Genomic DNA, 57,095 nt, shown 5'->3' with positions numbered 1-57,095 from the left:
TGTTACTGGCTTCGTCAACCGTCAGCATAATGTAGGGTTGGGCAGCAACATCGGCCAGAGAGATTGATGGCAGCTCGAGAAGAGGGTGGTTCGCCGACAACCAGAGCCTGCGGCGTGATTGCAGCAAGGTCTCGTAGGATATTCCCTCCTGATCGACAATATTAGAGGTGAGCATCACTGCAAGATCGAATTCACCAGATGCAAGCCCATCTTCGATCGCAGTTCGCGAAGCTTCAGTCAACTGAAGGTCCACGTGGGGAAATACACGAAGGAACCGCTCAATGTAGGTTGGAATATAGTAGCCAGCAACCGTGTATGTCATTGCTAAACGAAGAGTGCCCTTAACGTCATCACGCAAGCGGCGTGGAGATGTGACGGCCTCCTCCACCACAGCCATTATTCGTCGGGCGTGATCGTAAAAGATATTGCCCTCATAGGTCAGGGCTACTCCCCCGGCATGTCTCGCGAGGAGCGGGGTGCCGACGATTTCCTCAAGCTGTTTTACTGCCGTTGTCACTGCAGATTGGGACACATTCAGTTCGAGAGCTGCGCGTGAAATCTGTCCCAAGTTCGCGACCGCAATGAAGTAACGGATCTGACGGATCGTAGGTGTATTCATAAAATTTATAGTAGCTATTCATTTAAAAGATTGAAAAATAAACCCTAATTTAAGTGTGGTTATAAAGCTACCCACATCATGATGCCTCTTTCCTAAATAATATATCTTTAAATCAATGCTTTATGAGTGATCCTGTGGCGCGCGAACTACCCGTTCATGCCCGAGCTCGCCGCGAAAGCTCTCCAATCAGTGTATCGTTTTAACAGATATTTGGACACTGAAAATCGTATTATACAAATTTGCTGTCTCATTTTATGGTTGTTTTAACGTCTTTCCAGAGGGGATTGGCGTTGGGGCAGCAGAGCTCCTTTCACATTAGGAGAAACAATAATGAAAAAATTTCTCAGCGCATCAGCTGCGACGATGGCAATGACGATTGCCTTTTCCAGCAGCGCAATGGCCGAAACCTGGTACCCATATCCTGTCGAAGTCTGGACTCCCCCCTTCAACATGGATAGCCCACGCAGCAAGACAGATTACGAACCACTCGCCGAAGCCTCGCAGAAATGGAATCTCTGCGTTTCTTTCCCGCACATGAAGGATGCTTACTGGCTTGGCGTCAATTACGGCATCACCGAAGAGGCCAAGAGGCTCGGTGTGGCCGCCACTGTGACGGACGCGGGTGGCTACACGAACCTCAACACTCAAATCTCGCAGATCGAGGATTGCGTTTCCGCAGGTGCGGATGCCGTTATTATCGGCGCCATCGCCTATGACGGGCTTAACAACCTGGTCGCTGAGATCAATGAAAACGGTATCCCGGTCATCGACGTTATCAACGGAATGTCGTCCGACCAGCTCTCAGCCAAGTCGTTGGTATCCTTTGGCGAAATGGGCGCCAAGGCTGGTGAATTCCTGGCTGAACTGCATCCTGCGGGTGGGGAGTCAGCGAAAGTCGCCTGGTTCCCGGGTCCCGCTGGTGCCGGTTGGGTAGAAGCAGGAAATGCCGGTTTCCTGGGCGCGGTAGAGGGTTCAGCGATCGAGATGGTAGAAACAAAATACGGCGACACCGGTAAGGAAGCCCAAGCCAGGCTCGTCGAGGATACTCTCCAGACCTATCCCGATCTTGACTACATTGTCGGCACTGCGGTCACAGCAGAAGCGGCTATTCCAATCCTCCGCTCAAGGGGGCTGGCAGATAAAATAAAGGTAGTGTCCTACTATTATGCTCCGGGTGTTGATCGGGGTATCGCCCGTGGCCAGATCCTTGCTGCACCAACCGATTCCACCGTCATTCAGGGGCGCATCGCTGTCGACCAGGCCGTTCGGATACTGGAAGGCAAGGATTATCTCAAGCACGTCGGTCCTGAGCTCTATGTGGTAACACAGGAAAACTACGACGAGTTTGACGCGGCTTCGACTCTGGCACCAAACGGCTTCCGCCCAGTTTTCTCGGTAAAGTAAGCCATGTTGAATTCAATCAACAAACAGCAGGGTCGTGAGGAGGCGGGGGGAACCCCGCTCCTCCAGACCCGGGCCATTACCAAGGAGTATCCTGGCGTCCGGGCGCTTGATGGCGTGGATTTCGAACTGCTTGCCGGCGAAGTGCATGTGCTCTTTGGAGAGAATGGTGCAGGAAAATCGACCCTGATTTCCATTCTGGCTGGTGCGAACCAGCCGACCACCGGCCAAATCTCTTTCAAAGGCATGCCGGTGACACTGGCTTCGGTTCACGACGCTCGCTCTCTCGGTATTTCGGCGGTTTTCCAGGAATTTTCACTGATCTCTCAGATGACTGTGGAGGAGAATCTGTTTCTCGGAGCCGAGCCCAGACGAGCTGGATTGCTCGACCGCGCCCGCATCAGTAAAGAGGCAAAGGAAACGCTTGATGAGCTTGGCTTCGCATTGAGGCCCGACCAGCGGGTGGATTGCCTCACCCGTGCAGAGCAGCAGATGGTTGAGATCGCCAAGGCATTTCGTTCTGAACTGCAGGTTTTGATTCTTGATGAACCTACGGCCTCTCTCACCACACATGAGACTGACCAGTTGTTCGAATTGATCGGCGGTTTGAAGAAACGCGGGGTCGGGGTCATCTACATCACCCACCGAATGGCCGAGATTCGCCGTATCGCTGATCGGATTACTGTTCTGCGCGATGGTCGCTATATCGAAACTGTCAAGGCGGCGGACGCGACGGAAGATGATCTGGTGCAGCTCATGACCGGTCGCGTGGTTGGCGCCATCTTTCCGGAGCTGAACCTGGATGCGTCGGGCGATGTCGTGCTCGACGCCAGGAATGTCACAACAAACGACGGTTTGGTGGCTGACGCCTCGCTGACTGTCAGGGCGGGTGAGATTGTCGGCATGGCCGGCCTGGTTGGGTCGGGAAAATCGGAGATGATGCAGGCGTGCTTCGGTGCACTGGCAATCCGCTCCGGGACGGTCACGCTGGCCGGCCAGGACATCACGGGCCACACACCAAAACGCAATATACGCGATGGCTTCCTTTACTTACCCGCCGATAGGCGCCATGAAGGCCTGATGATGATGCGCTCGGTGCGCGAGAATGTTGCACTCGCTTCACTCGACATCGAGCCATTCTCAAAAGGTTGTTTCATCAATAGTGGTGGCGAAAAAAGGGCAGTCGAAGCACTTACCACACGGCTCAACCTGTCGCCGCCGCTGATTGAACGTACGGTTGAACACTTTTCCGGTGGCAACCAGCAAAAGGTGATGCTCGCCAGGGCCCTGACCCGCAAATATGACCTGATCGTCTTCGACGAACCAACGGTCGGCGTCGATGTCGGCACACGCGCTTCCATTTATGAGTTTATTGTGGAACTCGCACGCGGTGGCGTGGCCATCGTCATTATCTCGTCCGACCTGCCTGAAATACTTCATCTTACGACCCGCGCCTACGTTTTTTACCAGGGACGGACTCAGGCCGAACTTCAGGCCGATCAACTCACTGAAGAGAAGGTGCTTGCCCATTTCTTCGAAAAGGAGGCCTGTTAATGGCTGAGCAATCTGTTACTGCGCCGAACGCACCGGCTATCGGCGGCATTGGGAACTTAACCAAGCGCGTGTTCGTGAAGCTCGGCATTCTGCCCTTTCTTCTGTTCATCGCCATGGTGGTGTTCTCGCTGTTGTCGGACAACTTCCTCACGTTGCAGAACCTGATGAACGTGCTTCGCCAATCGGTCTACCTGATGATTGTTGCACTAGGCCAAATGATGGCTCTGCTCACCGGGGGCTTTGACCTGTCGGTTGGCACTGCTCTGGCACTGAGTTCAGTGGTCGGGGCCATGGTTATGGCTGCCGTCTTCTCCATCGCACCCGACATGGTCTGGCTGGCAATCGCACTTGGTTGTTTGTCCGGCATTCTGGCAGGCGTCACGATCGGTATCGTGAACGGTGCCGGCGTCGCCTTCTTCAATGTATCGCCTTTCATGGTGTCGCTTGGCATGGCGTCGGTCGGTTTCGGTGTCGCACTCTATCTGACCGGTGGCGTGCCTGTTTACGGCATGCCACGGGCCTTCAGCGACACCTTTGGCTATGGTTCCCTGTTCGGTATACCCGCACCGGTCTTTGTCGCTGCATTGCTGGTGTTCGCGCTATATGTGTTCCTCTACCGCACGCCCAACGGTCGGTACTTCTATGCTGTCGGAGGGAACCTGAAGGCTGCCTCACTATCAGGCATCAATACCAAAGCCACGCTGTTTTTCACCTATGTGCTGAGCGCTCTCTTTGCAGCCATTGCCGGCATGCTTTTGACGGCGCGTATTGATACCGGTGAAGCCAACATTGGTGCTTCGATGCCATTGGAATCCATTGCCGCTTGCGTCATAGCCGGGGTCAGTCTCCGAGGTGGCGTGGGACGCCTTGAAAGCGTCGTCCTCGGTGCCCTGTTCATCGGCCTGATTCAGAACGGCATGAACCTGGCGCAAATCGAATCCTACTTACAAACCGTCGTGCTCGGCATTCTGCTGATACTGGCGGTCATCGCAGACCAGATCAGGCTTCGGTACGTTGCCTCTCTCAAGAATTAAGGAGCACAAACGATGCATGTAGATGTGAATTGTGACATGGGCGAAAGCTTTGGCCTTTACAGGATGGGTGACGACGAAGGCATGATGCCGTATATCACCCAGGCCAACATAGCGTGCGGTTTCCATGGCTCCGACCCTAACCACATGCGCAGCACCGTAGAACTGGCACGCAAGAATAACGTCAAGATTGGTGCACATTTCTCACTACCGGATCTGCCCGGGTTTGGTCGGCGGGAAATGAAGATTGGCCGTGAGGAAATGGCCAATATCATCCTCTATCAGATCGGCGCACTGAAGGGCTTCCTGGACGCCAGTGGTGTGGCCCTGTCGCATCTCAAACCACACGGCGCACTCTATGGCATGGCAGCGCGCATGGAGCACATCGCCCATGCCGTTGCTGATGCCGCCGAAGTCTATGGAGTGCCTGTGCTGGGACTTGCTGGCACCCAGCACGAAAAGGTTTACAAGGAAAGAGGAATCCCCTTCCTGGCAGAGTTTTATGCCGATCTGGAATATGATGATAACGGAAATCTGATCATTACGCGGTCGCACAGCGAGGTCGACCCCGGATATGCGGCATCGCGCGTTCTCGAGGCTATGCGCAATGGCAAAGTGGATAGCGTCAACGGCAAGTCACTGCCTGTGCGCGCCGGAACCGTTTGTGTCCACTCTGACACACCCAATGCCCTTGACGTTGCCAAGGCAGTCAATGAAGCAATCAAACAGCTATAAACGGCTTGAGACAGCACCACAATAACAATCAGGAGACACTACCGATGGCTAAGCATGAAGTGAAATCCCCAATCCCGGGAACATTCTATCGTAAACCGGCACCGGACCAGGCCGCCTACCGCGAAGTTGGCGATACCGTCACCAAAGGCGACACCATCGGTCTTGTCGAGGTCATGAAAACCTTCCATGAAGTGAAAGCGGATGCCGACGGAACGATTGCCGACTTTCCGGTCAGTGACGGTGAACCCGTTATGGCAGGGCAGGTTATTGCCGAGCTGAACTGAGGTCATCATGAAAAAATCAGGTATTCAAAAGCTGCTGATCGCCAACCGGGGTGAAATAGCAGTCCGAATCATCCGCGCTGCACGTGATCTCGGGATCGCTACAGTGGTCGTTCACAGCGACGCTGACACCGAAAGTCGAGCCGTTCAAATGGCGGATGAAACGGTTAACATCGGGCCGCCAATGGCGGCAAAATCCTATCTCTCTATCGATGCGATCCTGACGGCGGCAAAGGAAACCGGTGCCGACGCCATTCACCCTGGCTATGGCTTTCTTGCCGAAAATGCGGGCTTTGCAGACGCTGTAGCTGCCGCAGGACTTGTCTTCGTAGGTCCGGATGGCAACACCATACGCCTGATGGGAGATAAGGCGGCCGCGCGAGCCGAAGCGGAGAAGGCAAATGTACCAACGGTGCCCGGCAGTGACGGCGTTATAAAGGACATGGATGCCGCCGCGGAAATAGCAGAGGAAATTGGTTTCCCGGTAATGATCAAGGCGGCGGCCGGAGGCGGCGGTCGCGGCATCCGTGTTGCTCATGACGCTGCCGAATTCCGGGAGCTTGCGCCCCAGGCTTCCTCGGAGGCTGAGGCAACGTTTGGTGACGGCGGCATCTATATAGAGAAGGTCATTGAGCGTGCCCGGCACATCGAAGTCCAGATACTGGGTGATGGCGAAAACGTAGTGCATTTCTTTGAGCGCGAATGCTCTTTGCAGCGCCGCCGCCAGAAGGTGTGGGAAGAGGCGCCATCGATCGCGCTGGATGACCGGGTTCGCGACGAACTGTACCGTTCGGCTGTCGCGCTGGCCAAGGCTGTGAACTACAGGGGTGCCGGAACCATCGAGTATCTCTATGACGACGAGTCAGGAAACTTCTATTTCATTGAGATGAATACCCGCATCCAGGTCGAGCATCCTGTGACCGAAATGATCTGCAGTTTTGACCTGGTTGCCGAGATGATCCTGATCGCCGGCGGCACAAAGATGCGCGTTACACAGGAGGCTATACGCAGAACCGGCCACGCCATCGAAGTGCGGTTAAACGCAGAAGATCCGGCCAATAATTTCATGCCGTTTCCCGGCATCGTCGGTAATTTGCTTACCCCGGATGGGCCGGGCGTGCGTTTCGATCACATGCTCTACCCGGGCTATGCCGTTCCGCCTTTTTACGATTCGCTGTTGGGCAAACTGATTGTCTGGGCCGAAGACCGCGACCGTGCACTGTTACGCCTCAAACGTGCCCTGGACGAGCTTCATATCGAGGGACTGCCCACCACCGCGCCGCTGTTCCAGGCTTTGCTCGAGAGTGAAGAACTGCAGCAAAGTGCTGTCCATACCCGTTGGTTGGAGCCGTGGCTGGAAAACAACCTTGATCTCATCAAACAAAAAGGGGCTCAAACTCATGAGTAGTCGATACACATTTGGCGGCGATGAGCACATTTTCGTAGAAGTCGACGAAGAAATGTCGCTTGAGGCATTCTTTGTCTCACTGTCCATGACCAACGCCGTGCGCAAGGCCAACATCAAGGGCGTCACCGAAATATGTCCGGCCAACGCCTCATTCCAGATCAAATTCGATCCGGATGTAATTCACCCGGATGACATGATGAAGGAATTGAAACGGCTGGAAGCCGAGGCGGAACAGGGCGAAAACGTTCTGGAAACACGTATTATCGAAGTTCCGGTCTATTACCAGGATCCGTGGACGCACGATACGCTGATGCGGTTTCGCGAACGCCATCAGGACCCCAGCGCGACCGACATCGAATACGCAGCATCGATCAATGGCTATGACAGCGTAGAGAAATTCATTGAGGCGCATTCCGGAGCACCGTGGTTCGTCTCCATGGTCGGCTTTGTATCCGGCCTTCCCTTTCTCTATCAGATGGTCGACCGGTCGCGTCAGATCCAGGTGCCCAAATACCTCCGCCCGCGCACCGACACACCACGGCAGACAGTCGGCTACGGGGGCAGCTTCTCCTGCATCTATTCCGTGCGCGGCGCCGGAGGCTATCAGATGTTTGGCATTACCCCCATGCCGATCTATGACCCGGAGCAAAGAGTTCCCTATCTGAAAGACTTCATGGTTTTCTTCAAGCCGGGGGATATCGTCAGATTCAAACCAATCAATCGCGAAGAGTATGATGCCGCGATTGCCCAGGTGCAGGCCGGCGAATACATGCCCCGTATCAGAAACGTTCGCTTTTCGCTAAGCGAGTTCAATGCCGATATGGACGGTACCAACGCCAAGCTGATGGAGGCCCTTTATGACCGTTAATGTAATCTCAGCCGGTATTGCCACCACGATTCAGGACCTGGGACGGCCGGGCTATTATCATCTTGGTATTCCCATGGGTGGGGCCATGGACCGTCTGGCGCTCAAAACCGCCAACCTGCTTGTTGGCAACGATGAGGGAGCGGCCGGGCTCGAATCCGTATTCGTCGGGCCGGAACTTGAATTCACACGGGATGTAACCGTTGCAGTCTGCGGCGCGGAACTGCCACCGAAAGTGGATGGTGAGCCACGTGATACCTGGACCGCCTTCACCGTAAAAGCCGGCCAGGTATTGTCCTTCGATTTTCTGAAATCCGGCGCGCGAATCTACATTGCTATTTCCGGCGGTATTACCACGCCCGTTCACCTTGGCAGCCGTTCGACCTATGCCATCGGTGCGCTTGGTGGTGTTGACGGCCGTCCTGTACAGCCTGGAGATTCGCTGCCACTCGGAAAAAGCAGCAAAACTGTTAAGGATGGGACCTCGGTACCTGTGTCGCTGCGGCGCGGCCCGTCCAATCCGGCCGAAATTCGCGTGCTGCCGGGGCTATACTGGCATCGAATTACTGAGCAGTCCCAGAACAGTTTTTTCGAGGATACCTGGAAAGTCGCCAATGAAGCAGACCGAATGGGCTATCGCTTTCAGGGCGGGCGCAAGCTTGATTTTGTCGAGCGCGAACAGCCGTTCAGTGCCGGCGCGGACCCTTCCAACATCACCGATGCCTGTTATCCCTACGGCTCCATTCAGGTACCGAGCGGCTCAGAGCCAATCGTACTGCACCGCGATGCAGTGTCTGGTGGGGGGTATTTCATGCTAGGTTGCGTTATTTCGGCTGACATGGACCTGATTGGTCAGTTACAGCCGAACATGCCGGTCCGGTTCGTGAAAGTGGATATGGAGACTGCCCTTGCCGCGCGCAAAGAGCAGGCGGCAATCATGGATGAGATTCGCAAATTACTTGGCTAAGAGCGACAGTAAGAAAAAGTGCTCTCCTGAATGGCCAGCAATTGTGCAGGGGAGCCTCTTTACAATGGATGAGCATGGCAAGGATGCTATTGCTCGCAGTGCCGGAGTCCGCACACAGATTTGAGCGGCCCCATCTTTGCTATGCTTCTGTGCCCAAACAGCTGACGTGGTTTGTATTCGGCCGCTTAGCGACCTTACCCCTTCGGGGCCGTCGTTGGTGCGTTCCGACATTCCCTCCGCCTGCCTGGCAGGCGGAGGGTCGGCCCCAAGTCCTCGTCAAAGCTAACGATCAGACCGTCCTTCACAAAAAAGCCTGCTCGATGACGGGCTCTTTCTTGGAATATGGCCCGCCCGTCAGGATTCGAACCTGAGACCTTCCTCCGGAGGGCGCCGAGTGGGGCGGGCCGGAGTGAGGTTGGTGGGTCTAAATTAAAAAGTTCACCCCCGGGGCCTTAATCATGGACTCAGGGGCTCCATTCTCTAGCAAGTCATCGCGCAGATTCGTGATTTTAAGAACGTGTTCTTTCGGGATCGCTGTATTTCGACCGTGATTGGCCTTGTTCCCGATCGCGAAACTCAAAATGTCCCGGGCAATGTAATCCGCCACCAGTTCATCCGGCTTTAATACCGTCTCTGGAAATGGGGTAGGGTCCTCAGCGGGCGTATATTGGCCGAGTTGACGGTTCCGCCAATCGCTCTGTCAATTCTGCCATAGCTGAAACCGTGATTTTGTACCCATAATGTTTCACAACTAAATGTCACGTTTTGGCCGTGTCGTGATTAAAGAAAAACAATAGATATCAATGTGGAGCCCTTTTTATGCGATTAACAGCATCCCTTACCCCCTTTTTTATGGCGCTGATTCTGTCCGGCTGCATGGGCGAAAGTGAAAGTGCTGGTGACAAAGACAGCGACACCTCGGCCCAGAACCCTACGGAACAAACACAACCGGAGAACGAGCTCCAAGCAAAGATTCCCGTTGAGGATGGTGCCAAACCTGTGGTGTTTGTCGGTAGCAACTGGGATGGCGTCATTGATGTAATTGATGGCGAAAGCTACGTAAAAATTGGTCGCATCAATGGCATTCCGGACAAAGAAGAGCGGATGAATGAGATTCGTCTTGATCCGGTCAAATTGGCCGCGTTTCATGGCATTGCATTGTTGATCGGGGAGGGCCACAACCAATACGTAGACGACATGTATAGCACCCGAAACGGGGAGCTGTTAATCGTTTCGCGCCCCAGTTTTGCGGATGTCGTCGCCATCGATATCGCCTCCAATGACATTGTGTGGCGATTCGAAGTGGAGGGTATTCGCTCTGACCATATGGCGCTATCTCCTGACGGCAGTGAAGTTGCGGTGTCTGCCTCAACAGGCAATGTGGTGCATATTCTGGATGTCTGGACCGGAGAAGAAAAAGCGCGCTTCCCAACCGGTAACTCACCCCATGAAAATGTTTACTCGAAAGATGGCAAGAAGATTTACCACGCCAGTATCGGTCATGTGTTCTCCCCCGCAGACCGTGGCGCACTGACCGACACCAAGGGCGAGCGCATTTTCAAAGTGGTTGATACGGACACCTGGGAAGACATCAAAAGCTTTGATATCAGCGAAAAACTGGCCGAAGCGGGTTATCCGGACATGAGCCCAGCCATTCGACCCATGGCGCACACCGAGGATGAAAAGTTCTTCTACTTCCAGCTTTCGTTCTTCCATGGGTTCGTTGAGTACGATATGGAAAATGACCAGATCACCCGAGTCGCCAACCTTCCGAACCGGGTGCCAGACCTGCCAGTCGAGCTGTACGTGAACGACTCGGCGCACCACGGAATCTCAATGGGGGCCGATGACGAGAAGCTGTGTGTTGCCGGCACCATGAGCGACTATGTGGCCATTGTTGACCGTAAAACATTCGAATATGAATTGTTGGAAGGGCTGGGTGAGAAGCCTTACTGGATTACCCGGGATACTTCGGGCGAAAACTGCTTCGTGTCCTGGAGCGGGACGGATCAAATGTCGGTGATCAACATTGATCGGGCCGAAGAAGTGGTTCGAGTTGATGTGGGAGACCACCCACAACGTATCCGTGAAGGTAGCGTGCCGGCTGGCTGGACTGCTGCGTTCTAACACTCGGACCACCACCAACGAGAATTGTCATGAACAACAATTACTACCGTTTTGTCTCCCATTGTTTGGGCTTGGTGTTTGCCAGTGTGTTTTTGGTTGCCTGTGGCGGCGATCAAGACGGGCGTGACGCTTCGTCGCCGGTAAACGATCAGCAAGGCCGTGGCCCTTCGGATGAACGGGTGGACGGCCCTGCCCCCTTTGCAAACCCGGACTTGGCGCAGTGTGTGATGGAGAGCCCGTTACGGAAAGTTGGCAGTGGTCTCGATGCGCCTTCCGTTGCTCGCAATGAAACCCGGAGTGCGAATGCAGTTTCATCTGTGACGACAGATTCTGCCTGCGCGAAGAACCGGGAGTTCCGTTTCGGCAGCGGGTTATCGGATATTACCGGCCCGGTTGCCTTGAAAAGCGGCGCCGGCTGGGAAGATACCGGGCAGGTCATGCACGGCCTTCACACACGGCAATATGCCCGGGCGTTTGCTCTTGAATCGCCCTGCAACGGAAAACGCGTCATGTTTGTGTCCGCAGACATTGGTTTGATGTGGGGATCTATCCGCAACGGTGTTCTCAACACTCTGGCGCAGAATCCTGAACTGGCGGCAGCGTATACCGCTGAAAACCTCATGCTGTCGGCAACTCATACCCACAATGGGCCTGCGGGCTATGCGCACCATGAAGCGGGTAACGCTCTGCACCTGGGCTTCGATGCTCTGGTATACAACACCATCGTGAATGGCATCGTCGATGCCATTGTGCGCGCGCATCAGAATGTTGAAGCCAACTCCCAAACTGCACCTATCGAAATGGCGGTGGGAGAGTTGTTGAACACCAACATCAACCGCTCACGCTCTGCATATGCGATGAACCCTGCGTATGAACGTGGGCAGTACCTGAATGTTCGCGGTGAGGAGGTTGACGTCGTAAAAACCGTGGTGCAACTGAATCTGCGCCGCAAGAGTGGCAGCCCGGTCGGTGTGATCAACTGGTTTGGTGTGCACCCGACGGTCATGGGGCCGGAAATTCCTTACGTTAGCTCCGATGTCAAAGGATTTGCCTCGCTGGGTTTCGAGGAAATCATGGCGACGGATTACCGGGCCGACCCCGCCGAAGACAGTTTTGTGGCGGCCTTTGCCCAGGCCGATGAGGGCGATGCATCCCCCAATATCTTCATTAATGAGTTTCCCCATCCGGATCCGCGCCGCGGCGGGGGTGAAACCCCTATCGACTCGAACGCCATCTCCGGCACCAAACAACTGGCTCGTGCGCTGGAACTTTGGCAGAGCGGTCAGCCATTAACCGGCAGTGTGGATTATCGGCTTCTGCATGTGCAGATGAACAAGGTGACAGTCACGGATCCCGAGGTCCTTTCCGGGCTTGAGCATCCACCAGAGCTGGATGTCGCCAATAAACAAACCTGCAATGCGGCGCTCGGGGTTTCTTTCCCTGCCGGGGCGGAAGATGGCCCCGGGCCCATCAGCGAGGAAGGGCTGACCTGTAGCGCTTCGCCTGATTTACTTAGCAGTGTCGCCGCTGACTTCGCGGGACTGACGGACATGGCGCTGCCGGTGAATCTGGTGAGCGACCTTCTGCTGTGTAATGTGGAGCAGCTGCCGTTACTGGGCATGGGTTGTCACGCCGAAAAACCGGTCCTGCTCCCAACCAATCTTGGAGAAGCGGCTGATGGCGTGCCGAATGTGCTAACGGAGCTGACAGGTGTGACGACGAATTTCGAGCCGGCGATTCACCCATTGCAGATTTTCCGTGTTGGCAACCTGGCCCTGGTGGGCCTGCCTTGGGAAGTGACGACCATGTCTGCTCGGCGTCTGCGTGAGATGGTGCTTGAAGAGATGGCGCCGGTGGGCGTCGATACCGTCGTCATTGCAGGTCTTGTGAATGGCTATACCCACTACCTGACCACGCGAGAAGAATACGCCAGCCAGCAATATGAAGGGGCCTCAACGGTCTTTGGTCCCTGGAGCCTGGCTGCGGTGACCCAGGAACTCAAAAAACTTGCCGATTCAATGGCCCGGGGCACAGTGTTGGCGGTGGGCCCGGAGTTGCCCGAGGTAACTCCGGTGTTACGCAGGCCGCCCTACATCCCCAGTGACAGCCCGGGTGAGCAGGCCTTTGGAACGGTACTTCAGGAGGCCCCCTCCGTGGTAGCTCCTGGCGATGAGGTTGCTGTTCGGTTTCAGGCCAGTCATCCACGGAACGACCTGATGCTGAACGACAGTTATGGGTATGCCGAGCAGCTTCAGGAAGACGGCAGCTGGCAGGTCGTGGCGACAGACCGTTCACCTGACCTGCTGTATACCTGGCACCCCCAGTTCCTGCCACCCCTGGCCACTGAGCTGCCCTACACCGGAGCTTCAGAAGCAACGGTCAGTTGGAAGTTACCACGGAATCTGACGCTCGGAATCTACCGTTTGAGGACCAAAGGTGTGGCGAACCCGGGTGGTGCCTGGGAAGGTGCGAGTGGTGCCTTTGAAGTGGCGGGCCCATCGGCAACATGTCCATGAACACGCTGTGAGGTGCTCTCGCAATCAGACACCTCGTTTATGGTGGCAAGCTTACTACCTACGTTGGTGTCCGGAATCATTAAGCCACTACAGGATAGAGTCAGATCGCCTTGGGGGCGAGCTTCGGGGCTTCGCCCCGCCTTCGCTACGCTGCAGCGTCGAAATCACTCTCGCGATTCGTCGAACGCAGGTTCTAACCAAAGTTAACGATCAGACCGTCTTTCACAAAAAAGCCCCGCACATGGCGGGGCTCCTTTGAGAAAGATGGCCCGCCCGTCAGGATTCGAACCTGAGACCTTTGCCTCCGGAGGGCAACGCTCTATCCAGCTGAGCTACGGGCGGAAGAAATCGGGCACGGTGTGCGTCAATTTCGAGGCGCAATCTTACGTGTGATCGGGTGCTCTGTCCAGCCCTCCGGCCATCTTGATTGCATTGGCCCTGTTTCAGGTGGAACCGACTTCCGCTCTCGGGTTTTTGGGGTAGTAACGTTCGGGCATGCGCTCGATGTGGGGGAAGAAGCGGGTGTCCTTGTAGGGCATTTTCATGTAGCCGGAGACGCCCAGTCCGGCGATTTGGTCCACGGCAGACAGGATCTCATCGAGCAGGCGGACAAACTCGTCTTCCCGGTCCGGGTCGAGCAGGCGGTAGTGGCTGTGGATCTTCAGGTGCCGGGGCAGGGACTCGAAGATGATCATGCCGGTGTGGTGGATGTCGTTCAGGGCTTCCAGGGCCTTGATCATGGTCTCCGGCAGTACCAGGAACTCCTCCGGGTCGGGGCCGTCCTCGAAGTAGGAGTGTACCCGGGATTCGTCTTCCACCTCCGGTGCCGCACTGACTTCGTAGCGCAATTGCATGCCGGGATCGATCCGGAAAGGCCTGTCCGGGCCGTCGCGGTCCACGTGCAGGGTGTTGCGGGCATTGAACAGGCAGCTCTTGAAGATGCCTTGGCGGTAGATGGCCTGGGCCAGGCAGACCATGTTGTTCACCGCCCGGATGAAGGCGGTCTTGAGGCTGGGGTCGTGCAGGTTCAGTGAGGTGTCGATGTAGACGCCATCGCTTTCCCAGCGCACGGCCAGGCCTCCCTCCACCGGGTAGCGGCCCAGTCGGCTGACGGCGGCCAGGAAAGCTTTTTCGGTCTCGCCCATGCCCTGCATGAAGTTCTTGTAGTAACGATCAAGCTGGACGTCGTTGACGTCGCTGAGGGTTTCCGGGGCGTTCTCCTGGCGCAGGAAGGATTTGCGGGAGCTGTATACCACGGTGTCGATCTCGTGGTCGGAGGCACGGGTCCAGACCGGTACCATCGGCGAAATCGTTGGCTCCGGCAGATCGATCATCACCGTGTGCGCCATTCTCGGCATTTCTTTGAGGTAGTAATCACCGGCCTTCCGGCGGGTCTCCGGGTCCGGCGACAGCATGCCGTCGAGCATGCGGGCGAATTCCATGGGTAGGCCCAGTGAGCTGGCCGGAATCGCCTGGTGGCCAAACCGGCAGGACTGGCCGGAGGCCAGCGCATACAGGGTGCCGGCCGCACCCTGTTCATCGAAGCGGGGGGAGGAGAGCCCGCCGTTTAGTTGTTCCTCACCGATGAAATAGACATCCCCCAGCCGGGCGTTGGTCTGCTGCAGGTTGTCCGACATCAGCTCCATGACATTGGCGGTGATGAACTGCTGGTTGGCGTCCAGTTGGGCAAACACCGACGAGCCCCAGTCGATCAGGGCGATGTTCTCGGTCCTGGCGTCAAAGACCAGGTTGGACGGCTTGATGTCGCCGTGCACGATGGGGCGCCCACCCGAGCTGGCCCCGCTGCGCAGGCTGCGCAGGATGTCGGCCAACTGGTCGGCGATGCGGATCACCAGCCTCGGCTTCAGACGCCCTTCCTGTAACGAGACTTCCTCCAGGTTGATGCCTGCGGCTCGCTCCATGACGAGGATCGGCTGGTTGCGGGCCCGTTGGTAGGCTATCAACCGTGGTACCCGTGGGTGGCGGACCTGCTCCAGAATGAATGCTTCATCTTCGAGCCGGTCCTGAAGGTGTTGGGGCAGGTTGATGCGGGTGAACTTGAAGACGTGTTCCGGTCCCGAGTAACCGTTCCCCGGCAGCTTTCCGGCGAACACGAAGCCGTAGGCGCCCTTGCCGATCAGTTCAATGTCCCGGTAGCCCAGCTGGCGGAGCTGGGCGGCGCACAGCGCCACCCAGTCCTTGAGCTTCTTGGCGTCGTCATGGCTGAGCAGATAGATCGACTGCTCTTCAGGTATGTAGAACTGCTGAAGTTCGGTCTTCTGCTCCATAACAACCCGTCAGCCCAGATGCAGCAACATGGATTGCGGCGATTCCAGGTAGCCTTTCCAGCGGTTGCAGAAGCGCGCGATGGTGCCACCATCGATGATGCGATGGTCGCCCGCCCAGCTTACCGTCAGGATGGCCCGTTCCACCACGTTGCCATTGGCATCGAAGCGCGGCAGTTTCTGGGTCCGGCCCAGGGCGACGATGGCCACTTCCGGCGCGTTGATGATGGGTGAGGCATAGGTGCCGCCCAGGGCGCCAATGTTGGAGATGGTGATGGTGCCGCCCTTGAGGTCTTCCTGGCTGACCCGGCCCGAGCGCGCGGCCTCGGTGAGGCGGGTAACCTCATCGGCCACGCCCAGCACGGTCAGGCTTTCAACACCTTTCACGTTCGGCACCATCAGCCCGGCCTTGCTGTCCACGGCCATGCCGATGTTGCAGTGGGGCTGATAGTGGATCTCCGTCACTTCGTCATTGAGGCGGCTGTTGAGTACCGGGAAGTCCTGGATTGCCAGGGCCATGGCCTTCATAAAGAAGGGCATCAGGGTCAGGCGTGATCCCCGGGCCTCGGCTTCGGGCTTGAGCTGTTCCCGCAGGGCGAGCAGATCGGTGACATCGATGTCCTCACTGTAAATGAAGTGGGGGATAGTGGTCGCTGAGGCCACCATGCTGCGGGCCATGGCCGCCCGGACACCCCGGATCGGCTCGACCCTTGCCTCCAGTTCGCGCCCCGGTTTCCGGTGCTCGCTGTCAGCCTTGGCCGCCGGCGTTTCACTGACCGGTTGCCGGCTTGGCGCTGACTGGGCAGGCTGCTCGAGATGGGCCAGCACGTCGGCCTTCAGCACCCGGCCATCCTTGCCGGAGCCGGCGATGTTGGCCAGGTCCAGGTTATGCTCCCGTACCAGGCGGCGCACGGCGGGGCTGGCGGGAATCCGTGGCCGGTTGCCGGTGGCGACCGGTTTGGCCGGTGCCGGTGCGCTTTCCGGGGCCGGCCTTGACTCAGCCTTGGCCTCGGCCGGCTCGTCCCGATCCCGGGGGATGAATGCAAACAGCGGGGCATGCACCCGGGCCATTTCCTGTTGCTGGTGGTAAAGCCTGGTGACCCGGCCGGCCTTGGGCGCGGTGATCTCGACCATGGCCTTGTCGGTCATGACATCGACCACCGGCTGATCTTCCTCGATCTCGTCGCCTTCGGCCACACGCCATTCCACCACCTCGCACTCGACGATGCCCTCGCCGATGTCCGGCAGGATAAAGTCTTCGGCCACCTCGCCGGCGTCGGTTCCGGCCGCCGGGGCGGGGTCCGGTGTCGCTGGTGCTTCGCTGGCAGTTTCCTTCGGCTGTGCGGCAGGTGCTTCGTCCTGTCCGCTGTCGCCATCCACTTCCACCAGTTCAAACAGTGGCGCGTGGACTTTCGCGATGTCGCCTTCCTTATGGTAGAGGCGGGTTACCTTGCCCTTGTACGGTGCCGGGATTTCCACCAGGGCCTTGTCGGTCATCACCTCGGCCACCGGCTGGTCTTCCTCGATGATGTCCCCTTCGGCGACCAGCCATTTGACCAGTTCGCACTCCACGATACCTTCGCCGATATCGGGCAGTATAAAATCACTCATGATTGCTCTCCTGTCCTGATATCAACCTAGAAGTCCACGCTCGACCTGATGGCCTCGAAGACCTTCAGGTGATTGGGCAGGTGCTCTTTCTCCAGCACCAGCGGGAAGGGAGTATCCATCCCGGTGACCCGTGCGATCGGGGATTCCAGGTACAGGAAGCAGCGTTCCTGGATGGTGGCTGCGATTTCGCCGGCGAAACCACCGGTCAGTGGCGCTTCATGGGTAACCACCAGGCGCCCGGTCTTGAACACCGAGTTGGCGACGGTCTCCACGTCCCAGGGCAAGATGGTTCGCAGGTCAATGACTTCACAGGAAATGCCATCTTTCTCCGCCATGTCGACGGCCTGTTCGATCACTTCCATCTGCGCGCCCCAGCCCAGCACGGTCACGTCCGTGCCTTCCTTGAGGACTTCGGCTTCACCCAGGGGCAGCCGGTAATCCTCGTCCGGCACTTCGCCGACGGAGGCGCGGTAGAGCCGTTTGGGTTCGAAGAACAGAGTCGGGTTGGGATCGTGGATGGCGCCCAGTAGCAGGCCCTTGGCCTGATGTGGGTTGCGCGGGACCACAATCTTTAACCCTGGGGTGTGGGCGAAGTAGGCTTCCGGCGACTGGGAGTGGTAAAGCCCACCGGCGATGCCGCCGCCGTAGGGCGCGCGAATGGTGAGCCCGCCCACATTGAACAGATCGCCCGAGCGGTACCGGAATTTGGCAGACTCGTTCACGATCTGATCGAACGCCGGGAAGATGTAGTCGGCAAACTGGATCTCGGCCACCGGCACGGAGCCCTGGGCTGCCAGGCCGTTGGCGAAGCCGATGATGCCCTGTTCCACCAGTGGGGTGTTGAAACAGCGGGCCTTACCGTACTTCTGTTGCAGGTTGCTGGTGGCCCGGAAGACACCACCGAAGACGCCGACGTCCTCACCGAAGCACAGGACTCGTTCGTCGGCGGCCATGGCGGTGTCCAGAGCGTTGTTGATGGCCTGAAGCATGTTCATCTGTGTCATCTCAGGCACCTCCCTTGGCGTGTTCGGCGCTCTTGGGATAGGCGTCCGGATAGCGGCGGATGTGCGCCTTCAGCTTCTCGAACTGTTCGGCCAGGGCCGGCGGCACTTCGTCGTAAACATCGGTGACCAGGGTTTCCAGCGGAGGTGGCGGGCGTTTCTGGGCCCGTTTCATGGTCTCCAGTACCTCCCGGCGCATGGTTTCCTGCAGCTGTTTCTCGTCGTCCTCGCTCCACCACTTCTTGCGCTCGAGCCAGAGCCGCATGCGCAGGATAGGGTCTTTCTCGCGCCAGACGGCTTCTTCGTCCTTGCTGCGATAGCCGGAAGGATCGTCCGAAGAGGAGTGGGCGGCGAGGCGATAGCTCATGGCCTCGATCAGCACCGGTCGGTTGTGTTCCACCGCCAGGCTGCGGGCGGCCCTGGTGGCCTCGTACATGGCCAGGACGTCGTTGCCGTCCACCCGGATGACATCCATCTTGTAGCCGTAGGCCCGGGGCGCCACACCGTCGGCGGCGAACTGTTCGGCGGCCGGGGTGGAGATGGCGTAGCCGTTGTTCCGGCACAGGAAGATCACCGGCACCCGCTGGACGGCGGCCATGTTCAGGGCAGCGTGAAAATCCCCTTCCGAGGCCGCGCCTTCGCCGAAGTAGGTAATGGTACAGTGGCCTTCGCCCGCCAGTTTCTGGCCGTAGGCGTAACCGGTCGCCTGGGGAATCTGGGTAGCCAGGGGCGATGAGATGGTCATGTAGTTCAGCTTTTTGGAGCCATAGTGCACGGGCATCTGGCGGCCCTTGCCGTAGTCCAGTTCATTGCCGAACAGCTGATTCATGAACTCGTCGATGGTGAAGCCACGATAGGCCAGGGCGCCCTGTTCCCGGTATTGCGCCATGATCATGTCGGCGTCATCCAGGGCTGCGGCACTGCCGATGACGGCGGCTTCCTCGCCGGTGCACTGCATGTAGAAGCTCAAGCGTCCCTGGCGCTGGGCGGCGAGCATGCGCTCATCGAGAATCCGGGTGGTAACCATGGTCCGGTAGATGCGCAGGGCTTTATCTTTGTCCAGCGCCGGTGCCTTGGCGCCCTTGTACAGGGAGCCGTCCTGCTTCAGGACCTTGAAGGTGGGAATACGGAACTCTGCACCGTCGGTGAACGACGGGGTGTAAACAACTCTGGATTTTGTTGTTGTCATAATCCTCTTCCTGGGGTGGTGGCCTGAGGAACACGGCTCCCCTTGTGGGGGTGCCGATTATTCAAGTGTAGACAATCGAGCAGGGTCTGGTGCGACCTTGCACAATTGCCTGATGCTTACCTTAACGTAAACTGCGGAATTCGGGTAGTCCCTGTATGAGGGATTCAAGGAGCCGGAAATCTCAGCTGGCCGGATACAGACGCGTAGGCGTCAGGTTGGCCAGGGTGTTTTCGTTGCCAATACCGACCTCGCCGTCCTGAATGGTGCATTGCAGGCTCATGGTACGTTCGGCCAGGCCTGCGAGGGCCTCGGTGCCCTCCTGGGGCAGGTCGATCACAGTCAGGTTGTTGAAGCGGGAAAGCTTGTTCTGGTTCTTTTCCCACCACAGCGAGACTGCCCGGCCGCCATAAGTGTACAGCACAACCTTTTGGGCGCGGTTACAGGCCTTGCGCAGGCGGCTTTCGTCCGGCAGGCCCAGTTCAATCCACAGTTCGATCTCGTCGCTGAGGCTTTTTTGCCAGAGCTCCGGTTCGTCGTCGGTACTCAGGCCACGGGTGAACTCAAGATGCTCGTCGGCGTTGAGGACAAAGGCCAGCAGCCGGACCATCATCCGCTCGTCGGTCTCCGAGGGATGTCGGGCCAGAGTCAGGTGGTGGTCTGCGTAGTAGTGCCGGTCCATGTCGGCGATGTTGAGCGTGGCCTTGAAGACGGTTGCTTTGAGTGCCATGGGCGTCCTGTGTTGGTATCAATATGTCTGTTTGCGCTAGTGTAATGCATTCCTTCCCGGCTGAGCGTGAACGCATGACGATGTTGCGTGGTTTTCTGGTACTGGTTTTGTTCTTCATCTTTGGTGAGTCCCTTCGATTGGTGTGCGCCCTGCCGGTGAGTGGCGGAGTTCTTGGCATGATCGCACTCACGCTGACGCTAATGGTTCAGGGCAGTGTAAGTGACCAGTTGGCTGCCGCGAGCCAGGGCCTGATCTCCATGCTTGTTCTTCTGATTATGCCCGGAGTGGTCGGAGTGTTCTTTACCGCCGATCAGTTCTCCGGCCAGTGGCTGGCGGTGGCGGCGGCCCTGCTTGGAGGAACGTTTCTCAGTGTTCTTACCACGCTCCTGCTCATGAAAATGCTGGTGCGTAAGGAAGGGGGCGTTCATGACTGATTTGCTGGATCGGTTTGTCAGTCTGCCTGACGCGCTCGCCAGCACGCCTGTGCTTGCCATCGGCCTGACACTGGGGGCTTTTTTCGCCGGGAACTGGCTGTTTGCCCGCATTGGACGCCCGCTCTGGCTGCCCCCCGTTTTGTTGTCGGCCGTGATTCTCTCGGGCGTGATCGGGTTGCTTGCATTGGATTACCATGCCTATCAGGACGGTGCCGGCTGGATCTCGGTCCTGCTGGGGCCCGCCACGGTCGCTTTAGGAATCCCGCTTTACCAGCAAATCCACCACATCCGGGCCATGTGGCGACCGATACTGGTCACGCTACCCATTGCTGCGACCATGGCCGCAGTCTATGCGCTGATCATTGCCTGGGCGCTCGGTGCGACGCCCGAGGTATTGGCTTCGCTGGCACCAAAGTCGGTAACGGCACCGATCGCCATCGGGATCACCCAGCAGCTTGGCGGGGCGGTGCCTCTGATGATGGGCGGGCTGCTCATCACGGGCATTGTTGCCACGCTTTTTGTCGATCTTTTGGCGCGCTGGCTATCGGTCAGGGATGAGCGGATTCTTGGTTTTGCGCTCGGGCTGAACGGGCATGCGATCGGAACCGCCCGTGCCTTCGAGATTGGCACCAAAGCCGGCGCGTTCGCTTCTCTCGGCATGGGGCTTACCGGCATTTTCACGGCTCTCATCCTGCCGTTGATCGGGCTGGATTTCTTTACCGCGGGGTAGCGTGATGGGGCAAAGCCTGCCCCACCAGCCAGGACTCTTGTTTGCTCGAATAATTTGCTCCTGGATATACCTCGGGGGTGGTATATCGCCGGTGACGGCGTATTCTAGAGGGAGTACAAATAAAAAAACCGGCCTATACCACGGGGCTTTGAGCAAGAGCTGGTTGTTGGAGGGTAGCCATGAATCATGTTGTTTCCGGCGTCACGGAATGGTTTGACTTGACGTTCATGGGCCATGGCCATTGTTATCTCTGGCGGTCCGATCTTGTTCTGTTGCACTCCATTTCCGACAGCCTGATTGCTGCCTCCTATTTCACCATTCCCCTTGCTCTTTATGTACTCATGCATAAACGCAAGGATCTGGAGTACGAATGGATGTTCGTGCTCTTTGCGCTGTTCATTTTTACCTGCGGGCTGACGCACTTGATGGCGGTCTATAACATCTGGAACGGCGCGTACTATGTATCCGGAGTGCTAAAAGCCCTGACGGCAGTGGTGTCTGTGCTAACGGCCGCCCTTATCTGGCCCCTCATTCCAAAGGCGCTTGCCTTGCCCCGCCCAATCGAATTGCAGGCTGCCAATCAGAAACTTGAGGGTGAAATTGCGCGCAGGAGCCAATCAGAGAGTCACCTTGAAAAGACCAGTGTGGAACTTGAGCGCCGCGTTGAGGAGTTGACCCAGACTAAAGAACGGCTGGAACAGGAAATCGAGCGCCGCCGGGCCCTGGAGCTTCAGGAGCGTGAGAAAACGGAGGCTTTGCGGCGGTCCAACGAGGACCTGGAGCAGTTTGCCTTCATAGCCTCCCACGACCTGCGGGAGCCTCTGCGCAAGTTGATGGCCTTCACCCAGCTGCTCATGAGCGGAAAGTACGGACAATTCAATGAGAAAGGGGACCAATTTGTCCGCTACATCCGGGAAGCCGCCGAGCGCATGGATGCATTGCTGAATAGTTTGCTCAGTTACAGTCGAATCAGTTCGAGGCCCGAGGATGAAGAGGATGTCCAGCTGGGACAGGTCGTGGGTGAAGCGTGCAAGGATCTCCAGCTCAGAATTGATGAAAGCGGTGCCTCGGTGCAGGTCGATGAATTGTGCGAGGTCCATGGCAATGCAGCACAGTTGCGCCAGCTTATCCAGAACCTGCTCAGCAACGCCCTGAAATACCGTACGCCCGAGGCGCCGCCGGCCATTCGTATATTCAGCGAAGTGGATCCGGCGCTGGGTCGTTGCAAGGTGTACGTTGCGGACAACGGCATCGGATTCGATATGGTCTACAGCGATCAGATTTTTGATGTTTTCAAACGGTTGCATGGCCGAGGAGAATACGAAGGCACCGGCATGGGCCTTGCGATTTGCAGGAAGATCGTCGAACGGCACGGAGGTCATATCTCGGTTGAAAGTGCAGAGGGCAAAGGCACCACCTTCTGTTTTGATCTTCCCCTGGCTACCGGGGAAGGGGAGGAGGAATGAAGCCAGTTCCTATTCTGATGGCGGACGACGATCCGCTGGATCAACTGCTTACCAAAGAGGCATTTGACGAAGCAAAAGCGCTCAATCCTCTCTATTTTGTCGAGAATGGTGTCGAATTGATGCGCTACCTTCGGCGGGAAAGGCCCTATGACGATACACAACAGTATCCGACGCCCGGCATTATTCTCCTTGATCTCAATATGCCCAAGAAGGATGGCAGGGAGTGCCTCAGGGAAATTCGAAGCGATGCCCGGCTTCAGCACTTGCCGGTGATTATCATGACGACCTCGAGCCGGGAGGAGGAGGTTTTCCACAGCTATGATCTGGGAGCCAATTCCTACATAACCAAGCCCGTTGATTTTGAAAAGCTGGTGGCCCAGATCAAGGCCTTCAATAACTACTGGTGCTCGATCGTGGAGCTGCCCGATGAATGACCATGACAAGCACATCCGGGTTCACATCGTGGATGATGACCCCGCCGATTTCCTGATTATTGACGAGCTCCTGTTGCAATCCAAAAGGTTTCAGTTTGAGGTCAATCACATCAGCAGTATCAGCGAAGCGCGGCAGGAGCTGATTGACCCTCAATGTGATGTGTTTCTTCTCGACTATTTCCTCGGGCCGGAAACGGCGCGGGACCTGCTTATTGAAGCACGGAAAGTGCATTGTCCGGCCCCGATTGTCGTGTTGACCGGTGTGGAATCGGGAACGCTTGATGATGAAGTGATTCAGCTCGGGGCTGCGGACTTTTTGCCCAAGGGAGATATGACGGTATCGCTGCTTGAGCGGACCATCCGGCACGCCATTCAGCACAAACGTGCGGAGCTCGAGTTGGAACAGATGGTCAAACGGGATCCGCTTACCGGTTTGGGGAACCGGTTGCTGTTCGAGGAAATCCTCGAGGGGTCGTTAGCCAGATGCAAGCGTGCCGGAACCCGGCTGGCGGTGTTGTTCATGGACCTTGATCGGTTCAAGGAAATAAATGACTCGCTTGGTCATCCGACGGGAGACCTTCTGCTTCTGCTGATTGCCGATCGCCTTCGGTCCGTGATGCGCGAGTCGGATTTCGTTGCCCGGATTGGCGGGGATGAATTCACGATACTGATCGAAGATCTGCACGATGCGGAAGACGCTCTCAATGTTGCGCGCAAGATCATCCAAGCTGTGTCGCAACCATCCGCCATTGGAGGCCATGAGCTGAATGTTTCTGCAAGCATCGGTATGGCCCTTTTCCCGGAGAATGGTGACGCTCCCATCAAGCTCATGCAGAAAGCCGATATCGCTCTTTATGAGGCCAAGCGTAAGGGCTTGAACTCAGTTCAGTGCTTTACGTCCAATCTGCAGACCCAACTGGAAAGGCATCTGAATATCGAAAAAGGTCTGCGGCATGCGCTCGAACACGACCACTTCGAGTTGATGCTTCAGCCCCAGTGGGATCTCCGCGACCGACGCATTGCCGGGTTTGAGGCGTTGATTCGTTGGCGGTTCGGCTCCGAACTGATTGCCCCCTCCGATTTCATTCCGGTGGCGGAGAAGACCGGGTTGATAGTGCCCATAGGCGAGTGGCTGCTCCAGACAGCCTGTCGCTATCTCGTAAAATGGCGCGAGCTGGGCGTCAGCCACTACCGGATTTCAGTCAATGTCTCGCCGCTGCAATTGAAAACGGGGCATTTTGTCGAGACATTGCAGTCCACTTTGAAATCGACAGCTATTGCTGCAAACCTGCTCGAAGTAGAGATCACCGAAGACAGTCTGCTGGACGGACACGAGGAAAACCCCAAGGTGCAGCAGGATTTGTCGCGGATCCGCGAGTTGGGGGTGAAGATCGCCATCGATGATTTTGGCACGGGCTACTCCTCCCTTCGCTATCTCCGACAGTTCCCTGCAGACGTGGTGAAAATTGACAAAAGCTTTGTCTCGGGCAATGGAGGAGAAGCGCTCGCGGAACCGGAAATCTGCCGAGCCGTGGTGACCATGGCTGACTCTCTTGGCATGGACGTCGTGGCCGAAGGAATTGAAACCATTTCCCAACTCACACGTTTAAGGGCTATGGGATGCCGGATGGGCCAGGGATACCTGGTCTCGGAGCCGTTGGCGTTTGATGAAGCCACTCAGTGGGCTCTGGCCGGTGAAGCAGTTTCCAGGTAGATGATTCCAGGGGGAATCACACGGAGAGACCATGCCCTATTCAAGAAAAAGGATGTTCAAAGTCTGGCTCATCGCGTCGGGCCAGTTGGGAGCGGATCTGGAAGAGGCGCTGCGGGGTCATGCCCTGGGGCATGATCTGACATTGATTCCCGATGACCGGGCGTTTGATTCACTGGCCATGGAGATCGACCGGGATGCGGAACGGTTTCCCAACTTGTTGATGTACCTGGTGGAGGAGGATGCCCAGTCAGCACCGGACTTTCTCCGCAAACTCAAACGCTCGGGTGACTTCCGGCACGTTCCGGTGATTGTCTTCCATACCGGACGGGTTACACCGGACCTCAAAACGCTCTACTCATTGGGGGCTGCGTCTGTGATCCGTGTGCCCATCAAGTTTGAGGGCCTGGTTTCGGTTATGAGGACCATCGAGGCCTACTGGTTCAACGTGGCTTCCCCGCCGCCAACTGACGGGCCTTTGCGTTCTGTCTGGGCGCGTTGAATCGAACTCTTTCATTTTCAAACAGTTTTTTGTGGTGCGTGGAGCGCTGAATTGGGTCATTCACCTGGCGAATAACCCCATGTCGCAATTTCGATTGCCGTACGGGTTTTCCGAGACTAGCTTGTTGCCCAGGCAATCGGCGCCATTCTGCGCCGATGTTCCGTGAAAATTCCTAAAACAGCGACGGAAAACGCGATGAAAAAACTGATTGCAGCATTTGTCGGTTCCATGGCCCTGGCGTCGGCGCCGGTAGCCCTGTCCGCCGAGGCGACCAAGGAACTGAAGATGGCGTACGACGCCGACCCCGTGACCCTCGATATTCATGAGCAGCTCTCAGGTGGCATCCTGCAGTTGTCCCACATGACCTTCGACCCGCTGCTGCGCTGGACCCAGGATCTGGGTTTCGAGCCGCGCCTGGCGGAGAGCTGGGAGCGAGTCGACGAGAACACGATGCGCTTCAAGCTCCGTGAAGGCGTGAAGTTCCACTCCGGCAACGAGCTGACCACCGCCGATGTGAAGTTCACCTTCGACCGCCTGAAACAGAGCCAGGATTTTAAGGCCATCTTCAAGCCGTTCAGCGGCATCAATGTGATTGATGACTACACCTTCGAGCTGGTGACCAGCGAGCCATACCCGCTGCTGTTGAACACCGCCACCTACATCTTCCCGTTCGACAGCGAGTTCTACAGCGGCCAGACCGAGGATGGTAAGGATAAGAGCGCGATCCTCAAACATGGCAACTCCTTTGCCTCCGAGAATCTTTCCGGTACCGGTCCTTACACCGTGACCGAACGCAAGCAGGGCGTGCGGGTCGAGTTCGAACGCTTTGACGACTACTGGGATACCGAGTCTCCCGGTAACGTCGGCAAGATCGTGCTGACCCCGATCAAGGAGAACAACACCCGGGTGTCCGCGTTGCTGTCCGGTGGTGTCGACTTCATCGCCCCGGTGCCTCCCAATGACCTGGAGCGGATTCGCAGTGACAAGAACGCCAACCTGGTGACCATGAGCGGTACCCGTATCATCCTGTTCCATATGAATCAGGAGCGCGTGGAAGCCTTCAAGGATCCGAAGGTCCGGCAGGCCATTGCCTACGCCATCAACCAGGAAGGCATCGCCGCCAAGATTATGAAGGGCTTCGCAACCCCGGCGGCTCAGCTGTCTCCGGCAGGCTATCAGGGTCATAACGAGTCGCTCACGCGTCGCTTTGATGTCGCCAAGGCACAGCAGCTGATGAAAGAGGCCGGTTACGAGGAAGGCTTTACCATCACCATGATGGCGCCGAACAACCGCTACGTGAACGACGATAAGATCGCCCAGGCGGTGGCCGCCATGCTGGCGCGCATCAACATCAAGGTGGATCTGAAAACCCTGCCGAAGGCCCAGTACTGGCCGGAGTATGATAACCGCGCGGCTGACATGATGATGATCGGCTGGCACGCGGATACCGAGGACTCCGCCAACTTCTACGAGTTCCTGACCTTCTGCCCGGATGCCGACAGCGGCTCTGGCCAGTACAACGCGGGCAACTACTGCAACCCGGAAATCGACGCCCTGGTGCAGAAGGCCAACGTCGAGACCGATCTGGACAAGCGCGCTGCCATGCTGCAGGAAGTGGAGCAGCGTCTGTATGAGGATGCCGCCTTCGTTCCGCTGCACTGGCAGGACCTGGCCTGGGCATCGAAGAAGAACGTGAAGATTGAGCCAGTGCTCAACGTCATGAACTTCCCGTACCTGGGTGACCTGGTTGTGGAGTAATCGCCTTTGACGGCGGGCCGGCACTGGAGTGATCCGGTGCCGGCCTTTTGTTTGCAAGCCTTATCCGGAAGCTTTCCATGTTAGCGTTTTTGGTTCAGCGGATTTCCCAGGCGCTGCTGGTCATGTTCGTGATCAGTGTCATCGCCTTTGCCATTCAGGATGGCCTCGGGGACCCGCTTCAGGAAATGGTGGGCATGTCCGTCTCCGAGGAGGAGCGGGAAGCCATTCGCGAGGAGCTCGGGTTGAACGACCCGATGGTGGTCCAGTACCTGCGCTTTGCCGGTAATGCCTTGCAGGGCGACCTGGGCAACTCCTACTTCTACAGCAAGCCGACCCTGGAGGTGATCGCAGAACACCTGCCGGCGACCCTCGAGCTGGTCATCGGTGCCAGCCTGATTATCGTGTTCCTGTCGGTGCCGATCGGCGTCTACGCCGCGATCCGGCCCCAGGCCTGGCTGTCCAAATTCTTCATGGGCGTCAGTACCGTGGGTATTTCCATCCCGGTGTTCCTGACGGCCATCGTGCTGATCCAGCTGTTCTCTATCGGGGTGACGGTGAACTGGTTCCCATCGGACACCGGTTGGGGGCAGTGGCTGAATGACTTCTTTACCACCGAGGGCGGCCTGCCTTCCTATGGTCGCGGCGATGAACTGACGCACCTGTTCGGCACCTGGGAGTCCGGTTTCTTTACCGGTACCGGGCTGATGCATCTGGTCCTGCCGTCGGTATCCCTGGCTTCGATCATGCTGCCGCTGTTCATCCGGCTGATTCGGGCCGAGATGATGGAGGTGCTGCAAAGCGATTACATCCGCTATGCCCGGGCCAAGGGCCTGAGCGCTGGCCGCATCAACTTCCTGCACGCGCTCAAGAACACCATGCTGCCGGTGATTACCGTCGGTGGTGTGCAGATCGGCATCATGGTGGCCTACACCATTCTCACCGAGACCGTGTTCCAGTGGCCGGGCGTAGGCCTGATGTTCCTCGAGGCCATCACCCGAAGCGACATACCGCTGATCGTGGCTTACCTGATGGTGGTGGGCCTGATCTTCGTGGTTACCAATACCCTCGTGGATCTGATCTACGGCCTGGTAAATCCCACCGTCAAACTGACAGGTAAGAAAGCATGACAACGGCAACGGTTTCCCGCTGGGACCGCTTCCGCGAGTCCTTCTTCTGGTACAGCTTCAAGCGCGACAAGGTGGCTATTGCCAGTTTTGCCGTGCTGCTGCTGATGGTGCTGGCGGCCATTTTTGCGCCGCTGCTGGCACCCACCGACCCCTATGATCTGGCGCAGATCAACATCATGAACTCCGAGCTGCCGCCGGTGGGGATGAGCGGATCGGATCCCGCCTTCCCGCTGGGTACTGATGCCCAGGGCCGGGATCTGCTCTCGACCATCCTCTATGGCACCCGGGTGTCCCTGATGATCGGCTTCGGAGCAGTGATTCTGCAGGCCTTCCTGGGCATCCTGTTCGGCTTGCTGGCCGGCTATCTGGGCGGCAAGGTGGATGCCATCCTGATGCGCATTGCCGACGTGCAGCTGTCGTTCTCTACATTGATGGTGGCCATCATCGTGGGTGCGGTGTTCAAGGCCAGCTTCGGCAACCTGATGTTTGGTGAGATCGCTATCTACATGCTGATCTTCATCATCGGGGTGGCCGAGTGGCCACAGATTGCCCGCACCGTGCGCGCCTCGGTGCTGGCGGAGAAAAAGAAGGAATATGTCGACGCAGCCAAGGTCATGGGCTTCGGCACCCGCCGGATCATGTTCCGGCACATCCTGCCCAACACCCTGTCGCCGATCTTTGTCATCGCGACGGTCCAGATCGCCAACGCCATCATTTCCGAGGCGGCGTTGTCGTTCCTCGGTCTCGGCATGCCGGAAACCCAGCCGTCCCTGGGCTCGCTGATCAAGTCCGGCTTTGACTACATCCAGAGCGGTTCCTGGTGGATCACCCTGATCCCGGGTCTGGTGCTGGTGGTGCTCGTACTGGTCATCAACCTGTTGGGTGACTGGTTGCGGGATGTGATGAACCCACGGCTGTACAAGGGGTAACACCATGGCACTGTTGGAAGTTAAAAACCTGGATGTGCGCTTCGCGGTGCGCGGCGGCGACCTGACCGCCCTGCGGGGCATCAGCTTTACCCTGGACAAGGGCGAACGGCTGGGCCTGGTGGGGGAATCCGGCGCCGGTAAGTCCGTGGCGGCCTTCTCCGTCCTCAATCTGATTGCCAAGCCTGGCTACATTGCCGGCGGGCAGATTCTGTTCGAAGGCAAGGATCTGGCCGCCATGAGCGAACGGGAGCTGCGCAAGATCCGCGGCAACCGCATTGCCATGATCTTCCAGGACCCGATGATGACTCTCAATCCGGTGCTCACCATTGGAACCCAGATGGCGGAGGCCATCCTGGCGCACCGTAAGATCAGCAAAAAAGAAGCCCGGGCCATTGCTCTGGACCGGCTTCAGAAAGTGCAGATTCCCTCTCCCGAGAAGCGCCTGGACCAGTATCCCCATGAACTGTCCGGCGGCATGCGCCAGCGGGTGATTATTGCCATTGCGCTGCTGCTCGATCCGGAAATCATCATTGCCGATGAGCCTACGACGGCTTTGGATGTGACCATTCAGGCAGAGATCATGGACCTGCTGCTGAACCTCTGCGAGCAAGAGAATGTGGCGCTGATGCTGATCACCCACGACCTCGGCGTGGTCTCCCAGGTTACCCAGCGGATGCTGGTCATGTACTCCGGCCGAATCATCGAACAGGGCCCGACCCGGGAAATCATCAACGATGCCCAGCACCCCTACACCCAGGGATTGATCAACGCGCTGCCACAAATGGGTGAGCCTGGTGAGCGGCTGTTCCAGATACCTGGCTCAATGCCGTCGCTGAAGAATGTGCCGTCGGGCTGCCCGTTCCACCCCCGCTGTAATTTCGCCACCGAACAGTGCAAGCATTCCATGCCGGAGTATGTGCGTTCGGGCAATGTCGATGTGGCCTGTTACGAAGTTGCCAACCTGATTGAGCAGGAGGAACGCATGCAGGAGGCCGAATCATGACCTCCCCCTTGGTAAGCATTCGCGGGCTGGAGAAGCGTTTTGACCTGTCCGGTAGTCTGCTTGAACAAATCACTTTTGAGGGTGGGCGCTTCCGCCGAAAACAGGAGGCTGTTCACGCCATCAACGGTGTCGATCTGGAAGTGCAGAAGGGTGAGGCCCTTTGCGTGGTCGGCGAATCCGGCTGTGGCAAGTCCACCGTGGCTCGTACGGTCATGGGGCTGATCTCTCCCAGTGCCGGAGAGATCCATTACGATGGTCAACGCATCGATAACCTGGATGGCAAGTCGGCACTGCCGTATCGGCGCAAGATGCAGATGATCTTCCAGAATCCCTATGCCTCGTTGAACCCGCGGATGACCATCCAGCAGACCCTGGAAGAACCGATCCGTTTCCACCATCCGGACTGGTCACAGACCCAGATACGGGACAAGATCCACGAGGTGATGCACTCGGTGGGGATTGATCCGGACTGGGGAGCTCGTTTCGGCCACGAGTTCTCCGGCGGCCAGCGCCAGCGGATAGCCATCGCCCGGGCGCTGGCGGTCGACCCGGAGTTCATCGTGGCCGACGAGCCGATCTCGGCTCTGGACGTATCCATCCAGGCCCAGGTGCTTAACCTGCTGATGGACGCACAGGAAAGCCGTGGGCTGACGTACCTGTTCATCACCCACGATCTGGCGGTGGTGGAGCATTTCGGCACCCGTGTGGCGGTGATGTACCTGGGGCGGGTGTGCGAGTTGGCGGACACGGCGACCCTGTTTGCCACGCCCCGGCATCCCTACACCCAGGCGCTGCTCTCTGCCATTCCCAAGCTGGAGGATGACAGGCCCAGCCACATCCGTCTGAAAGGGGAAGTGCCGACGCCTGTGAATCTGCCATCCGGCTGTGTGTTCCATGGCCGATGTCCCTATGCAAATGAACGGTGCCGGCAGGAAGTACCCCAACTGATCGCCACCGATGGTGGCACTCAGGTGGCATGCCACGCGGTGGAAGAGGGGCGGTTGTAACGGGTGCGCTTCGATGGGCTATGATGCCTGCATTGACGCCCGAACCCATTCAATCGCTTACCCTCAGGGGATTCCATGGAAGTACGCTGGCTGGAAGACTTTTTGGCGCTTGTTCGCACGCGCCATTTCTCACGTGCTGCCGAATTGCAGCACGTGAGTCAGCCTACGTTCAGCCGGCGTATCAAGCTGCTGGAAGAGGCCATGGGCAGCACCCTGATCAACCGCCAGACCCTGCCGCTGTCGCTGACGCCGGCGGGGGAGGTTTTCCGGGAGCTGTGTGAACGGATCACCCGGGATGTGCGGGATACAAAAGATCGTATCGCGGCGCTTGAGGCGGAGGCCTCCGCAAGGATCAGTGTCGGCTCCACCCAGGGGCTGTTTTCTCACTTTTACCAGGGCTGGGCGACGGATGCCGGAATTGCCGAGCGCCTGCAACTCAATCTTAAAGCGACGAATTGGGTCGGCGAGCAGTTTCTGGAGGCGCTGGAGGGTGGCGATTGTGACTTGGTGCTGTGTTACTGGCATCCGGATCTGCCCTGGGGTGACCGGCTGAACGGAGACAACTTTGAGTGGCTGGTACTGGCCCGGGAATCCCTGGTGCCGGTCAGCGTTTCCGACGATCGGGGCCATCCGCGGTTCTCCCTGCCGGGTAGTCCCGAGCAACCGGTGCCATTGATTGCCTATCATAATCGGGGATTTCTGCAGTCCGCCATCGAGGGCCACCTGGCGCGGCAAAAGCTGACCGCCAACCTGCTACCGCTGAACGAGAACACCCAGTCGGCCAGTATCAAGGCCCTGGTCAAACAGGGCTTCGGCATGGGCTGGTTGCCACAACGGATGACGGAGAAGAGCGAGCAGTTCGGCAGCCTGGTGCGGGCCGGCGATGAGCGCTGGGACGTGCCCCTGGAAATCCGCCTGATCCGACTGCGGGACGCCCGCTCGGACGATCTTTTGAATCTCTGGAAACAACTGGAAGAATGACATGCCTGATCATGCCCTGCTGTCACTGCAACTGGATCACCTTGAAGAACTGCAAGCCCGGTACGAATCGGCGCTGGCGGATCACGGATTCGACAGCCTGCTGATTGCCTCCGGTGCCGCCCCGTATCGCTTCGGGGACGACCAGGCCTGGCACTTCCAGGGCTACGGCCCGTTTCTGCACTGGACCGGGCTGACCGGCCGCGATCACTGCTGGCTCTGGATACGGGCGGAGCATAAGCCGGTGCTGTGGCTGTACGAGCCGGTGGATTTCTGGCACGCCAACCAGCCGTTGTCGGAAGAACCCTGGCAGACGTTTATCGAGGTTCGCAGCAGTCAGTCGCCCAAGGCGCCGGTGCTGGATGATCCGGGCAGTCTGGCGGTGATCGGGGATCCTGCTCTGCTGGATGGCGTGCCCGGGGAGTCCAACCCGGAGAACCTGCTCAGGGCCCTCGATGAAACCCGGGTGCGCAAGACCCCCTACGAAATTGAATGCCTGGCGCAGGCCAATAATCTGGCAATGGCCGGGCACCGGGCGGCCCGGGACGCCTTCGCCGACGGCGAGAGCGAATTCGGGATCAGCCTTGCCTATCAGCAGGCAACCCGGCAGCGGGAAGCCGACGCGCCGTATCACAGTATCATCGGCCTGAACGACCATGCCGGCACGTTGCACTACCAGTATTACGACACCCAGCCCCCCGGCCATTGTCGCAGCCTGCTGATCGATGCCGGCGTCCGGTTCCGGGGCTATTGTTCCGACATCACCCGCACCACCGCGGGCCCCGGGGAATCCCATTTCGCCGCCCTGATCCACGGCCTCGAGCGACTCCAGCTCCGGCTGTGCGACATGGTCGCGCCCGGGGTGGATTATATTGAGATCCACCGCAAGGCCCACCAGGGCATCGCCGCCTTGCTTTCGGCCACCGGCCTGGTGACCGGATTGGAGGACGACGACATCGTCGAGCAGGGCATCACCCGGGTGTTCTTTCCCCACGGTATCGGTCATTTCCTCGGCGTGCAGGTCCATGATGTCGCCGGCAAGCCGACGCCCCCACCAGAAGATGCCCCGTTCCTGCGCCTGACCCGCCGACTCGAGCCGGGGATGGTGGTAACCATCGAGCCCGGACTCTATTTCATCCCGTCGTTGCTGGATCCCTTGCTGGAAGGGGAGCTGGGACAGTACCTGAACCAGGATCTGATCAAGCGGCTACGGGGCTGCGGCGGCATTCGGATTGAAGACAACGTCGTGGTTACCGCGACCGGGGGGCGGAACCTGACCCGTGACCGTTAAGCCCGAAACGCGCCGTTGCATAAAATTGATCCAACGGGGTTGCATTCTCGGATGGTAATAGCAATAATTATCACTAACTTTTATAACCGTTGGTGAGTTATTGCTATGTACGTCTGCCTTTGCCACGGGGTAACCGATCGGGAAATCCGCGAAGCGGCCGAAAACGGCGTTTCCTCCATGCGCCAGCTGGGCAAGGAACTGGGTGTGGGTACCCAGTGCGGTCGCTGTGCCTGCACCGCGCGGGAAATTCTCCGGGAGAGCCGCTCGCCGGATTACCTGGCTATGGCCAATATGCTCGCGCAACCGGCCTGAGTGCAGTTATTGCCTCACTGTATTTTTCTCTTGCCCGATAAGGGGCTATCCTAAAAGGCTGATTCACCAAGCCATCAGGGAGTCCCGCTATGAAAGGCGACAAGAAGGTTATCCAGTACCTCAACAAGGTCCTCGCCAACGAGTTGACCGCCATCAACCAGTATTTCCTCCACTCCCGCATGTACAAGGATTGGGGTATCAGCAAGCTGGCCGCCAAGGAGTACGAGGAATCCATTGACGAGATGAAACACGCCGATCAGCTGATCGAGCGCATCCTGTTCCTCGAGGGCCTGCCCAACCTGCAGGACCTGAACAAACTACTGATCGGCGAGAACGTCGAGGAAATGATCTCCTGCGACCTCAAGCTCGAGCAGATTGCCCACACCGATCTGAAAGAAGCCATCGCCTACTGCGAAGAGATCCAGGACTACACCAGCCGGCAACTGTTCCGAAGCATCCTGGACAGCGAGGAAGAGCATATCGACTGGCTGGAAACCCAGCTGGAAATGATTGCCCAGATGGGTATCCAGAACTATATCCAGCTTCAATCCTCTGCAGCGGAGTAACCCCCGACAATGGACCTGTCCTGCTTCAAGGCATACGACCTGCGTGGTCGTGTGCCGGACCAGCTCAACCCGACTCTTGCCGAAAAAATCGGCCGTGCCTACGTGGAAGTGACCGGCGCAAAAAAAGTCATCGTCGGTTACGACATCCGGCTCTCCAGCCCGGAAATCGCTGAAGCCCTGAGCTCCGGCCTGATGGCCGCTGGCGCTGATGTGTTCGACATTGGCCTGTGCGGCACCGAGCAGGTGTACTTCGCCACCAGCCACTACAAGATGGACGGCGGCATTATGGTCACCGCCAGCCACAACCCCAAAGACCACAACGGCATGAAAATGGTCGGCCCCGAATCCCGGCCGATCAGCTCCGACAATGGCCTCAACGAGATCCGAGACCGCGTACTGGAGCCATTTGCCGATGCGCCGCAGCAAGGTCAATACGAACCACTGGAAGTGATGAGTGCCTACGTGGACCACCTGCTTGGCTACGTCGATGCCGCCTCACTCAAACCCATGACCATTGTTTGCAACGCCGGTAACGGCGGCGCGGGTCTGGTGATCGACGAATTGGAGCAGCACCTGCCCTTCGAGTTCATCAAGGTCCACCACCAGCCGGACGGCCACTTCCCCAACGGCGTGCCCAACCCCATCCTCCCGGAAAACCGGGCGGCCACGGCCGATGCCGTGATCGAGCAGGGGGCCGCCATGGGCGTCGCCTGGGACGGCGACTACGACCGCTGCTTTTTCTTTGATGAAAACGGCCGCTTCATCGAGGGCTACTACATCGTCGGCCTGCTGGCCGACCAGTTCCTGCGCAAGACCGGCGGCGGCAAAGTCATCCACGACCCCCGCCTCACCTGGAACACCCTCGACCTGGTCAAAGCCGCCGGCGGCGAAGCCATCGAAAGCAAAACCGGCCACGCCTTCATCAAACAAAGAATGCGCGACGAAGACGCCGTCTATGGTGGTGAAATGAGCGCCCACCACTACTTCCGCGACTTCGCCTACTGCGACAGCGGCATGATCCCCTGGCTGCTGGTCGCCGAACGCCTCTGCCAGTCCGGTCAGACCCTGTCGTCGTTGATCGACGCCCGAATCGAAGCCTACCCGGCCAGCGGCGAAATCAACCGCACCATCGCCGATCCCCCCAAAGTGATTGCGGCAATCGAGGCCAAATACGGCGTTGGCGCCAAAAGTGTCAGCCACGTGGATGGTGTCAGCATCGAATTCGACGACTGGCGCTTCAACCTCCGGATGTCCAACACCGAGCCGGTTGTGCGTTTGAACGTGGAATCAAGGGCGAATATCCCGTTGATGGAAGAAAAGACACAAGAACTATTGGCAGAAATGGACAGGCTGAACGAGGAAGGATAACGCGGACGGCTGACGCCAATAGTCCGGGGCAAGGTGGCCGATACCACCGTCTGAAACTGTGCGGAGCCATGGATGGCGGAGCTCAAGCGTCACATGGACGTGCCGCAAGGAGCGTGTTTCAGACGGTGGTATCGGCCACCTTGCCTTCCTCCGGACTCTTGCATGCTCTGGTTTTGAAACAAAGTTAAAGCCAGTCGTTCAACATAATCCCGATCCCGAACCTCTCAATCCGGTGGTTATAGTCAATCAGACTCTCCCCATACCCGTTGTAATACTGAAAGAACCCCTTAAGCGTCTCGCCCATCGGAAAACTGTACCCAAACTCAACAGACGTCCGGTTATCCGACCGCAAATTATTCATCAGCCGCAACGAAAACGTCCGGTCCTCCGTCAACTTGTACACCACCTGGTAATTGGCATGACCGAGGTACCGCTCGATATCGGCATTATCATCGTTGCTGCTCTCCGGAATCCGGTACCAGGGTTGCACCATGAACAACCAGCGCCCGTAACTGTAGGCCGCGCGGCCCACGATCCGATTCCAGCTCCGGGACCTTGGTTCGGACTGGCCGTTGGACTGGTGACTGAAACCGATGGTCACGCCGTTCAACGTGCCCGGCCCAAGATCCCAGTTGGTCTGGTAGCGCAGGAAGAGCTCGGGCTCGTAATTGGTCTCACGAAACGGAGCCGACTCATCCTGGTTGTAGACCTGCCAGAAGGATTGCTGGGTATAGCCGAACCAAAGAGTAGTCCGATCTTCCAGAAGGCCCGTCAGCAAGGGTACCTTGAAGCTGATCTGATATTTGGCCTCCTCTTTGCGCAGCTCGTAGTCATAGCCCGTGGTCCCCAAACGCGGACTGGAAGGGAAAGGGTTGGTATCATCGGTCCAGGTGAGAGGCAGGATATAGGTCGGACGATGGCCCACAAAACTGCCAGAGAACGAAAAGATCGCTTTTTCCGTAGCGACATACTGCTCCAGCAACGCATTCATAACGCTGTCGTCGTCCTCTGGAAGCTCAGATTCCTCCTGGCCTTCTCCGCCCGCCAGAGGCAGCTCCTCGCTCAAGGACTCCTCGGCCTGCTCCTGTTCATCCTCGCTGGCCGCCTGTCTTTCCTTACCCGCCTTGAACACCCGATCGAAACAGGCGAGCCTGCGAACCCCGTTTTCAATAAGCGCGCATTGCTCGGCGGACAAATCCCCGGGCGGCTCGGTGCCAGTCGATTGGGCAAAGGCCACCGGAGCGGCCAGGACGCCAAGACAAACGCTCAGGCCGGTGTTCACCCGCCAGGGTTGATGTCTCATGGGGCGATCCTCAGCTTGCGTTCAGGCTCAGCCAGGTGTTGGCAATGCCATACACCCAGACCCCGATCAGGGTGATCGCCAACAGGGCGAAAATGATTCTGTGGCGGATACGATTGGCCGCACTGGCGGCCGCGACCCAGCGCAGGTACATCAGGCCGATAAAGCTGGCAAACACGCCCAGACTGGCAAAGGCCGGGATCAGCAGCCAGCCGGCGCTGATCTTGCTGCCATCGGCTGTCTGGCTCGAAAACCAGGCCATGGAGCCCAGCAGCACGGCCAGGGCGGAGAACTCGAGAATCAACAGCGGCTTGCGCCAAGGATGCGGGCGGTTGCTTTCTGCGTCTGGCATGGAGCGGGTCCTGGAAATCGTGTTGGTCGGTTTGCCGGTTATGGTACCTGTATTCACAAATTCGTGCCCGAGGGCTTACGAAATTGCAATTAAACCGGTTGAAATCAATTTATGATTCTGGCCTTTGGTTTTTTTGCCGGGGTTCAGTCGCTATAATGCGGCGACCAAAGATTATAACGCTCAAATGCGAGGTGCATTGTGAACATGAAGAGAGTCCTGGCTGTTGTTCTGCTCGGTTTCGGCCTCACCGCCGGCGCCGTTATGGCTAGTGTTGAAGACGAGATCCGCGCGCGTATCGAGCCGGTTGGTGAAGTGTGTCTGGAAGGCCAGGAGTGCGGCGCCGCAGCCGCTCCGACCCAGGCGGCCAGCTCCGGCCCCCGCTCCGGCAGTGAAGTTTATGATGCCGTATGCATGGCCTGCCACACTACGGGCGCTGCTGGCGCACCCAAGATTGGCGACACTGCGGCCTGGGCACCGCGTATCGACCAGGGCATGGAGACCCTGATCAACCACGCTATCAACGGTTTCAACGCCATGCCTGCCAAGGGCGGCTGCGCAAGCTGTCCGGATGAGGAAATCAAGAACGCGGTTGAGCATATCGTTGAGGCAAGTCAATAAGCACAGCCTTCGACAGGTAGCGAAAAGATAAAAGCCCCCGCTCTGCGGGGGCTTTTTGTTGTTGGCGGAAACCCTTTCCGCATTTTATTGAATGGGCTTGAAGCTCAGAGTGCCGCGAATGTGGTCAATGTCGCCCGCTGCGGTTTCGACGGCAATCGACCAGGTTCCCGCATCCTTCCGGGCGTGGCCTTCGCGCTGACCGTTGAGACGTGGGTCCAGCCAGCCAAAACTGCCAGATCGCGACAGGGTCGTCCATGATGCTGGCCCGGAGGGATCCGCCCTCGTTGCAGCGTTGTCCGCGAGCCTGGGTGCATTTGGCAGTTTTTTCCAGCTTGCACTGGCAACATTCACCTCAACCGTGTCCCCGGTGAACCGTAGAAACTTTTCTCCTTCAGTGCCGATTACGGTGAGGCGCTCGCTGCCGCGGTAGCGAAGCATGATGCCCGGCCGAGGTGCATCCAGAACCATGGCGCTCAGCCCTTCAATGTCCGGGTACCTGGTAATGCTGGCCTTGACAAAGCCATCTGGGATTTCCTCGGCTTTGGGCGCACCGTGGGCTCCTGCCAGCCCAGGGGCTGACAGGAGGATCAGGCCGGACACCAGCAGGGCGTTCAGTTTCGCTCCTGTGTGTTCTCGTTTCATCCCATTACTCCTTCGGGCCTGATTCACAGCAACGCGAGTGTGGACTCGATGATGCCGTCCTCGGTCGTGATCGTGTCGTCGGAGCCATCGGCGGGCGCCATGCAGGCAAGATCTTCGTTGATAACCGTGATCGGAACGGATTCAGATGGAATGCGCCCTTCCGGTGTATCCTTGCTGACAAACAGCATGTACTCGCCGGCCGGAACCACGTTGTGATTGTCCGGCATGGTCAGGGTCACCTTGTTGCCGGGCTGCTGCTCAACCACCAGCTCGATTGCACGCTGATCACTGTCGACCACATGGGTCATAACGGTGCGGCGGATCAACAAGGCCTTGCTGATCTCGTCGGCCTGATCCACCTGGACGTTGAAGCGATCGCCAATGGTCAGATTCCGCGGAGCGCTTCTGATAACCGGGCGATCATCGCGCATTGCGTAGGGTGGCGTGTAGATTTCGAAACTCGGGTCGCGGCCGTCATAGGGGGCCAGCCCGAAGTCCTGCAGGTCGACGAACGTCAGGTACGCGGTGTTGATGGGGGAGTGTCCGGCAATCATCACCCGGCCGTCCTCCATCAGCACTGCCGTGTTGTGGTAGGTGCGGGAACGATTGGCCATCGCCATCTCGGTCCAGGTATTGGTTTCCGGATCGAATCGCTCAGCTGTCCGGATGGGGCCTTCCAGACCCGGTGCTGCGACGCCGTCGCGATCACCGCCACTGAAGACCATCACACTGCCATCCGGCATCAGGACATTGGTACCGTACCAGCGAGGCTGGTTCAGCGGACCGGTCAGGCGCGATTCATAGTCGATCTCGTCTCCATTGGTAGAGATCCGGTCGATCCGGCTCTGGTCCGTGGGAAGGTAGCCGCCCGGATTGGTCAATAGAGCGTAGCTCGGCACACCACCGGCAGTCAGTAACTCAACGTCCGTGTAGGTCCCGTCGGCGTTTGGCTTCAGGGGCAGCATCGTGGACGAGGTGGAACCGCGCATGCCGCCGGCAAGAGCGATCTGTAGATCTTCCTCAGTGACATCAAGGTCCGCACCGCTTTCCAGAAGATCTGCGGGCGATTCGATCAAGTCGCCAAGGAGGGAGGAGGCTTGCTCCATGGAAGCATTGGTGATGTTCAGGGTGCTGCCAAGCTCGGCGAGCCCTGCTTCGTCCAGGCGAAGGGGAAGGCCGGCGTAACCGATGTCGGTCCAGGTCTGGGTCTCTGGGTTAAAGCTGGCCGCGATATTCCACAGGGCCTGATCGTAGCCCTGGCCGAACGGATTGAATGCCTGGCCGCCCGCATTATAGAAGACATGGCCGTTGGGCAGCAGATGCATCCGCGGGTAAAGCGGCAGTGAGCGATCGGCAGTCGACGGGTTTTGCGTCCAGGTGCCGGTGCATGGGTCGTAGGTTTCCGTTTGCACAACGTTACGACCACTATTGAGTGGATCTTCCGGATAAACCGGTTTGATCAGTTTGGTGACACCACTGGCGACAAACAGGTTGCCGTTACCCATGGTAATCACAGAGGGGTACCAGCGACCATAGGTCATATCACCACTTTGGCGCCAGGTGTTGGTCTCCTCGTCAAAGATCCGTGAATTCTTGATGCCTTCAAGCTCAACCAGGCCCGCCTCGGTGTAGTAGTCGGTACCGCCAACGGCCATGACATCGCCATTTGCCAGGCCCACAACGTCTGAGCAGAACAGGGCGCCATCGTTTTTGCTGGTATCGTCCGCGGTATTCAGAAGGCCATCCAGCTCTGTACCGTCCAGCAAGGTTTCGCTGTCATTACCATCGGGGTTGGCGCCGGCGTCCAGGGGTGAAGGCTTGAGCCAGGACGGAGTGTCATTCTCGTCCAGCGCCAGCACCCGCGACTGATCGTTTACTGACACTTCACCGAATTCTTTGACGATGGATAATTCAACGTTCTCGGTACCCTCCAGCGCGTTCAGGTAAAGCAGGCGCCCATCCCTGAGCAGCGCCATTGTGCCGGCTGCCGGCTTGCATTCATCCGTGCCGTCTTCCCGGGTAATACACTTTTCGTCGGTTTCGACCGCTTCACCATCAACCATGATGGTGGGCTCGGCGAACGGCTCGCTGAAAAAGCCTTTCACCGGGTCACCGGTCGAAGCCGTTTGGACGACCTGGTCGCCGCCCACCGCTCCGTCCTGGCTTGAGGTGGTTGCAGTGTCGGATCCGCCACTTGCCTCCGAGCCGTCACCGCCTCCGCCACAGGCGGAGAGGGCCAGTGCCGAACTGATGGCCAGTATCAGTTTACCGTGACGGAAGTTGGTGGAGCCGTACGAAAGATCATGATGTGTCATTTCGTTCTCCTGGTCTTGTTGTTGTGTCGTGGGGAGGATTCCCCATCGGGGGTAACGGACCAGGAACAGGAATAGTTGCAGGACAGGAAGATTAAAAAATGGTCAGCTTCCGAGATCACCGAGCAGGGCGCTCAGAGTGGCTTTGCCTTTTTTCTGGTTGGCTTCCCGGTCGAGATCTCCGAGGCCTTCCCACTTCAGGTCTTCTTCCGGTAGCTCATCCAGAAACCGGCTGGGAATGGTTTCGATCTTCTCGCCATACTGTTTGCGGGAGGCTGCATAGGTGAGAGTCAGGGTTTCCCGGGCCCGGGTAATACCCACATACATCAGGCGGCGTTCTTCTTCGATGTTGCCTTCCTCGATGCTGGCGCGGTGGGGCAGGATTTCCTCCTCCAGGCCCATGATGAAGACATGGGGAAACTCCAGACCCTTGGAGGCGTGGAGGGTCAGCAACTGAACCTTGTCGCTGTCATCTTCCTCTTCGCGCTGCTCCATCATGTCCCGCAGGATCAGTTTGCTGATGGCGTCCTCGATGCCGATCTCGTCCGCCGTGCCCTTGCCGTCATCGAGCATGCGCTGGATCGATTCCACCAGGTACCAGATGTTCTCCATGCGCCGCTCCGCCTGTTTGGGCGTGCCGGAGTGCTGGTGCAGCCATTCCTCGTATTCGATGTCGGTGAACAGCTGCTTGATCACCGGGATCGGGTCTTCCGAATGCAGACGTTCGCAAGTGCGGTCGACCCAGTGCGCAAAGCGCCGCAGGCGGTCCAGGCCTTTTTCGGTAACGTGTGCTTCCGCGCCCATGTCTCCCAGAGCCTGGAACAGACTGACATTGCGGGAACGGGCATAGTGACTCAGCTGCTCCAGGGTGCGCGGGCCGATTTCCCGGCGGGGCACGTTGACCACCCGCAGGAAGGCGGCATCGTCATCCGGATTGACCAGCAGCCTTAGGTAAGACATGGCGTCCTTGATCTCGTTCTTGGAGAAGAAAGACTGGCCGCCGGAGATCCGGTAGGGGATCTGGTAGGCCTGCAGTTTCATCTCCAGCAACCGGGACTGGTGGTTGCCCCGGTACAGCACGGCAAAGTCCTTGAAATCCAGACCCTGCTTGAGCTTGTTGTCGATGATCTCGGTCGCCACCCGTTCGGCTTCGGCATCCTCGTTGCGACAACGGATGATGCGAAGTTCCTCGCCGATGGTGTGGTCACTCCACAGGGCCTTCTCGAACACATGGGGGTTGTTGGCAATCACCGTGTTGGCGCTGCGCAGGATCCGCCCGGTTGATCGGTAGTTCTGCTCGAGCTTGACGATCCTCAGGCTCGGGAAGTCTTCCTTGAGCTGGGCCAGGTTCTCCGGCCTGGCCCCGCGCCAGGCATAGATGGACTGGTCGTCATCGCCGACCACGGTGAAGGCTGCGCGCTCGGCCACCAGCAGCTTGACCAGTTCGTACTGGCACACGTTGGTGTCCTGGTACTCGTCCACCAGCATGTAGCGGATCTTGCGCCGCCACTTGGCCAGCACATCCGGATAGCTGCGGAAGAGCTGGACCGGCAGCAGTATCAGGTCGTCAAAATCCACCGCGTTGTAGGCTTTCAGGTATTCGTTGTAGCGCTTGTAGATCAGGGCGATGCGTTGTTCCCGTTCATCGGCGGCCTTGCTGTAGGCTTCTTCCGGGCCGCGCATGGCGTTCTTCCAGGAGGAGATGGTCATCTGCACATCGTTGAGTTCATCGCCGGCATCGGCACTGGCCTCCCGGAGCATCAGGTCCTGCAGCAGGGCCTTGGCGTCCTCGGCATCGAAGATGGAGAAGCCGGGGTGGTAGCCCAGGTGCGGATGCTCTTCCCGGATCATGTTCAGGCCGAGGTTGTGGAAGGTGGAGACGATCAGGCCCCGGGACTTGCCCCGGTCCACGATCCGCCCCACCCGTTCCTTCATTTCCCGGGCCGCCTTGTTGGTAAAGGTCACTGCGGCAATATGACGCCCCGGAATGCCCAGTTCCTCGATCAGGTAGGCAATCTTGCGCGTGATCACGCTGGTTTTGCCACTGCCGGCACCGGCGAGAACCAGGAGCGGGCCATCCGCATAGCGAACGGCTTCACTTTGTCGGGGGTTGAGCTTGTTCACAGATTACGGACCAGGGTGGAACGGGGACCAGAAATTTCGCGTGTCATTATTCTACACGAGCCGGCGTTACTGTACCTCGATCATCTCTGGGCTATGATAAGGTTAACAGTCAAAGCCTATGCAGAGACGGATCCTGTTTGATGACATTGCCCCTGGAGACTCCGAGGCCAGATCGATTGCGTGTACTGGTGCTGACCCCCCACCACGCGGATTGTCTCTGGCTGGACTCACTACTGTCGGGTGATTCGGAAATCGATCCGGACGTGACCTGGTGCCCGGACCTGATTGATTGCGATGATCTGATCCGCAATGCCAGTTTTGACGTTATCGTCTGGGACTGCGTCTTCCATGGCGGCAACGAATCCGCTTTCCTGCAATACCTCTCTGTTTCCAGCGACGACAAGCCGGTATTGGCACTGAGTGCCGAAGCACCCGCTGACAGGGCTCCGGAACTGATTGCCGAGGGCGCCGCGGATTATCTGAGCCGGCAGCATCTCGACCGCTGGAGCTTCCCCCGGACAGTGAAATACCTGTGGTATCGGGAACAACTGAGCGCCTCGACCCAGGGCCACCTTGGCCGTGACGTTGCCTCCGGAGTCATCAACCGGGATCTGTTTTTCGACCGGCTCCAGCAGGGATTGTTGCGAGCGGAGAGAGGAGGGCAGAGGCTGGCCTTGCTGCACCTCAATATTGACGATTTCCGCAGCATCAATGAATCCTTCGGCTACCAGCGCAGCGACCAGCTGATGATGAAGCTGGCGGATCGCCTGCGTCACGCCCTGCGCCGGGTGGACTCGCTGATGCGCATCGGCGGGGACGAGTTGGCAATCATTATCGAGAAAGTCGAGGATTCGCTGGATATTACCCGCATCATTCGCAAGGTGGTGTCCATCCTCGATGAGCCCGTGACCGTGGCCGGCCAGCAGCTGGTGGTCAGTGCCAGCCTGGGCGTGGCCACCTATCCCGAATCCGGTGACAGTGCCGAGAACCTGATGCGCCGGGCCAATCGCGCCATGTTCGAGGCCAAGCGGGATCCGGGCACCAGTTACCGTTTTTACGACCGGCAGCTGCACATCTCCGCCGGCTACCAGCTGCGGCTGGAAGCGGACCTGCGTAATGCCTTGCGGGGCAGGGAGCTGGAAGTGTATTACCAGCCCCGGATCGACCTCGCGACTGAGGAGGTGCGCGGCGTGGAGTGTCTGCTTCGCTGGAACCACCCGCAGCGTGGATTGGTGGGGCCGGATGAATTCATTCCGGTGGCCGAGCGCAGCGGCCTGATCGTTCCAATCGGCTACTGGGTGATCGAGCAGGCCTGTGAGCGCCTGAAGGAGTCGGCAGAGCTGGGTTTCCCCGGACTGGTGTTCGCCGTCAATCTCTCGTTCCGCCAGTTCCACGACCGGAAGATGACCGAGACCATCTTCCGGATCATCTTCAATGCCAACGTCGATACCAGTCTGCTGGAACTGGAACTCACCGAGAGTGCCATGATGCACGATCCGGAATACGCCCAGCGCTGCCTGCGGGAGCTGAACCAGCTGGGCATCAGCTTTGCCCTGGACGATTTTGGTACCGGTTTCTCGTCCCTGAGCAACCTGCAGCACCTGCCGATTTCCCTGGTCAAGATCGACAAATCCTTTGTCGAGGAACTGGGGCACTCGGCGGACGCCGAGCACATCATCCGCGCGATCATCAGTCTGTCCCACAGTCTGCAGATGAGCGTGGTTGCCGAAGGCGTGGAGAGTGAAGGGCAGCTGGAGTTCCTCCGCCAGCAGCATTGTGACGAGGTTCAGGGCTACTATTACGCCCGCCCCATGCCCTGGAGCCAGCTTGTGCAATTCCTGAACAGCCGCAGTCAGGCCGCTTGCTTGCAGAAGTAAGCCGCTGTACCTTTTCCCGTTAATTCGATTCCTATGTGATGTGCCGAGGTTGCATGAAGACGATTTCCAGCCGTATCGCGGAAGAACTTGGTGTCCGCGAACAACAGGTTAATGCCACCGTTGCCCTGCTTGACGAAGGCGCGACCGTTCCGTTTATTGCCCGCTACCGGAAAGAAGTCACCGGCTCGCTGGACGACAGTCAGTTGCGGAATCTGGAAGAGCGGTTGCGTTACCTGCGAGAACTGGAGGACCGCCGCGCCACCATCCTCAACAGCATTGAGGAGCAGGGCAAGCTGACCGATGAGCTCAAGGCCGCAATCAACGGCGCAGACACCAAGAACCGGCTGGAAGACCTGTACCTGCCCTACAAGCCCAAACGCCGCACGAAAGCCCAGATTGCCCGGGAAGCCGGTCTGGAGCCGCTGGCCGATGCTCTGTACGACGACCCGACCCTCGATCCCGAAGCCACCGCCGGGGCCTACATCAACAAGGACGCCGGGGTGGAAGATACCAAGGCGGCCCTTGATGGCGCCCGCTATATCCTGATGGAACGCTTTGCCGAGGACGCCGAACTGCTGGGCGACCTGCGGGACTTCATCTGGCAGGAGGGGCAGCTCAAGGTTTCCGTCGTGGAAGGCAAGGAAACCGAGGGCGCGAAGTTCCGGGACTACTTCGACCATGTCGAGCCCCTGAAGAAGGTGCCGTCGCACCGGGCGCTGGCCATTCTGCGGGGCCGCAACGAGGGCATCCTGACCTACAGCATTGTGGTCGGTGACAGTGAAGACGATCGCCGTCAGCCGCACCCGGCCGAACAGCGGATTGCCGCGCGCTGGCGTATCCGGGATGACGGCCGCCCGGCTGACAAATGGCTGTCCGACGTGGTGCGCTGGACCTGGCGGGTCAAGCTGTCCACCCAGATCGAGACCGACCTGATGGCCCAGGTGCGGGAAGCCGCGGAGACGGAAGCAATCAATGTGTTTGCTGCCAATCTCAAGGATCTGCTGTTACTGGCGCCCGCTGGCCCGCGTCCGACCCTCGGCCTGGATCCCGGGCTGCGTACCGGCGTCAAGGTGGCGGTAATCGACGGCACCGGCCAGGTAGTGGGCCATGGAGCGATTTTCCCCCATGCGCCCAAGAACAAATGGGACCAGTCCATCGAGCAGCTTGCCACCTGGTGCCGGGAATATGGAATCGAGCTGGTCGCGATCGGCAACGGGACGGCCTCGCGGGAAACCGAGAAGCTGGTAGCTGATCTGTGCAAGCGCTATCCGGAGCTGAAGCTGGCCCGGATTGTGGTCAGTGAGTCTGGCGCCTCCGTGTACTCGGCCTCCGAATTTGCCTCGCGCGAACTACCGGACCTGGATGTGACCATCCGTGGCGCGGTCTCCATCGCCCGTCGCCTGCAGGATCCCCTGGCCGAGCTGGTGAAGATCGAGCCGAAATCCATCGGGGTAGGTCAGTACCAGCACGACGTGTCCCAGGTCCAGCTCTCCCGCAGTCTGGATGCTGTAGTCGAGGATTGTGTGAATGGTGTCGGTGTGGACCTGAACACCGCCTCGATTCCGCTGCTGGCTCGGGTTTCCGGTCTCAACCAGAGCATTGCCCAGAACATCGTCGATTTCCGCAATCAGAACGGCATGTTCACCAACCGCAAACAGCTGATGAAAGTGACTCGCCTCGGCGATCGTACCTTCGAGCAGGCCGCCGGCTTCCTGAAGATTGCCGGTGGTGAGAACCCGCTGGACCGCTCGTCGGTGCACCCGGAAGCTTACGGCGTGGTAGAGGCGATCGCCGCCCGGAATAACCGCAAGGTGGAAGATATTATCGGTGATTCCGCGTTCCTGCGTGGTCTGAATCCGCAGGATTACGTAACTGAACAGTTCGGGCTGCCAACGATTCGCGACATCATTGCCGAGCTGGAGAAACCGGGCCGGGACCCGCGTCCGGAATTCCGGTTTGCCAGTTTCGAGGAAGGAGTGGAAACCCTCAACGATCTGAAACCGGGCATGATCCTGGAAGGCTCGGTCACCAACGTGACCAACTTTGGCGCCTTTGTGGACATCGGTGTGCATCAGGACGGACTGGTGCATATCTCCGCGTTGTCCCACACTTTCGTCAAGGATCCGCGGGAAGTGGTCAAGGCCGGCGACATCGTCAAGGTGAAGGTCATGGAAGTGGACATCCCCCGCAAGCGTATCGGCCTGTCCATGCGGATGGATGACCAGCCCGGTGAGAAAAATGAATCCCGTGCCTCGTCCGGGCGTGGACGTTCCGACAACCGTTCCGGCCAGCGCCAGAACCGGGCGCCGAAGGGGCAGAAGCCGGCCCAGGGTGCGATGGCCGGTGCTCTGGCCCAGGCGCTTGCCTCGGCCCGCAAGGACGGACATTAAGCTTTTAAACATCAGGTTCACCGACAGCCCCGTCATGAGCGGGGCGGTTGCAGCAGGAGTCAACCATGGCTGAATCCCGCCATTCGTTATTTCGGCAGTTCTCAAAATCGGAGTGGCACGGCTTTCTCAAGGGGGTGGAGAAGGAGGGCCTGCGGGTTGACCGGAACGGCTTTATAGCCCAGACCCCGCATCCGAAGGCGCTGGGCTCCACGCTCACCCATCCCCGCATTACCACGGACTACTCCGAGGCCCTGCTGGAACTGATTACGCCGGTTTGTGGCAGCACCGACGCGGTACTGGAATCCCTGCGGGATATCCACCAGTTTGTGCAGCAGAATCTCGGGGATGAAGTGTTCTGGGCGGCCAGCATGCCCTGTGAACTGGACGGGGACGAGAGCATTCCCATCGCGGAATACGGCAGCTCGAACATCGGGTACCTGAAGCATGTCTATCGTCAGGGGTTGGCCGTGCGGTATGGCCGGATCATGCAGAGTATCGCCGGCGCGCACTACAACCTGTCGCTGCCGGATGCGTTCTGGGAAAAGTGGCAGCAACTGCTCGGGGATCAGCAGTCACTCCGGGATTTCAAGTCCGAACAGTACTTCTGGCTGATCCGCAATTTCCGCCGCCGCAGCTGGCTGCTGATGCTGCTGTTCGGGGCCTCCCCGGCGCTGGATGCCAGTTTTGTCGCCGGCGTGAAACACGATCTCAAGCGGTTTGATGAGCGCAGCTGGTACGGCGAGCATGCGACATCCCTGCGTATGGGGGATCTGGGATACCACAACAACGCCCAGGCCTCGCTGAATATCTGTTTCAACGAGCTCGGAACCTATACCCGCACTCTCGACCGTGCTATCCACACCACCTGGCCGCCCTACGAGGAGATCGGCACCCGCCGTGGCGATCAGTTCATCCAGATCAACACCAGTGTCCTGCAGATCGAGAACGAGTATTACAGTGCCGTTCGCCCCAAGCGGACCACCGAGCGGGAGGAAAAGCCGATCCAGGCCCTGGAGGCGCGTGGTGTGGAATACATCGAGGTGCGCTGCCTGGACCTGGACCCGTTCTCGCCGTTGGGCGTGAACCGGGAACAGATCGATTTTCTCGACCTGTTCCTGCTCGACTGCCTGCTGTGTGATTCGCCCCGGATCAGTGACGCCGAGTGTGAACGCCTGGACGACAACTACAAGGACGTCGTGGCCCGGGGGCGGGATGCCGGCCTTACCCTGTGTCGGGAAGGGGGCAGGGTACCCGTGATGGAGGCTGCCTCGGGACTGCTGGATCGTCTGGAGTCGCTGGCGGAGGTGCTGGATGACTGGGCGGAGCGTGATACCTACCGAAGCGCCCTGGCCGCTCAGCGGGAGAGCCTGGCAAACGGCGTGCCCTCCCTGCGGGTACTGGATGCCATGCGTTCTTCCGGCCTCGGACACCGGGACTGGGTGATGGAGATGTCCCTTCAGCACCAGCAGACCTTGCGCGAGGATGCGATGGCGCCGGATGTCCTGGAAGCTTTTCGGGCAATGAGCCGGGATTCCCTGGCTGAGCAGGCACAGATGGAGGCCCATGATTCCCAGCCATTCGAGCAATTCCTGGCAGACTACCTGAGATCCTGAGGGCGTAGTTCGGTCTCCGTCACAGCCCGGAGGGGATCTGTTGCACAGAATCTGAACATCGGTTTGTCAGAGCGACAAGCCCCTGCTAGCGTTTGTGCGTCGGGATAATGGAGGATGCCGGTATGGCAAGGGACATCAAACTAGGATGGGATGTGGAGGCGCTGAACAAAGCCTACCGCCAGGGCCATCTGGCGGCCTCCATGGGTATGGCCAAGAGCCGTTGCCCATATCGGGGGGAAGTGGTGATTGCCGCCTGGGAAGCAGGCTGGGATGACGCCGAAGCCGCTCTCCCCGATCATCAAAGCCGGCCCGTCGATTTCTTTTCCCGTACTGCCTGACTGCAAAGTGTGTCCCGTCTGGGGAGTTCGCTGATCTGCTGAGCCACAAGCGCTTGAAGTTCCCGGAGGTTTAGGGTTAAGTGACGGGTCTCTGAGCTTCAAGTCTTCATTTCGAGGGTGTTGTTTTGGCTGGCAGATGGGTCTTTGCAGTTGTCTTTCTGGTCTGTGCCGGGTTGCTCGGCGTGGCTTTTTATATGGAACACGTGATGGGGCTGGAACCCTGTCCGCTTTGCTGGCTCCAGCGTTTCGGCTTCATGGGCGCCGGGCTGGTCAGCTTGCTGGCGTTCCTCCATGGGCCCACTGGTTGGGGTATTCGTGTCTACGGTTTCCTGCTGGCGCTGACCGCAGGAACGGGGCTGGGTATTGCCGGGCGCCAGCTCTGGCTGCAGAGTCTGCCAGCGGATCAGGTACCGGCTTGCGGGCCATCCGTGGATTACATGCTTGAGGTTCTGCCCTGGATGGAGGTGCTTACGACCGCCCTCAGAGGCACCGGTGACTGCGCCGAGGTGGTTTGGCGATTCCTGGGGCTGAGCATTCCGGGCTGGACTGCGGTGTTTTTCTCGGCGCTGGTGCTGGTCGGCCTGTTTTTCTTGTTCAGACGGCCGCAACCCCGCAGCTGGATTCGCAGCTGAAACGGTTGCGGGCAACCGTGACGTTGGGGTACCTTGAATCCCGAACTGTAAGCAATTGCACCGGGGTCAAACGCTTCGGGAAAACGAGCGGAGAACAGGCGTCATGTTGGAGAATTGCCGAAATGCCAGGGAACGCTGGGGCGGTGTCAGCGAACTGATTGATCGCTGGCTGAAAGAGCGTCAGGAGCTACTGGTCCATTACTGTGATTTGACCGGAGAAAACGACTTCTCCCAGACCGAAGCCTTGACGGAAAAGTTCGTTCGCTTGTGTGAGGTGCTGGTGGATTATGTCTCCGCCGGCCACTTCGAAATCTACGAGCAGTTGATACAGGAAGCCCGTGAGTTCAATGACGGCGGCCTGGAGCTGGCGGCCAAGGTGTATCCGAAGATCGAGCAGACGACGGAAATTGCACTCAACTTCAATGATCGTCTTGATGGCCAGTCACTCTCTGAATCCCAGGTCCGTGAACTGTTCAATGAACTCTCAAGGCTGGGGGAGGCTCTGGAAAGCCGGTTCGAGATGGAGGATTTCCTGATCGAGCACCTGCACAATGCCCATGCGGAGAAGGTTGCTTCCGCCTGATCCGACGGTCAACCGACCATGAAAAAAGCCTCAGCCCGGCAAGTCGCCGGCACTGAGGCTTTTTTGTATCCGCAGGTTATTCGGACGCTGAGTCTTCTCCGGCGTCTGCCTGAGGATTGACGTCAAGCAGCTCGACATCAAAGACCAGGGTTTCGTTGGGGCCGATACCGCGATTACCGCCCGGGCCATAGGCAAGGTCCGCCGGGATGTAGAGCTTGTAGCGGGCACCCTCGCTCATCAGCTGCAGGCCCTCGGTCCAACCCGGAATAACCTGGTTCAGGGCGAAAGTGACCGGTTCGCCGCGCTCGCGGGAGCTGTCAAACACCTCACCGGACAGCAGTTCGCCGGTGTAGTGGACCCTGACGGTATCCTCGGCGGAAGGCTTGTCGCCGGAGCCTTCCTCAATCACTTCGTACTGCAGGCCGGACTCGGTGGTCTCGACGCCGTCCTTTTCCGCGTTTTCTGCCAGGAAGGCTTCGCCGGCTTCCTTATTCTTCTGGGCCAGTTCTTCCATCTGCTTTTTCTGGTCTTCCTGCATCTGCTGCTGGTAGGCCATCAGGGCTTGCTGGATTTCCTCGCGGGTCAGACGCTTGGCTTCCTCGTCACCGGCATGGCCGTGCTGGATCCCTTGCAGGAACTGCTCCATTTGCAGGTCAGGCAGGTCGTTGCTCATCCGCTCACCGAGCACCAGGCCCATACCGTAACTGACCTTCTGCTCGGTGGAGTCCAGCTTTGGATCTTCGGGGGCTTCGGGTGGGGTGGAGCAACCGGTGACAACACCGGCCATGGCCAATGCAAGCAGGGTTTTCTTCATTACTGAATCCTTAACGGTTTACGTAAGTGCGCGGGAGCGGTACTCCCGGATTGTCATTATTGAAACACAGAAGGTAACGGGTTCCGGCGCGAGATGCCACTGAACATGTGTTAAGGAACCCGACCCTTTCTGTCAGCTGCCGTTGCTGCCGGCGGTGGGGCCCAGGGAAAAGGGCGCACTGTAGGGGGATTGCCAGTCGGTTTCAGGGTCCTGGCCTGGAGATCCGGCGCGGGCCTTGTCCGGGCGTTCAATGGCCAGTGTGTTCCAGGGTCCCTGGGCCGGTGGCTGGTCGGCATAGTGCCAGTTGCCGTCGGTGTCCTGCCATTTGAAGATGATCTCCGGGCCGTCGGTCGGCACGGGGGAGGGCACCAGGCCTTCAAATGCAGGAATTTCCTGCTCGGGTTCCTGATTGTCTGCTACGGGTTGGGATACCTCCTGGGGATCGTCAATTCCGAAGAACATCAGAACCAGAAGAAATCCCAGGGCCGGAAACGAGAGCCGGATGAGCCATTTCATCATCATGGCTGGGAGTCTCCATTGGAGAATGAGGCCAGAATGTTGGCCAGTGTATTCAGCTCAGCTGCTGCATCGGTGGCCTGTTCCGGCCGGTAGGCAGCAGTGGCAAGGTTGTTTCGGATCAGCTGGGCATGTCCCGTCATATGGGCCTTGTCCGGAGTCTCAGTCGCAAGTTTTTGCCAGGCCAGTGCCAGCTCCAGCTTCTCGGCCTGCAGTTCAAGGCCGGCGACACCTTCGCGAAGGTCCTGACTGTGTTCGTGGCCTTTGGGGAGATATTTGCGCACTGCCCGCAAAGCACCGGTTACATGCTGGCGCCACTCTGTTACCGTAGCGTGCTCCGTGCCGCTGTAGGGCCTGCCTTCAAGGGCCAGCCAACCAGCGCATAAAATCCGTGTAACGCTCCAGCCCTGATCCTGGAGCGCAAGACAGGTTCGCTGGGCACCGGGCATTTGCCAGAATGCCAAGGCAAAACGCCAAATCGGGTTGTCCGGTTCCAGTTTCTCCGGTAATTCCACGCCGAACCTGCCCTGACCATCTTACGCTGATAAAATGGATTTATGTTAACGATTACTGATCTCAGTTTACAACGGGGTGGTGTCTGGTTGCTAGAATCCGTGAATCTCACGGTTCAGCCGGGCCAGAGAGTTGCCATCGTAGGTGCCAATGGTGCCGGTAAATCCAGCCTTTTCCAGCTCTTGTTGGGCCAGTTGGCGCCGGAGCAGGGCAATGTTTCCCTGCCCGGGGGCTGCCGCATCGCCCACATGGCCCAGGAAGTGGCGGCGTCAGAACGCAGCGCGCGGGATTTTGTGCTCGATGGCGACCTGGACCTGCGGCGCATGGAGGCCGAGCTGGCCCGGGCCGAATCGGCTGGCGACGATCACGCCGTGGCCAGGATCCACGGCGAGCTGGATGTGCATGAGGCCTGGTCGGCGCCGCGCCGTGCCGAATCGCTGCTCCGCGGCCTGGGATTTTCCGACGGGGACCCCGAGCGACCGGTTTCGGCCTTCTCCGGTGGCTGGCGGATTCGCCTGAACCTTGCCCAGGCGCTGATGCGGCCCTCGGACCTGTTGCTGCTGGATGAGCCCACCAACCACCTGGATCTGGATGCCTGCCTGTGGCTGGAGAACTGGCTCCGGCGCTATCCCGGGACCCTGCTGTTCATTTCCCACGACCGGGACTTCATGGATCGGGTGGCTTCCCACGTGGTGCACTTTGATCAGCGTAGACTGGAGCTATACACCGGTAACTATTCGGCCTTTGAGCGCCAGCGTGGCGAGCGTCTGTCCCAGCAGCAGGCCAATTATGAGCGACAGCAGGCTCGAGTTGCCGAGATACAGCGCTTTATCGACCGGTTCAAGGCGAAGGCCACCAAGGCCCGGCAAGCCCAGAGCCGGGTCAAGGCCCTGGAGCGCATGGAGCGCATCGCCCCGGCCCACATCGACTCTCCGTTCAGTTTTGAATTTCCGGTGGCGGAAAAGGTCTCCAACCCCTTGCTGTCCATTCGCAATGGGCAGGCCGGCTATGGTGAAAGCGTAATCCTGGACAATATCAACCTGACCCTGCTGCCGGGCAGCCGCATCGGTCTGCTGGGCCCCAACGGTGCCGGCAAGTCCACCCTGATGGATACCCTGCGGGGCGAGCGCACAATGCTGGCCGGTGAGCGAACCTGTGGCGAGCATCTGGCCATCGGCTACTTCGCCCAGCACCAGCTCGAGTCCCTGGATCTGGATGCCAGCCCGTTTTTGCATCTGCAGCGCCTGGCGCCGAAGGCCTCGGAGCAGAGCATTCGCAATTTCCTGGGCGGCTTTGATTTCCATGGCGACGAGGCGCTGAGCCCGATCCGCTCATTCTCCGGAGGCGAAAAGGCCCGGGTGGCTCTGGCCGTGATCGCCTGGCAGAGGCCCAATCTGTTGCTGCTCGATGAGCCCACCAACCACCTTGACCTGGAAATGCGGCAGTCGCTGACCATGGCCCTGCAAAATTTCGAGGGTGCCATTGTGGTGGTTTCCCACGACCGACACCTGCTGCGTAATACCGTCGATAATTTCTGGCTGGTCAATGACGGCCGGGTCTCCGAGTACGACGGCGATCTGGAGGATTACGAACGCTGGCTGGCTGACCGTCGCAAGGAGCGGGACGAGGGCGAGGCGCCCCGGCGGGAGACAGCCTCGGCAACCTCGGCCCGTGCTTCCAACGGCGTGGGCGAGAGCGCAGACGACCGTAAGGCGCGCAAGCGCATGGAAGCGGAGATTCGCAAGAAGCTCAGCCCCTACCGGAAACAGCAGGCGAGTCTGGAGAAAGAGATGGAGCAGCTGCAACAGACGCTGGTGCAGCTGGAGCAGGATCTGTCGGATCCAGGCCTCTACGAGGAAGCGGGAAAGGCCAGGTTGAATGAATTGCTCGCCGGCCAGGCCGACGCCAGCCGGCGCCTGGAAGAGGTCGAGGCGCAATGGCTGGACATCAGCGAAACCGTGGAGACGCTGGAAGAGGAGCTGGCCGGTTAGTCCGGGTTGATCTTCAGGGTGAAGTCCTGTCGGCTCAGGTAGTCCCGTTCGTTCCTGAGGTCGGCCAGGGTCAATGGTCGGTCGTCGAGCCAGCCGTCGGGGAACGTGATCGTCAACTTGTCGTTGCCCGGTTCCAGTTGGAACTCCGGCGGAGGCTCCATGTTCCGGGGATGCTGCAGTAGCACGGCCAGCCGAACCAGGATGCACAGGCGGCGCAGTCTCGACGTATCCTCCGGATCGAGCCCTTCGAAAATGGCCGGTGCAAACTTGCGCCGATGGCCCCGGACCAGTGTCGCCAGATCCCGCTGGAACTGCTGGCTGAAGCCCGGAAGATCGGAGTAACGGAGCAGGTAGGCCCCGTGCTTGTGGTACTGGCTGTGGGAAATGGTCAGGCCGATCTCATGCAGCCGGCAGGCCCACCGCAGTACTTCTTCGTCCGTGGCGGTGCGCAGGTCCCAGTAATCGGCAACCTGTTCCCAGGCCGCCACGGCGGTTGCTTCCACAGCCGCACCGTGGGCCTGGTCCACGTGATAGCGTTCCTGAAGCGCGGAAATGGTGCGTTCGCGCACATCCTCGTGCTGGATCCGTCCGACAATGTCATAGAGCAGGCCTTCCCTGAGGGCGCCATCGGCAAAGGTCATTTCCTCGACGCCCAGGGACTGGAAGGCCCCCATAAGAATGGCAAAACCGCCGGGGAAGATGCTCTGTCGGTCCGAGCGGACGCCCAGGTCGCCAAGTTTGTCGGTCTTGCCCATGTCCACGAGGCGCTTGCGCAACTCCTGCATGCCCGCACGGGTGATGGTGCCATCGGTGATCTTCAGGGTCGTCAGGACACTGGCAATGGCCTTGATGGTGCCCGAGGAGCCCACCGCGCTCTGCCAGCCCACGTTCCGGTAATGCTGGCGGATATTCAGCAGTTCCTGCTCGGCGTGGGTCACCGCCCGGTCCATCTGGCGCCGGGTGATCTTGCCGTCGGGGAAGTAGCGGTTGCGGAAAGAGACGCAGCCCATGTGTAGGCTTTCCAGCTCCTGCGGCTCGAATCGCTGGCCAATGATGAACTCGGTGCTGCCGCCGCCAATATCGATCACCAGGCGCCGCCCGATGTCGTCGGACAGAGTATGGGAAACGCCCAGATAGATCAGACGGGCCTCCTCCCGGCCGGCGATGATTTCAACCGGATAGCCCAGGACTTCCTCGGCACGGTTCATGAACTGGTGCGCGTTGCGGGCCACCCGAAGGGCATTGGTACCCACCACCTGGACTGCCTCCGGGGGCATCCCCCGCAGCCGCTGGGCGAATCGGCTCAGGCATTCCAGTGCGCGTTCCTGGGCGTCCTCCGTCAGGCGGTTGTACTGGTCCAGGCCAGCGCCCAGCTGCACCTTCTCACCCATTTTTTCCAGGGTACGGATTTCTCCGTGTACCAGCCGGGCCACGACCATGTGGAAACTGTTGGAGCCCATATCAATGGCTGCCAGCACTTCCGGCCCCTGTGCAGCGTATTCGGCGTTCTCTTCGGCCGTCACGTCGTCAGAAATCCTTGTGCGGTGAACTTGCGGGGTACTATAAGCCATCTGTCTCCGGCCTGTCAGTAACAGAACGACCGGGCCAGTTGACCACGGTCAGCATCCTGACGATGAATAGTGTGGGATCTACTGCTTCACATCGGGCTGATCAATCGCGTAAAGTATTGCGTAACTTAAGCAGGTTGAACGGCTGTTGTATCGACAGCCTTCAGACTACAGTCAACAGCACCCCTGCCGGCTCGCGCAACCGCGCGGTAAAGCCCTGGCGGTGCCTGAATCAGGAAAAGGTAATGAGCGGAAATATCGTAAATGTCACCGACGCTTCTTTCGAGCAGGATGTACTGAAGTCCGACGTTCCCGTACTGGTGGACTACTGGGCTGAGTGGTGTGGCCCCTGCAAGATGATCGCGCCGGTCCTGGAAGAGATTGCCGACGAATACGAAGGCAAGCTGAAGATCTGCAAGCTGAACATCGACGAAAACGAGCAGACACCGCCCAAGTTCAACATCCGGGGTATCCCGACCCTGATGCTGTTCAAGAACGGCAACGTTGACGCAACCAAGGTTGGCGCCCTCTCCAAATCCCAGCTGGCCGCCTTCCTCGACAGCAACCTCTGATCCCGTTGCTGCCGGAAAACCGCCCCTGAACAAGGTTCACGGGCGGTTTTTTATTGCCTCGAGTAAATCACGCCCCCGGGAACTCAGTCCCAGGCCTGGGACCGGTCCCGGTCAGAAGCCTTCTGTTCCACCCAGTGCTCGGTGTCCCCGGTAATCTCCTTTTTCCAGAATGGCGCCGAGGTCTTCAGCGCGTCCATGATGAATTCGCAGGCGGCGAAGGCATCGCCCCGGTGGGCACTGCAAACACCCACAAAGACGATCTGGTCACACAGATTCAGGCGCCCGACCCGGTGAATCACCCTTGCCTTGCGTACATCCCAGCGCTGGGAGGCCTGATCAATCAGCCCCTGGATCACCTGCTCGGTCATCCCCGGGTAATGCTCCAGATACAGCCCGGTCACCCCCTG

The 57,095-nt window shown here is 58.7% G+C and carries 51 protein-coding genes and 1 tRNA gene (2 of these 52 cut by a window edge); 35 read left to right on the top strand and 17 right to left on the bottom strand.

Going from position 1 to position 57,095, the window contains the following annotated elements:
• Positions 1-619, bottom strand: the 5' portion of a protein-coding gene (locus ACQUTG_RS10800) for a LysR family transcriptional regulator (protein ID WP_428919407.1). 293 nt of this gene lie to the left of the window's left edge; 619 of the gene's 912 nt are visible here — the first part of the coding sequence; it begins with the start codon at positions 617-619; the stop codon falls past the left edge of the window.
• A gap of 330 nt (positions 620-949) precedes the next feature.
• On the opposite strand from ACQUTG_RS10800, the gene torT reads away from it, so the two are divergent.
• The 10 genes from torT (at position 950) to ACQUTG_RS10750 (ending at position 13,504) form a co-directional block, all read left to right on the top strand.
• Positions 950-2,023 (top strand): TMAO reductase system periplasmic protein TorT, encoded by a 1,074-nt coding sequence (gene torT / locus ACQUTG_RS10795; protein ID WP_428919406.1) that lies wholly within the window; start codon positions 950-952, stop codon positions 2,021-2,023.
• 3 nt (positions 2,024-2,026) lie between these two features.
• Positions 2,027-3,574, top strand: a complete 1,548-nt coding sequence (locus tag ACQUTG_RS10790; RefSeq protein WP_428919405.1) for a sugar ABC transporter ATP-binding protein — start codon at positions 2,027-2,029, stop codon at positions 3,572-3,574.
• Complete coding sequence (locus tag ACQUTG_RS10785) at positions 3,574-4,608, top strand: ABC transporter permease (RefSeq protein ID WP_428919404.1); 1,035 nt, start codon at positions 3,574-3,576, stop codon at positions 4,606-4,608. The genes ACQUTG_RS10790 and ACQUTG_RS10785 overlap by 1 nt, the downstream gene beginning before the upstream one ends.
• 12 nt (positions 4,609-4,620) lie before the next feature.
• Positions 4,621-5,340, top strand: a complete 720-nt coding sequence (locus ACQUTG_RS10780) for a LamB/YcsF family protein (RefSeq protein WP_428919403.1) — start codon at positions 4,621-4,623, stop codon at positions 5,338-5,340.
• A gap of 44 nt (positions 5,341-5,384) precedes the next feature.
• A complete protein-coding gene (locus ACQUTG_RS10775; RefSeq protein ID WP_410329715.1) occupies positions 5,385-5,624 on the top strand; it encodes an acetyl-CoA carboxylase in 240 nt (79 codons plus the stop codon).
• Positions 5,625-5,631: 7 nt separating this feature from the next.
• Complete coding sequence (locus ACQUTG_RS10770; RefSeq protein ID WP_428919402.1) at positions 5,632-7,029, top strand: acetyl-CoA carboxylase biotin carboxylase subunit; 1,398 nt, start codon at positions 5,632-5,634, stop codon at positions 7,027-7,029.
• Complete coding sequence (locus ACQUTG_RS10765; protein ID WP_428919401.1) at positions 7,022-7,897, top strand: 5-oxoprolinase subunit B family protein; 876 nt, start codon at positions 7,022-7,024, stop codon at positions 7,895-7,897. Before ACQUTG_RS10770 ends, ACQUTG_RS10765 begins: the two co-directional genes overlap by 8 nt.
• Complete coding sequence (locus ACQUTG_RS10760) at positions 7,887-8,861, top strand: biotin-dependent carboxyltransferase family protein (protein ID WP_428919400.1); 975 nt, start codon at positions 7,887-7,889, stop codon at positions 8,859-8,861. Before ACQUTG_RS10765 ends, ACQUTG_RS10760 begins: the two co-directional genes overlap by 11 nt.
• Before the next feature lie 819 nt (positions 8,862-9,680).
• Positions 9,681-10,988: a YncE family protein gene (locus ACQUTG_RS10755; RefSeq protein ID WP_428919399.1), complete on the top strand. Its 1,308-nt coding sequence runs from the start codon at positions 9,681-9,683 to the stop codon at positions 10,986-10,988.
• A gap of 29 nt (positions 10,989-11,017) precedes the next feature.
• A complete protein-coding gene (locus tag ACQUTG_RS10750; protein WP_428919398.1) occupies positions 11,018-13,504 on the top strand; it encodes a neutral/alkaline non-lysosomal ceramidase N-terminal domain-containing protein in 2,487 nt (828 codons plus the stop codon).
• Positions 13,505-13,769: 265 nt separating this feature from the next.
• Here the strand turns inward: ACQUTG_RS10750 and ACQUTG_RS10745 are convergent.
• The 6 genes from ACQUTG_RS10745 to ACQUTG_RS10720 form a co-directional block, all read right to left on the bottom strand.
• A tRNA-Arg gene (locus ACQUTG_RS10745) sits at positions 13,770-13,846 on the bottom strand.
• A 101-nt stretch (positions 13,847-13,947) separates the two neighbouring features.
• A complete protein-coding gene (locus tag ACQUTG_RS10740) occupies positions 13,948-15,792 on the bottom strand; it encodes a protein kinase domain-containing protein (RefSeq protein ID WP_428919397.1) in 1,845 nt (614 codons plus the stop codon).
• A gap of 9 nt (positions 15,793-15,801) precedes the next feature.
• Positions 15,802-17,400 (bottom strand): dihydrolipoyllysine-residue acetyltransferase, encoded by a 1,599-nt coding sequence (locus tag ACQUTG_RS10735; protein ID WP_428919396.1) that lies wholly within the window; start codon positions 17,398-17,400, stop codon positions 15,802-15,804.
• Positions 17,401-17,426: 26 nt separating this feature from the next.
• The gene (locus ACQUTG_RS10730; RefSeq protein ID WP_428919395.1) at positions 17,427-18,404 is read right to left on the bottom strand and encodes an alpha-ketoacid dehydrogenase subunit beta; all 978 of its coding nucleotides are present in this window, start codon (positions 18,402-18,404) and stop codon (positions 17,427-17,429) included.
• A 1-nt stretch (position 18,405) separates the two neighbouring features.
• Positions 18,406-19,590 (bottom strand): thiamine pyrophosphate-dependent dehydrogenase E1 component subunit alpha, encoded by a 1,185-nt coding sequence (locus ACQUTG_RS10725; protein WP_428919394.1) that lies wholly within the window; start codon positions 19,588-19,590, stop codon positions 18,406-18,408.
• A gap of 181 nt (positions 19,591-19,771) precedes the next feature.
• On the bottom strand, positions 19,772-20,317 hold the full coding sequence (locus ACQUTG_RS10720; protein WP_428919393.1) for a YaeQ family protein: 546 nt from the start codon (positions 20,315-20,317) through the stop codon (positions 19,772-19,774).
• A gap of 74 nt (positions 20,318-20,391) precedes the next feature.
• On the opposite strand from ACQUTG_RS10720, the gene ACQUTG_RS10715 reads away from it, so the two are divergent.
• From ACQUTG_RS10715 to ACQUTG_RS10640, 16 genes are all read left to right on the top strand, one after another.
• Positions 20,392-20,751 carry a CidA/LrgA family protein gene (locus tag ACQUTG_RS10715; RefSeq protein WP_428919392.1) on the top strand — a complete coding sequence of 120 codons (360 nt, stop codon included), beginning with the start codon at positions 20,392-20,394 and terminating at the stop codon, positions 20,749-20,751.
• Entirely contained in the window at positions 20,744-21,481 is a 738-nt protein-coding gene (locus ACQUTG_RS10710; RefSeq protein WP_428919391.1) for an LrgB family protein, read from the top strand. Before ACQUTG_RS10715 ends, ACQUTG_RS10710 begins: the two co-directional genes overlap by 8 nt.
• Positions 21,482-21,660: 179 nt before the next feature.
• Complete coding sequence (locus tag ACQUTG_RS10705; RefSeq protein WP_428919390.1) at positions 21,661-22,947, top strand: sensor histidine kinase; 1,287 nt, start codon at positions 21,661-21,663, stop codon at positions 22,945-22,947.
• The gene (locus tag ACQUTG_RS10700) at positions 22,944-23,381 is read left to right on the top strand and encodes a response regulator (protein ID WP_428919389.1); all 438 of its coding nucleotides are present in this window, start codon (positions 22,944-22,946) and stop codon (positions 23,379-23,381) included. Before ACQUTG_RS10705 ends, ACQUTG_RS10700 begins: the two co-directional genes overlap by 4 nt.
• The gene (locus ACQUTG_RS10695) at positions 23,374-25,095 is read left to right on the top strand and encodes an EAL domain-containing response regulator (protein ID WP_428919388.1); all 1,722 of its coding nucleotides are present in this window, start codon (positions 23,374-23,376) and stop codon (positions 25,093-25,095) included. The genes ACQUTG_RS10700 and ACQUTG_RS10695 overlap by 8 nt, the downstream gene beginning before the upstream one ends.
• A 31-nt stretch (positions 25,096-25,126) precedes the next feature.
• Complete coding sequence (locus tag ACQUTG_RS10690) at positions 25,127-25,594, top strand: hypothetical protein (RefSeq protein ID WP_428919387.1); 468 nt, start codon at positions 25,127-25,129, stop codon at positions 25,592-25,594.
• A gap of 195 nt (positions 25,595-25,789) precedes the next feature.
• A complete protein-coding gene (locus ACQUTG_RS10685; protein ID WP_428919386.1) occupies positions 25,790-27,352 on the top strand; it encodes an ABC transporter substrate-binding protein in 1,563 nt (520 codons plus the stop codon).
• Positions 27,353-27,429: 77 nt separating this feature from the next.
• Positions 27,430-28,479 carry an ABC transporter permease gene (locus ACQUTG_RS10680; RefSeq protein WP_428919385.1) on the top strand — a complete coding sequence of 350 codons (1,050 nt, stop codon included), beginning with the start codon at positions 27,430-27,432 and terminating at the stop codon, positions 28,477-28,479.
• On the top strand, positions 28,476-29,408 hold the full coding sequence (locus ACQUTG_RS10675; protein WP_113862104.1) for an ABC transporter permease: 933 nt from the start codon (positions 28,476-28,478) through the stop codon (positions 29,406-29,408). Before ACQUTG_RS10680 ends, ACQUTG_RS10675 begins: the two co-directional genes overlap by 4 nt.
• 4 nt (positions 29,409-29,412) lie before the next feature.
• A complete protein-coding gene (locus ACQUTG_RS10670; RefSeq protein WP_428919384.1) occupies positions 29,413-30,411 on the top strand; it encodes an ABC transporter ATP-binding protein in 999 nt (332 codons plus the stop codon).
• Positions 30,408-31,418, top strand: a complete 1,011-nt coding sequence (locus tag ACQUTG_RS10665) for an ABC transporter ATP-binding protein (RefSeq protein ID WP_428919383.1) — start codon at positions 30,408-30,410, stop codon at positions 31,416-31,418. The genes ACQUTG_RS10670 and ACQUTG_RS10665 overlap by 4 nt, the downstream gene beginning before the upstream one ends.
• A 75-nt stretch (positions 31,419-31,493) precedes the next feature.
• Positions 31,494-32,399, top strand: coding sequence for a LysR family transcriptional regulator (locus tag ACQUTG_RS10660; protein ID WP_428919382.1), 906 nt, complete (start codon positions 31,494-31,496; stop codon positions 32,397-32,399).
• A gap of 1 nt (position 32,400) precedes the next feature.
• On the top strand, positions 32,401-33,687 hold the full coding sequence (pepQ, locus tag ACQUTG_RS10655) for a Xaa-Pro dipeptidase (protein ID WP_428919381.1): 1,287 nt from the start codon (positions 32,401-32,403) through the stop codon (positions 33,685-33,687).
• 105 nt (positions 33,688-33,792) lie between these two features.
• Positions 33,793-33,999, top strand: coding sequence for a bacterioferritin-associated ferredoxin (locus tag ACQUTG_RS10650; RefSeq protein ID WP_428919380.1), 207 nt, complete (start codon positions 33,793-33,795; stop codon positions 33,997-33,999).
• A gap of 89 nt (positions 34,000-34,088) precedes the next feature.
• Positions 34,089-34,565, top strand: coding sequence for a bacterioferritin (bfr, locus tag ACQUTG_RS10645; RefSeq protein WP_091997532.1), 477 nt, complete (start codon positions 34,089-34,091; stop codon positions 34,563-34,565).
• Positions 34,566-34,574: 9 nt separating this feature from the next.
• A complete protein-coding gene (locus ACQUTG_RS10640) occupies positions 34,575-35,933 on the top strand; it encodes a phosphomannomutase (RefSeq protein WP_428919379.1) in 1,359 nt (452 codons plus the stop codon).
• Between the two features lie 184 nt (positions 35,934-36,117).
• Here the strand turns inward: ACQUTG_RS10640 and ACQUTG_RS10635 are convergent, their stop codons facing one another.
• Positions 36,118-37,236, bottom strand: a complete 1,119-nt coding sequence (locus ACQUTG_RS10635; RefSeq protein ID WP_428919378.1) for a phospholipase A — start codon at positions 37,234-37,236, stop codon at positions 36,118-36,120.
• Positions 37,237-37,246: 10 nt separating this feature from the next.
• The gene (locus ACQUTG_RS10630) at positions 37,247-37,585 is read right to left on the bottom strand and encodes a hypothetical protein (RefSeq protein ID WP_428919377.1); all 339 of its coding nucleotides are present in this window, start codon (positions 37,583-37,585) and stop codon (positions 37,247-37,249) included.
• A 204-nt stretch (positions 37,586-37,789) separates the two neighbouring features.
• Between ACQUTG_RS10630 and ACQUTG_RS10625 the strand changes: the two genes are divergently transcribed.
• Entirely contained in the window at positions 37,790-38,203 is a 414-nt protein-coding gene (locus ACQUTG_RS10625; protein WP_428919376.1) for a c-type cytochrome, read from the top strand.
• An 84-nt stretch (positions 38,204-38,287) separates the two neighbouring features.
• Here the strand turns inward: ACQUTG_RS10625 and ACQUTG_RS10620 are convergent, their stop codons facing one another.
• The 3 genes from ACQUTG_RS10620 to rep all read right to left on the bottom strand — a co-directional run bounded on the left by ACQUTG_RS10620 (position 38,288) and on the right by rep (position 43,281).
• On the bottom strand, positions 38,288-38,845 hold the full coding sequence (locus tag ACQUTG_RS10620; RefSeq protein WP_428919375.1) for a hypothetical protein: 558 nt from the start codon (positions 38,843-38,845) through the stop codon (positions 38,288-38,290).
• A 23-nt stretch (positions 38,846-38,868) separates the two neighbouring features.
• On the bottom strand, positions 38,869-41,160 hold the full coding sequence (locus ACQUTG_RS10615) for a galactose oxidase-like domain-containing protein (RefSeq protein ID WP_428919374.1): 2,292 nt from the start codon (positions 41,158-41,160) through the stop codon (positions 38,869-38,871).
• A gap of 102 nt (positions 41,161-41,262) precedes the next feature.
• Positions 41,263-43,281 carry a DNA helicase Rep gene (rep, locus tag ACQUTG_RS10610; protein WP_428919373.1) on the bottom strand — a complete coding sequence of 673 codons (2,019 nt, stop codon included), beginning with the start codon at positions 43,279-43,281 and terminating at the stop codon, positions 41,263-41,265.
• Positions 43,282-43,421: 140 nt separating this feature from the next.
• Between rep and ACQUTG_RS10605 the strand changes: the two genes are divergently transcribed.
• The 6 genes from ACQUTG_RS10605 to rsd all read left to right on the top strand — a co-directional run bounded on the left by ACQUTG_RS10605 (position 43,422) and on the right by rsd (position 50,714).
• Positions 43,422-45,158 (top strand): EAL domain-containing protein, encoded by a 1,737-nt coding sequence (locus tag ACQUTG_RS10605; RefSeq protein WP_428919372.1) that lies wholly within the window; start codon positions 43,422-43,424, stop codon positions 45,156-45,158.
• Between the two features lie 53 nt (positions 45,159-45,211).
• The gene (locus tag ACQUTG_RS10600) at positions 45,212-47,548 is read left to right on the top strand and encodes a Tex family protein (protein ID WP_428919371.1); all 2,337 of its coding nucleotides are present in this window, start codon (positions 45,212-45,214) and stop codon (positions 47,546-47,548) included.
• Between the two features lie 65 nt (positions 47,549-47,613).
• Positions 47,614-49,161: a glutamate--cysteine ligase gene (gshA, locus tag ACQUTG_RS10595; protein WP_428919370.1), complete on the top strand. Its 1,548-nt coding sequence runs from the start codon at positions 47,614-47,616 to the stop codon at positions 49,159-49,161.
• 122 nt (positions 49,162-49,283) lie between these two features.
• Complete coding sequence (gene rmf / locus ACQUTG_RS10590; protein WP_428919369.1) at positions 49,284-49,499, top strand: ribosome modulation factor; 216 nt, start codon at positions 49,284-49,286, stop codon at positions 49,497-49,499.
• A gap of 125 nt (positions 49,500-49,624) precedes the next feature.
• Complete coding sequence (locus ACQUTG_RS10585) at positions 49,625-50,131, top strand: disulfide bond formation protein B (protein ID WP_428919368.1); 507 nt, start codon at positions 49,625-49,627, stop codon at positions 50,129-50,131.
• Positions 50,132-50,234: 103 nt separating this feature from the next.
• Complete coding sequence (gene rsd, locus ACQUTG_RS10580; RefSeq protein WP_428919367.1) at positions 50,235-50,714, top strand: sigma D regulator; 480 nt, start codon at positions 50,235-50,237, stop codon at positions 50,712-50,714.
• Between the two features lie 76 nt (positions 50,715-50,790).
• On the opposite strand, the gene ACQUTG_RS10575 is transcribed toward rsd, so the two are convergent.
• The 3 genes from ACQUTG_RS10575 to ACQUTG_RS10565 all read right to left on the bottom strand — a co-directional run bounded on the left by ACQUTG_RS10575 (position 50,791) and on the right by ACQUTG_RS10565 (position 52,559).
• A complete protein-coding gene (locus ACQUTG_RS10575; RefSeq protein WP_428919366.1) occupies positions 50,791-51,528 on the bottom strand; it encodes an FKBP-type peptidyl-prolyl cis-trans isomerase in 738 nt (245 codons plus the stop codon).
• Between the two features lie 132 nt (positions 51,529-51,660).
• A complete protein-coding gene (locus tag ACQUTG_RS10570; RefSeq protein ID WP_428919365.1) occupies positions 51,661-52,050 on the bottom strand; it encodes a DUF4124 domain-containing protein in 390 nt (129 codons plus the stop codon).
• Entirely contained in the window at positions 52,047-52,559 is a 513-nt protein-coding gene (locus ACQUTG_RS10565; RefSeq protein ID WP_428919364.1) for a TIGR02444 family protein, read from the bottom strand. Before ACQUTG_RS10565 ends, ACQUTG_RS10570 begins: the two co-directional genes overlap by 4 nt.
• A 42-nt stretch (positions 52,560-52,601) precedes the next feature.
• Here ACQUTG_RS10565 and ACQUTG_RS10560 point away from each other — a divergent pair, with 42 nt between their 5' ends.
• Positions 52,602-54,548 (top strand): ATP-binding cassette domain-containing protein, encoded by a 1,947-nt coding sequence (locus ACQUTG_RS10560; protein WP_428919363.1) that lies wholly within the window; start codon positions 52,602-52,604, stop codon positions 54,546-54,548.
• Here the strand turns inward: ACQUTG_RS10560 and ppx are convergent.
• Positions 54,545-56,071, bottom strand: coding sequence for an exopolyphosphatase (ppx, locus tag ACQUTG_RS10555; protein WP_428919843.1), 1,527 nt, complete (start codon positions 56,069-56,071; stop codon positions 54,545-54,547). The genes ACQUTG_RS10560 and ppx overlap by 4 nt on opposite strands.
• Positions 56,072-56,361: 290 nt before the next feature.
• Here ppx and trxA point away from each other — a divergent pair, with 290 nt between their 5' ends.
• Positions 56,362-56,688: a thioredoxin TrxA gene (gene trxA, locus ACQUTG_RS10550; RefSeq protein ID WP_091702921.1), complete on the top strand. Its 327-nt coding sequence runs from the start codon at positions 56,362-56,364 to the stop codon at positions 56,686-56,688.
• A gap of 83 nt (positions 56,689-56,771) precedes the next feature.
• Here the strand turns inward: trxA and ACQUTG_RS10545 are convergent, their stop codons facing one another.
• Positions 56,772-57,095: the 3' portion of a molybdenum cofactor biosynthesis protein MoaE gene (locus ACQUTG_RS10545; protein ID WP_428919362.1), read on the bottom strand. The gene runs 123 nt beyond the window's last position; the window shows 324 of its 447 coding nt (coding positions 124-447); the start codon falls outside the window, past its right edge — the gene reads right to left on this strand; it ends in the stop codon at positions 56,772-56,774.

Source organism: Marinobacter sp. DUT-1 (assembly GCF_050379415.1).
Classification (GTDB): domain Bacteria; phylum Pseudomonadota; class Gammaproteobacteria; order Pseudomonadales; family Oleiphilaceae; genus Marinobacter.
Note: the sequence above shows the minus strand (reverse complement) of the source record. Positions and strands in the feature narration are given on the sequence as shown.

What these genes read in the sequence shown, in the direction of transcription:
- ACQUTG_RS10755 (WP_428919399.1), top strand. Translation starts at nt 9,681, where the DNA reads ATGCGATTAACAGCATCCCTTACCCCCTTTTTTATGGCGCTGATTCTG.
- ACQUTG_RS10625 (WP_428919376.1), top strand. Translation starts at nt 37,790, where the DNA reads ATGAAGAGAGTCCTGGCTGTTGTTCTGCTCGGTTTCGGCCTCACCGCC.
- ACQUTG_RS10640 (WP_428919379.1), top strand. Translation starts at nt 34,575, where the DNA reads ATGGACCTGTCCTGCTTCAAGGCATACGACCTGCGTGGTCGTGTGCCG.
- ACQUTG_RS10560 (WP_428919363.1), top strand. Translation starts at nt 52,602, where the DNA reads ATGTTAACGATTACTGATCTCAGTTTACAACGGGGTGGTGTCTGGTTG.
- ACQUTG_RS10650 (WP_428919380.1), top strand. Translation starts at nt 33,793, where the DNA reads ATGTACGTCTGCCTTTGCCACGGGGTAACCGATCGGGAAATCCGCGAA.
- trxA (WP_091702921.1), top strand. Translation starts at nt 56,362, where the DNA reads ATGAGCGGAAATATCGTAAATGTCACCGACGCTTCTTTCGAGCAGGAT.
- ACQUTG_RS10740 (WP_428919397.1), bottom strand. Translation starts at nt 15,792, where the DNA reads ATGGAGCAGAAGACCGAACTTCAGCAGTTCTACATACCTGAAGAGCAG.
- ACQUTG_RS10765 (WP_428919401.1), top strand. Translation starts at nt 7,022, where the DNA reads ATGAGTAGTCGATACACATTTGGCGGCGATGAGCACATTTTCGTAGAA.
- ACQUTG_RS10665 (WP_428919383.1), top strand. Translation starts at nt 30,408, where the DNA reads ATGACCTCCCCCTTGGTAAGCATTCGCGGGCTGGAGAAGCGTTTTGAC.
- ACQUTG_RS10575 (WP_428919366.1), bottom strand. Translation starts at nt 51,528, where the DNA reads ATGAAGAAAACCCTGCTTGCATTGGCCATGGCCGGTGTTGTCACCGGT.
- ACQUTG_RS10620 (WP_428919375.1), bottom strand. Translation starts at nt 38,845, where the DNA reads ATGAAACGAGAACACACAGGAGCGAAACTGAACGCCCTGCTGGTGTCC.
- ACQUTG_RS10660 (WP_428919382.1), top strand. Translation starts at nt 31,494, where the DNA reads ATGGAAGTACGCTGGCTGGAAGACTTTTTGGCGCTTGTTCGCACGCGC.
- gshA (WP_428919370.1), top strand. Translation starts at nt 47,614, where the DNA reads ATGGCTGAATCCCGCCATTCGTTATTTCGGCAGTTCTCAAAATCGGAG.
- ACQUTG_RS10725 (WP_428919394.1), bottom strand. Translation starts at nt 19,590, where the DNA reads ATGACAACAACAAAATCCAGAGTTGTTTACACCCCGTCGTTCACCGAC.
- ACQUTG_RS10675 (WP_113862104.1), top strand. Translation starts at nt 28,476, where the DNA reads ATGACAACGGCAACGGTTTCCCGCTGGGACCGCTTCCGCGAGTCCTTC.
- ACQUTG_RS10570 (WP_428919365.1), bottom strand. Translation starts at nt 52,050, where the DNA reads ATGATGATGAAATGGCTCATCCGGCTCTCGTTTCCGGCCCTGGGATTT.
- ACQUTG_RS10750 (WP_428919398.1), top strand. Translation starts at nt 11,018, where the DNA reads ATGAACAACAATTACTACCGTTTTGTCTCCCATTGTTTGGGCTTGGTG.
- torT (WP_428919406.1), top strand. Translation starts at nt 950, where the DNA reads ATGAAAAAATTTCTCAGCGCATCAGCTGCGACGATGGCAATGACGATT.
- ACQUTG_RS10710 (WP_428919391.1), top strand. Translation starts at nt 20,744, where the DNA reads ATGACTGATTTGCTGGATCGGTTTGTCAGTCTGCCTGACGCGCTCGCC.
- rsd (WP_428919367.1), top strand. Translation starts at nt 50,235, where the DNA reads ATGTTGGAGAATTGCCGAAATGCCAGGGAACGCTGGGGCGGTGTCAGC.
- bfr (WP_091997532.1), top strand. Translation starts at nt 34,089, where the DNA reads ATGAAAGGCGACAAGAAGGTTATCCAGTACCTCAACAAGGTCCTCGCC.
- ACQUTG_RS10700 (WP_428919389.1), top strand. Translation starts at nt 22,944, where the DNA reads ATGAAGCCAGTTCCTATTCTGATGGCGGACGACGATCCGCTGGATCAA.
- ACQUTG_RS10680 (WP_428919385.1), top strand. Translation starts at nt 27,430, where the DNA reads ATGTTAGCGTTTTTGGTTCAGCGGATTTCCCAGGCGCTGCTGGTCATG.
- ACQUTG_RS10715 (WP_428919392.1), top strand. Translation starts at nt 20,392, where the DNA reads ATGACGATGTTGCGTGGTTTTCTGGTACTGGTTTTGTTCTTCATCTTT.
- ACQUTG_RS10685 (WP_428919386.1), top strand. Translation starts at nt 25,790, where the DNA reads ATGAAAAAACTGATTGCAGCATTTGTCGGTTCCATGGCCCTGGCGTCG.
- ACQUTG_RS10780 (WP_428919403.1), top strand. Translation starts at nt 4,621, where the DNA reads ATGCATGTAGATGTGAATTGTGACATGGGCGAAAGCTTTGGCCTTTAC.
- ACQUTG_RS10690 (WP_428919387.1), top strand. Translation starts at nt 25,127, where the DNA reads ATGCCCTATTCAAGAAAAAGGATGTTCAAAGTCTGGCTCATCGCGTCG.
- ACQUTG_RS10705 (WP_428919390.1), top strand. Translation starts at nt 21,661, where the DNA reads ATGAATCATGTTGTTTCCGGCGTCACGGAATGGTTTGACTTGACGTTC.
- ACQUTG_RS10615 (WP_428919374.1), bottom strand. Translation starts at nt 41,160, where the DNA reads ATGACACATCATGATCTTTCGTACGGCTCCACCAACTTCCGTCACGGT.
- ACQUTG_RS10635 (WP_428919378.1), bottom strand. Translation starts at nt 37,236, where the DNA reads ATGAGACATCAACCCTGGCGGGTGAACACCGGCCTGAGCGTTTGTCTT.
- ACQUTG_RS10785 (WP_428919404.1), top strand. Translation starts at nt 3,574, where the DNA reads ATGGCTGAGCAATCTGTTACTGCGCCGAACGCACCGGCTATCGGCGGC.
- ACQUTG_RS10770 (WP_428919402.1), top strand. Translation starts at nt 5,632, where the DNA reads ATGAAAAAATCAGGTATTCAAAAGCTGCTGATCGCCAACCGGGGTGAA.
- ACQUTG_RS10760 (WP_428919400.1), top strand. Translation starts at nt 7,887, where the DNA reads ATGACCGTTAATGTAATCTCAGCCGGTATTGCCACCACGATTCAGGAC.
- ACQUTG_RS10670 (WP_428919384.1), top strand. Translation starts at nt 29,413, where the DNA reads ATGGCACTGTTGGAAGTTAAAAACCTGGATGTGCGCTTCGCGGTGCGC.
- pepQ (WP_428919381.1), top strand. Translation starts at nt 32,401, where the DNA reads ATGCCTGATCATGCCCTGCTGTCACTGCAACTGGATCACCTTGAAGAA.
- ACQUTG_RS10630 (WP_428919377.1), bottom strand. Translation starts at nt 37,585, where the DNA reads ATGCCAGACGCAGAAAGCAACCGCCCGCATCCTTGGCGCAAGCCGCTG.
- rmf (WP_428919369.1), top strand. Translation starts at nt 49,284, where the DNA reads ATGGCAAGGGACATCAAACTAGGATGGGATGTGGAGGCGCTGAACAAA.
- ACQUTG_RS10735 (WP_428919396.1), bottom strand. Translation starts at nt 17,400, where the DNA reads ATGAGTGATTTTATACTGCCCGATATCGGCGAAGGTATCGTGGAGTGC.
- ACQUTG_RS10790 (WP_428919405.1), top strand. Translation starts at nt 2,027, where the DNA reads ATGTTGAATTCAATCAACAAACAGCAGGGTCGTGAGGAGGCGGGGGGA.
- ACQUTG_RS10600 (WP_428919371.1), top strand. Translation starts at nt 45,212, where the DNA reads ATGAAGACGATTTCCAGCCGTATCGCGGAAGAACTTGGTGTCCGCGAA.
- ACQUTG_RS10695 (WP_428919388.1), top strand. Translation starts at nt 23,374, where the DNA reads ATGAATGACCATGACAAGCACATCCGGGTTCACATCGTGGATGATGAC.
- ACQUTG_RS10730 (WP_428919395.1), bottom strand. Translation starts at nt 18,404, where the DNA reads ATGACACAGATGAACATGCTTCAGGCCATCAACAACGCTCTGGACACC.
- ACQUTG_RS10775 (WP_410329715.1), top strand. Translation starts at nt 5,385, where the DNA reads ATGGCTAAGCATGAAGTGAAATCCCCAATCCCGGGAACATTCTATCGT.
- ACQUTG_RS10720 (WP_428919393.1), bottom strand. Translation starts at nt 20,317, where the DNA reads ATGGCACTCAAAGCAACCGTCTTCAAGGCCACGCTCAACATCGCCGAC.
- ACQUTG_RS10605 (WP_428919372.1), top strand. Translation starts at nt 43,422, where the DNA reads ATGACATTGCCCCTGGAGACTCCGAGGCCAGATCGATTGCGTGTACTG.